Source organism: Streptomyces sp. NPDC048338 (genome assembly GCF_043201055.1).
Taxonomy (GTDB): domain Bacteria; phylum Actinomycetota; class Actinomycetes; order Streptomycetales; family Streptomycetaceae; genus Streptomyces.
In genome coordinates this window covers 224,860-282,250 of sequence record NZ_JBICYQ010000010.1, presented here as the reverse complement: position 1 = coordinate 282,250, position 57,391 = coordinate 224,860, and the positions used below count along the sequence as shown (strand labels likewise).

General features: G+C 72.7%; 47 protein-coding genes and 1 tRNA gene (2 of these 48 running past the window's edge). 20 read left to right on the top strand and 28 right to left on the bottom strand.

All coding sequences use genetic code 11. The features are described from left to right. The 3 genes from mfd to ACGFZF_RS24150 all read right to left on the bottom strand — a co-directional run. On the bottom strand, positions 1-627 hold the beginning of the coding sequence (gene mfd, locus ACGFZF_RS24160; protein WP_393557192.1) for a transcription-repair coupling factor. The gene continues 2,910 nt to the left of window position 1, outside the view; 627 of the gene's 3,537 nt are visible here — the first part of the coding sequence; its start codon is at positions 625-627; the stop codon falls past the left edge of the window. Between the two features lie 299 nt (positions 628-926). Next, the gene (locus tag ACGFZF_RS24155) at positions 927-3,497 is read right to left on the bottom strand and encodes an ABC transporter permease (protein WP_393557190.1); all 2,571 of its coding nucleotides are present in this window, start codon (positions 3,495-3,497) and stop codon (positions 927-929) included. Continuing rightward, positions 3,494-4,282 (bottom strand): ABC transporter ATP-binding protein, encoded by a 789-nt coding sequence (locus ACGFZF_RS24150; RefSeq protein WP_356774678.1) that lies wholly within the window; start codon positions 4,280-4,282, stop codon positions 3,494-3,496. The genes ACGFZF_RS24155 and ACGFZF_RS24150 overlap by 4 nt, the downstream gene beginning before the upstream one ends. A gap of 333 nt (positions 4,283-4,615) precedes the next feature. On the opposite strand from ACGFZF_RS24150, the gene ACGFZF_RS24145 reads away from it, so the two are divergent. Further along, positions 4,616-6,280 carry an MFS transporter gene (locus tag ACGFZF_RS24145; protein ID WP_393557188.1) on the top strand — a complete coding sequence of 555 codons (1,665 nt, stop codon included), beginning with the start codon at positions 4,616-4,618 and terminating at the stop codon, positions 6,278-6,280. 160 nt (positions 6,281-6,440) lie between these two features. Here the strand turns inward: ACGFZF_RS24145 and ACGFZF_RS24140 are convergent, their stop codons facing one another. The 3 genes from ACGFZF_RS24140 to ACGFZF_RS24130 form a co-directional block, all read right to left on the bottom strand. Next, positions 6,441-7,334 (bottom strand): cellulose-binding protein, encoded by an 894-nt coding sequence (locus ACGFZF_RS24140; protein ID WP_393557186.1) that lies wholly within the window; start codon positions 7,332-7,334, stop codon positions 6,441-6,443. A 131-nt stretch (positions 7,335-7,465) separates the two neighbouring features. Then, on the bottom strand, positions 7,466-9,922 hold the full coding sequence (locus ACGFZF_RS24135; protein WP_393557184.1) for an SUKH-4 family immunity protein: 2,457 nt from the start codon (positions 9,920-9,922) through the stop codon (positions 7,466-7,468). A gap of 7 nt (positions 9,923-9,929) precedes the next feature. Beyond that, positions 9,930-10,916: an SMI1/KNR4 family protein gene (locus tag ACGFZF_RS24130; protein ID WP_393557182.1), complete on the bottom strand. Its 987-nt coding sequence runs from the start codon at positions 10,914-10,916 to the stop codon at positions 9,930-9,932. Between the two features lie 244 nt (positions 10,917-11,160). On the opposite strand from ACGFZF_RS24130, the gene ACGFZF_RS24125 reads away from it, so the two are divergent. Together ACGFZF_RS24125 and ACGFZF_RS24120 are read left to right on the top strand one after the other, a co-directional pair. Further along, positions 11,161-11,670, top strand: a complete 510-nt coding sequence (locus tag ACGFZF_RS24125; RefSeq protein ID WP_356605774.1) for a YwqJ-related putative deaminase — start codon at positions 11,161-11,163, stop codon at positions 11,668-11,670. Positions 11,671-11,681: 11 nt separating this feature from the next. Then, entirely contained in the window at positions 11,682-12,179 is a 498-nt protein-coding gene (locus ACGFZF_RS24120) for an SUKH-3 domain-containing protein (protein ID WP_393557180.1), read from the top strand. Between the two features lie 124 nt (positions 12,180-12,303). On the opposite strand, the gene ACGFZF_RS24115 is transcribed toward ACGFZF_RS24120, so the two are convergent. Next, positions 12,304-13,614, bottom strand: coding sequence for a sensor histidine kinase (locus ACGFZF_RS24115; protein ID WP_393557178.1), 1,311 nt, complete (start codon positions 13,612-13,614; stop codon positions 12,304-12,306). Positions 13,615-13,768: 154 nt separating this feature from the next. Between ACGFZF_RS24115 and ACGFZF_RS24110 the strand changes: the two genes are divergently transcribed. From ACGFZF_RS24110 to ACGFZF_RS24075, 8 genes are all read left to right on the top strand, one after another. Then, positions 13,769-14,497 (top strand): hypothetical protein, encoded by a 729-nt coding sequence (locus ACGFZF_RS24110; protein WP_384869268.1) that lies wholly within the window; start codon positions 13,769-13,771, stop codon positions 14,495-14,497. Positions 14,498-14,503: 6 nt separating this feature from the next. Further along, a tRNA-Gln gene (locus tag ACGFZF_RS24105) sits at positions 14,504-14,577 on the top strand. Between the two features lie 109 nt (positions 14,578-14,686). Then, on the top strand, positions 14,687-16,135 hold the full coding sequence (gene glmU, locus ACGFZF_RS24100; protein ID WP_393557175.1) for a bifunctional UDP-N-acetylglucosamine diphosphorylase/glucosamine-1-phosphate N-acetyltransferase GlmU: 1,449 nt from the start codon (positions 14,687-14,689) through the stop codon (positions 16,133-16,135). A 121-nt stretch (positions 16,136-16,256) separates the two neighbouring features. After that, positions 16,257-17,231: a ribose-phosphate diphosphokinase gene (locus ACGFZF_RS24095; protein ID WP_356605765.1), complete on the top strand. Its 975-nt coding sequence runs from the start codon at positions 16,257-16,259 to the stop codon at positions 17,229-17,231. Between the two features lie 267 nt (positions 17,232-17,498). Next, the gene (locus tag ACGFZF_RS24090) at positions 17,499-18,101 is read left to right on the top strand and encodes a 50S ribosomal protein L25/general stress protein Ctc (RefSeq protein ID WP_393557173.1); all 603 of its coding nucleotides are present in this window, start codon (positions 17,499-17,501) and stop codon (positions 18,099-18,101) included. A gap of 90 nt (positions 18,102-18,191) precedes the next feature. After that, positions 18,192-18,788 (top strand): aminoacyl-tRNA hydrolase, encoded by a 597-nt coding sequence (gene pth / locus ACGFZF_RS24085; protein WP_393557171.1) that lies wholly within the window; start codon positions 18,192-18,194, stop codon positions 18,786-18,788. A gap of 39 nt (positions 18,789-18,827) precedes the next feature. Then, positions 18,828-19,271 (top strand): hypothetical protein, encoded by a 444-nt coding sequence (locus ACGFZF_RS24080; RefSeq protein WP_393557169.1) that lies wholly within the window; start codon positions 18,828-18,830, stop codon positions 19,269-19,271. A 131-nt stretch (positions 19,272-19,402) separates the two neighbouring features. After that, positions 19,403-20,125: an LPXTG cell wall anchor domain-containing protein gene (locus tag ACGFZF_RS24075; RefSeq protein WP_393557167.1), complete on the top strand. Its 723-nt coding sequence runs from the start codon at positions 19,403-19,405 to the stop codon at positions 20,123-20,125. A gap of 75 nt (positions 20,126-20,200) precedes the next feature. On the opposite strand, the gene ppc is transcribed toward ACGFZF_RS24075, so the two are convergent. Continuing rightward, on the bottom strand, positions 20,201-22,930 hold the full coding sequence (gene ppc / locus ACGFZF_RS24070) for a phosphoenolpyruvate carboxylase (protein WP_356605755.1): 2,730 nt from the start codon (positions 22,928-22,930) through the stop codon (positions 20,201-20,203). Positions 22,931-23,164: 234 nt separating this feature from the next. Here ppc and ACGFZF_RS24065 point away from each other — a divergent pair, with 234 nt between their 5' ends. Together ACGFZF_RS24065 and ACGFZF_RS24060 are read left to right on the top strand one after the other, a co-directional pair. Then, entirely contained in the window at positions 23,165-24,148 is a 984-nt protein-coding gene (locus ACGFZF_RS24065) for an acyl-CoA desaturase (protein ID WP_393557164.1), read from the top strand. Then, positions 24,145-24,831, top strand: coding sequence for a TetR/AcrR family transcriptional regulator (locus tag ACGFZF_RS24060; protein ID WP_393557162.1), 687 nt, complete (start codon positions 24,145-24,147; stop codon positions 24,829-24,831). Before ACGFZF_RS24065 ends, ACGFZF_RS24060 begins: the two co-directional genes overlap by 4 nt. A 52-nt stretch (positions 24,832-24,883) precedes the next feature. Here ACGFZF_RS24060 and ACGFZF_RS24055 read toward each other — a convergent pair whose 3' ends face one another. Further along, a complete protein-coding gene (locus ACGFZF_RS24055) occupies positions 24,884-25,252 on the bottom strand; it encodes a glyoxalase (protein ID WP_393557160.1) in 369 nt (122 codons plus the stop codon). After that, a complete protein-coding gene (locus ACGFZF_RS24050; protein ID WP_393557158.1) occupies positions 25,252-26,094 on the bottom strand; it encodes a trans-aconitate 2-methyltransferase in 843 nt (280 codons plus the stop codon). The genes ACGFZF_RS24055 and ACGFZF_RS24050 overlap by 1 nt, the downstream gene beginning before the upstream one ends. A 131-nt stretch (positions 26,095-26,225) precedes the next feature. Here ACGFZF_RS24050 and ACGFZF_RS24045 point away from each other — a divergent pair, with 131 nt between their 5' ends. Further along, positions 26,226-26,723, top strand: a complete 498-nt coding sequence (locus ACGFZF_RS24045) for a MarR family winged helix-turn-helix transcriptional regulator (protein WP_393557156.1) — start codon at positions 26,226-26,228, stop codon at positions 26,721-26,723. On the opposite strand, the gene ACGFZF_RS24040 is transcribed toward ACGFZF_RS24045, so the two are convergent. The 8 genes from ACGFZF_RS24040 to ACGFZF_RS24005 all read right to left on the bottom strand — a co-directional run bounded on the left by ACGFZF_RS24040 (position 26,682) and on the right by ACGFZF_RS24005 (position 37,842). Next, positions 26,682-27,446: a response regulator transcription factor gene (locus ACGFZF_RS24040; RefSeq protein WP_222723564.1), complete on the bottom strand. Its 765-nt coding sequence runs from the start codon at positions 27,444-27,446 to the stop codon at positions 26,682-26,684. The genes ACGFZF_RS24045 and ACGFZF_RS24040 overlap by 42 nt on opposite strands. 353 nt (positions 27,447-27,799) lie before the next feature. Further along, positions 27,800-28,939 (bottom strand): galactokinase, encoded by a 1,140-nt coding sequence (gene galK, locus ACGFZF_RS24035; RefSeq protein ID WP_393557154.1) that lies wholly within the window; start codon positions 28,937-28,939, stop codon positions 27,800-27,802. After that, positions 28,936-29,904 (bottom strand): UDP-glucose 4-epimerase GalE, encoded by a 969-nt coding sequence (galE, locus tag ACGFZF_RS24030; RefSeq protein WP_393557152.1) that lies wholly within the window; start codon positions 29,902-29,904, stop codon positions 28,936-28,938. The genes galK and galE overlap by 4 nt, the downstream gene beginning before the upstream one ends. Continuing rightward, positions 29,901-30,944, bottom strand: coding sequence for a galactose-1-phosphate uridylyltransferase (gene galT, locus ACGFZF_RS24025; protein ID WP_393557150.1), 1,044 nt, complete (start codon positions 30,942-30,944; stop codon positions 29,901-29,903). The genes galE and galT overlap by 4 nt, the downstream gene beginning before the upstream one ends. A 236-nt stretch (positions 30,945-31,180) precedes the next feature. Then, positions 31,181-31,870 carry a LuxR C-terminal-related transcriptional regulator gene (locus tag ACGFZF_RS24020; RefSeq protein WP_393557148.1) on the bottom strand — a complete coding sequence of 230 codons (690 nt, stop codon included), beginning with the start codon at positions 31,868-31,870 and terminating at the stop codon, positions 31,181-31,183. A gap of 300 nt (positions 31,871-32,170) precedes the next feature. After that, positions 32,171-34,012: a PQQ-binding-like beta-propeller repeat protein gene (locus ACGFZF_RS24015; RefSeq protein ID WP_393557147.1), complete on the bottom strand. Its 1,842-nt coding sequence runs from the start codon at positions 34,010-34,012 to the stop codon at positions 32,171-32,173. Positions 34,013-34,025: 13 nt separating this feature from the next. Beyond that, positions 34,026-35,924, bottom strand: a complete 1,899-nt coding sequence (locus ACGFZF_RS24010) for a PQQ-binding-like beta-propeller repeat protein (RefSeq protein ID WP_393557145.1) — start codon at positions 35,922-35,924, stop codon at positions 34,026-34,028. Between the two features lie 112 nt (positions 35,925-36,036). Further along, complete coding sequence (locus ACGFZF_RS24005; RefSeq protein ID WP_393557143.1) at positions 36,037-37,842, bottom strand: ABC-F family ATP-binding cassette domain-containing protein; 1,806 nt, start codon at positions 37,840-37,842, stop codon at positions 36,037-36,039. Between the two features lie 96 nt (positions 37,843-37,938). On the opposite strand from ACGFZF_RS24005, the gene ACGFZF_RS24000 reads away from it, so the two are divergent. Further along, entirely contained in the window at positions 37,939-38,982 is a 1,044-nt protein-coding gene (locus ACGFZF_RS24000) for a hypothetical protein (RefSeq protein ID WP_393557141.1), read from the top strand. Further along, positions 38,979-40,076: a hypothetical protein gene (locus ACGFZF_RS23995; RefSeq protein WP_393557139.1), complete on the top strand. Its 1,098-nt coding sequence runs from the start codon at positions 38,979-38,981 to the stop codon at positions 40,074-40,076. The genes ACGFZF_RS24000 and ACGFZF_RS23995 overlap by 4 nt, the downstream gene beginning before the upstream one ends. A 16-nt stretch (positions 40,077-40,092) precedes the next feature. On the opposite strand, the gene ACGFZF_RS23990 is transcribed toward ACGFZF_RS23995, so the two are convergent. The 7 genes from ACGFZF_RS23990 to rsmI form a co-directional block, all read right to left on the bottom strand. Then, positions 40,093-41,397: an acyltransferase gene (locus ACGFZF_RS23990; protein ID WP_393557137.1), complete on the bottom strand. Its 1,305-nt coding sequence runs from the start codon at positions 41,395-41,397 to the stop codon at positions 40,093-40,095. A gap of 103 nt (positions 41,398-41,500) precedes the next feature. Next, positions 41,501-42,442: a 4-(cytidine 5'-diphospho)-2-C-methyl-D-erythritol kinase gene (locus ACGFZF_RS23985; protein WP_393557135.1), complete on the bottom strand. Its 942-nt coding sequence runs from the start codon at positions 42,440-42,442 to the stop codon at positions 41,501-41,503. Continuing rightward, positions 42,439-43,299: a 16S rRNA (adenine(1518)-N(6)/adenine(1519)-N(6))-dimethyltransferase RsmA gene (gene rsmA, locus ACGFZF_RS23980; RefSeq protein ID WP_393557133.1), complete on the bottom strand. Its 861-nt coding sequence runs from the start codon at positions 43,297-43,299 to the stop codon at positions 42,439-42,441. Before rsmA ends, ACGFZF_RS23985 begins: the two co-directional genes overlap by 4 nt. Then, complete coding sequence (locus ACGFZF_RS23975) at positions 43,296-44,555, bottom strand: ubiquitin-like domain-containing protein (protein WP_393557131.1); 1,260 nt, start codon at positions 44,553-44,555, stop codon at positions 43,296-43,298. The genes rsmA and ACGFZF_RS23975 overlap by 4 nt, the downstream gene beginning before the upstream one ends. Positions 44,556-44,627: 72 nt before the next feature. Continuing rightward, a complete protein-coding gene (locus tag ACGFZF_RS23970; protein WP_393557129.1) occupies positions 44,628-45,497 on the bottom strand; it encodes a TatD family hydrolase in 870 nt (289 codons plus the stop codon). 85 nt (positions 45,498-45,582) lie between these two features. Next, on the bottom strand, positions 45,583-46,017 hold the full coding sequence (locus ACGFZF_RS23965) for a hypothetical protein (protein WP_393557127.1): 435 nt from the start codon (positions 46,015-46,017) through the stop codon (positions 45,583-45,585). Positions 46,018-46,156: 139 nt separating this feature from the next. Beyond that, positions 46,157-47,056, bottom strand: a complete 900-nt coding sequence (rsmI, locus tag ACGFZF_RS23960) for a 16S rRNA (cytidine(1402)-2'-O)-methyltransferase (RefSeq protein WP_393557125.1) — start codon at positions 47,054-47,056, stop codon at positions 46,157-46,159. A gap of 52 nt (positions 47,057-47,108) precedes the next feature. Between rsmI and ACGFZF_RS23955 the strand changes: the two genes are divergently transcribed. The 4 genes from ACGFZF_RS23955 to ACGFZF_RS23940 all read left to right on the top strand — a co-directional run bounded on the left by ACGFZF_RS23955 (position 47,109) and on the right by ACGFZF_RS23940 (position 52,001). Continuing rightward, the gene (locus tag ACGFZF_RS23955; RefSeq protein WP_393557123.1) at positions 47,109-48,869 is read left to right on the top strand and encodes a dolichyl-phosphate-mannose--protein mannosyltransferase; all 1,761 of its coding nucleotides are present in this window, start codon (positions 47,109-47,111) and stop codon (positions 48,867-48,869) included. Between the two features lie 93 nt (positions 48,870-48,962). Then, positions 48,963-50,600 (top strand): penicillin-binding transpeptidase domain-containing protein, encoded by a 1,638-nt coding sequence (locus ACGFZF_RS23950; protein WP_393557121.1) that lies wholly within the window; start codon positions 48,963-48,965, stop codon positions 50,598-50,600. 43 nt (positions 50,601-50,643) lie between these two features. Continuing rightward, positions 50,644-51,153 carry a YbaK/EbsC family protein gene (locus ACGFZF_RS23945; protein ID WP_393557119.1) on the top strand — a complete coding sequence of 170 codons (510 nt, stop codon included), beginning with the start codon at positions 50,644-50,646 and terminating at the stop codon, positions 51,151-51,153. Continuing rightward, on the top strand, positions 51,150-52,001 hold the full coding sequence (locus tag ACGFZF_RS23940) for a DMT family transporter (RefSeq protein WP_356774721.1): 852 nt from the start codon (positions 51,150-51,152) through the stop codon (positions 51,999-52,001). The genes ACGFZF_RS23945 and ACGFZF_RS23940 overlap by 4 nt, the downstream gene beginning before the upstream one ends. Before the next feature lie 84 nt (positions 52,002-52,085). Here the strand turns inward: ACGFZF_RS23940 and ACGFZF_RS23935 are convergent, their stop codons facing one another. The 3 genes from ACGFZF_RS23935 to ACGFZF_RS23925 all read right to left on the bottom strand — a co-directional run. Next, positions 52,086-55,106 carry a protease pro-enzyme activation domain-containing protein gene (locus ACGFZF_RS23935; RefSeq protein ID WP_393557116.1) on the bottom strand — a complete coding sequence of 1,007 codons (3,021 nt, stop codon included), beginning with the start codon at positions 55,104-55,106 and terminating at the stop codon, positions 52,086-52,088. Positions 55,107-55,493: 387 nt separating this feature from the next. Continuing rightward, entirely contained in the window at positions 55,494-56,360 is an 867-nt protein-coding gene (locus ACGFZF_RS23930) for an SDR family NAD(P)-dependent oxidoreductase (protein WP_393557114.1), read from the bottom strand. Between the two features lie 7 nt (positions 56,361-56,367). Then, on the bottom strand, positions 56,368-57,391 hold the 3' portion of the coding sequence (locus ACGFZF_RS23925) for a serine hydrolase domain-containing protein (RefSeq protein ID WP_393557112.1). Its footprint extends 149 nt past the window's final position; only the last 1,024 of its 1,173 coding nucleotides appear in the window; the start codon falls outside the window, past its right edge; it ends in the stop codon at positions 56,368-56,370.

Sequence of the window (57,391 nt, the reverse complement as noted above, 5' to 3'; positions counted from 1 at the left end):
GTCGTCGCCCCAGAACTCGACACGGAGCGGGTGTTCCTCGGTGGGCGGGAAGACGTCCAGGATGCCGCCGCGCACGGCGAACTCGCCGCGCTTCTCGACGAGCTCCACCCGCGAGTAGGCGGCGGCCGCGAGACCTTCGACGACCTCGTTCAGATCGGCCTGCCGCCCGGTCCGCAGCGCCACGGGCTCCAGGTCCCCCAGCCCCTTCACCTGGGGCTGGAGCACCGACCGCACGGGCGCGACGACGACCGACACCGGGCCGGCGGCCGGGTCGTCGGGCGAGGGGTGGGCCAGCCGGCGGAGGACGGCGAGGCGGCGGCCGACCGTGTCGGAGCGAGGCGAGAGCCGCTCGTGCGGCAGCGTCTCCCAGGAGGGGTAGTCGACGACGGTGTCCGGGTCGAGGAGGCTGCGCAGGGCCGCGGCCAGGTCCTCGGCCTCGCGGCCGGTGGCGGTGACCGCGAGTACGGGCCGGCCGGCCTCGCGGGCGAGGGCGGCGACGGCGAAGGGGCGCGCGGCGGGCGGGCCGACCAGGTCCACGTGGGTGCGGTTGCCGTCGGTGGCGGCCTTCACCGCTTCGGTGAGGGCCGCGTCCTTGACGACGACGTCGAGCAGACCGTGCAGGCTCATGGACTTCCATCCCGGGGGTGGCTGGCAGAACGGGCAACGCGAACAGCCCGACACGTCTCACGGGCCGGGGGAGATTCCAGCCTACGCCCGAGGGTCGCCCCTCCGCCCGCCGCTCGGCGAGGCGCCGGGCGGGGTCGCCCGGGCGGCCGGACCGCGGCGCGGCCGGGGCGGCCCGACGGGGTGAGGGGCGGCGGGACGCGGGGCGGCCCCGGCGGGCATCCGTGCGATGCCCGCCGGGGCCGTACCCCCGTCGTTCCCCCGTCCGCTCCCCCGTGGGTCCCGGACGTCGCCGCCGGCGGTTACTCGCTGGCGATCGCGTTCAGGACGTTCATCCGTCCGGCCCGGAAGGCCGGGACAAGGGCGGCGAACAGGCCCACGAAGGCCGATCCGACGAAGACCGTCAGGATCGTCGTCCACGGGATCTCCAGGACGCCCAGCCCCTCCAGGGCGAGGAGCTTCTGGGCCGCGGTGCCCCAGCCCATGCCCAGTCCGAGGCCGAGCAGGGCGCCGAAGAGGGCGATGACCACCGACTCCAGGCGGATCATGCGGCGCAGCTGGCGGCGCGAGAGGCCGATGGCCCGCATGAGGCCGATCTCCCGGGTCCGCTCGACCACCGACAGGGCGAGGGTGTTCACCACGCCGAGGACGGCGACGATGATCGCCAGGGCGAGGAGCCCGTACACGATGTTCAGGAGCTGGCCGACCTGGTCCTTCAGCTCCTGCTTGTAGTCGGTCTGGTCGCGCACGGAGTACTGCGGATACGGCTCCAGGGACTTCTTGAGCGCGGCGTACGCCTGGGCCTCCTGGCCGTCCCGGGCCGCGGCGAACATGATCATGCTCTGCGGCATCTTCTCGGCCGGCAGGTAGCGGGCTGCGGTCGTGATGTTCGTGTACATCACGCCCTTGTCGACGTTGCCCGCGTCCGACGTGATCGCCGCGACCCGCAGCTTCGCGGTCCGGCCGCCCTTGAAGGCGACGGTGAGCCGGTCGCCGACCTCGACGCCGTGCGCGGTCGCGTAGTCGCTGCCGACGGACATGGCGTCCGGGCCGTAGGCGTCGGCGAGCCGGCCGGCGGTGGTGTCGCGCTTGAGGTCCTGGGCGTACGTCGGATCGGCGGCGACGACGTCGTCGTCGAGGGAGACGCCCTTCGGGTCGGTGATCCTCGCGTCCACCGACTTGTACTCGGTGACGTGGGTCAGGCCCGGGGTCTTCTCCAGGGCCGCCTGGGCCTGCGGGACGATCGGCTGTGCGGTGGGCGACTGGACGATGAAGTCCGCGCCGACCGTGCGGTCCAGCTCGTCGGTCGCCGAGGCGACCAGGGAGGAGCCGACCACCGACAGGCAGGCCACCAGGGCCAGGCCGATCATCAGGGCGGCGCCGGTGGCGCCGGTGCGCCGCGGGTTGCGGAGCGCGTTGCGCTCGGCCATCCGGCCGACCGGGCCGAAGACCCGCAGGACGACGGCACCGATGACGCGGACGACTCCGCCGGCGAGCAGCGGTCCCACGACGACGAAGCCGATGAGGGAGAGCACGATCCCGAGGCCGAGCCACAGCGAGCCCGCTCCGGCCTTGTCCGCCTGGGTCGCGGTCCACAGGGCGGCCGCGCCGCCGGCCGTCAGGAGCAGGCCGACACCGCCGCGGACCAGACCCGCCTTGGCGTCGGCCGGGGTGCCGGCGTCGCGCAGGGCGGCCATCGGGGAGACCTTGCCGGCCCGGCGGGCCGGGACGTACGCGGCGACGACGGTGACCACGACGCCGAGGCCGAGGCCGACGGCCGGGGTCGTCCACGCGACGGTCAGGTCCTGGGTGGACAGCTCCATGCCCATGGAGGACATGAGCTCCATCAGGCCGACGGCGAGGCCCACGCCCGCCGCGACACCGGCGACCGAACCGACGACGCCGAGCAGCAGCGCCTCGATGAGGACGGAGCGGTTGACCTGCCGGCGGCTGGATCCGATGGCCCGCATGAGGCCGATCTCGCGGGTGCGCTGGGCGACCAGCATCGAGAAGGTGTTGACGATGAGGAAGATGCCGACGAGGAAGGCGATTCCGGCGAAGCCGAGCATCGCGTACTTCATCACGTCGAGGAAGCCGGCGATGTCCTCGCGGCCCTCGTCCGCCACCTCGGCCGCGGTCTGCAGCTTGTAGCCGGCGCCGACCACGGAGGCGATGTTCCGCTTCAGCGCGTCGTCGGACACGCCGGGCGCGGCGTCGGCCAGGACCTGGGTGAACAGGCCCTCCTTGCCGAGGAGTTCACGCTGGGCGGTGGCGGTGTCGAAGTAGACGACGGTGGCACCGGGGTTGGTGACCTTGAAGTCGGCGATGCCCGAGATCTTCGCGGTGAAGTCGCCGGTGACCGCGATGGTGCGCAGCTCGTCGCCGATCTTCAGTCCGTGCTTCTCGGCGGTGCCGCCGTCGACCAGCACCTCGGTGGGCCCGCGCGGCTCGTGGCCGGAGCTGATCTCCACCGAACGCAGTTCGTTGGGGGTCCAGTTGACGGCGATCGTCGGTGCGCCGCTGGTGGGGCCGACGTTCTTGTTGCGTGCGTCGACGACGGTGACGCCGAGCGAGACGACCGAGCCCTGGGCGTCCTTGACGCCCTCGGCCTTCCGCACCTGGTCGACGAGGGAGGCCGGGAAGGAGTCGGGACGGCCGTTGGCCGGGATCTCGTCGGTGCCGGACGACTTGGCGCTCAGGGTGACGTCGGACGCGGTGGACGCGAAGAGCTTGTCGAAGGTGGTGTTCATGGTGTCCGTGAAGACGAGCGTGCCGCACACGAACGCCACGGACAGCAGGACGGCGACGGCGGAGAGCGCCATGCGGCCCTTGTGCGCGAAGAAGTTGCGCAGGGAGGACTTGAGGACGGTCATGACGTGCGCCCCCGGGCGTCGAAGTCCTTCATGCGGTCGAGGACGGCGTCGGCGGTGGGCCGGAACATCTCGTCGACGATCCGGCCGTCCGCGAGGTAGAGGACGCGGTCGGCGTGGCTCGCGGCGACCGGGTCGTGGGTGACCATGACGATGGTCTGACCGAGCTCGTCCACGGACTGGCGCAGGAAGCCGAGGACCTCGGCTCCGGCCCGGGAGTCGAGGTTTCCGGTCGGCTCGTCGCCGAAGATGATCTCGGGTCGGGCGGCGAGCGCGCGGGCCACCGCGACGCGCTGCTGCTGGCCGCCGGAGAGCTGGGTGGGACGGTGCTTCAGACGGTCGGCGAGGCCCACGGTGGAGACCACCCGGTCGAGCCACTCCCGGTCCGGGCGCCGGCCGGCGATGTCCATCGGCAGCGTGATGTTCTCCAGCGCGTCGAGCGTCGGCAGCAGGTTGAACGCCTGGAAGATGAAGCCGATCCGGTCGCGGCGCAGCTGGGTGAGCTTCTTGTCCTTGAGGCCGGTGATCTCCGTGTCGTCGAGGAAGATCTGGCCGCTGGTGACGGTGTCGAGGCCGGCGAGGCAGTGCATCAGGGTCGACTTGCCGGAGCCGGACGGCCCCATGATCGCGGTGAACTGCCCGCGGGTGATGTCCACGTCGACGTGGTCGAGCGCGACGACCCTCGTCTCACCCGCTCCGTACGCCTTGACGACCTGCCGCGCCCGCGCGGCCACCGCCGTGCGCCCTGCGGCGCCCTCGTGCTGGGGGATGGTCACAGCCGAAGTCACGGTATGTCTCCTATGCCTGGATCGGATCCGACTCGTCTACGAGTCTGCGAGGGACGGGGCGGCTGGTCACTGGTGCCTGTCGCAGTCTTCGCCCTGGGGTTTTCCGTAAGACCAAGGTAAGGACCGGGAGGGGGCTTCCTCGTCCTCCGCCGGAACGAACGGCCCCTGCCCTCTATGGGGGAGACACCCCTAGGGGTTCTCCACCCGCGGGTCGAGTGAGAAGGTGGTCCGGCGAAATAGATGTACGACTCATCAGGTGTGCGGGCCACCGGGTTCCGCCGCACCGGTCGTACGGGCCCGGCCGCGCCGGGCCGACAGGGGAGGGATCCCGAAGTGTCCGAGACGACGCCACGGCGGACGGCGGCAGCGACGACCACGCCCCACGGACGCGGCCCGGTCGTCGCCGCGTTGATGCTGGTCATGGGCCTGACCGCGCTGGACGGCACCGTCGTCTCGACGGCCGTGCCGCAGATCGTCGGCGACCTCGGCGGCCTCTCCGCCTTCTCCTGGCTGTTCTCCGGCTACCTGCTCGCCGTGACGGTGACCCTGCCGGTGTACGGGAAGCTCTGCGACACCTTCGGCCGCAAACCGGTCCTGATCGCCGGCACCGTCCTCTTCCTCATCGGCTCCCTGCTGTGCGCCACGGCCTGGAACATGGCCTCGCTGATCGCCTTCCGCGTCGTCCAGGGCCTGGGCGGCGGCGCCCTCCAGGGCACCGTGCAGACCATCGCGGCCGACCTGTACCCGCTGAAGGAACGCCCCAGGATCCAGGCGCGGCTGTCCACCGTCTGGGCGACCGCCTCGGTCGCGGGCCCCGCCGCCGGCGGCCTGCTCGCCGGATACGCGGACTGGCGCTGGATCTTCCTGCTCAACCTGCCCGTCGGCCTGCTCGCCCTGTGGCTGATCGGGCGCCACCTCGTCGAACCGGGCCGCCCCTCGGCGGCCTCGGGAGGCCCGGACGCCCCGGCACGACCCGCCGTCGACTGGCCCGGGGCCCTCGCCGTCTTCGCGACCGGGGCCCTGCTCCTCACGGCGCTCGTCCAGGGCGGTGTCGCCTGGCCCTGGCTGTCCGCGCCCTCGCTCGGCCTCTTCGGCGGCACCCTCGCCCTCGGCGCGGTCACCGTCCTCGTCGAACGGCGGGCCACCGAACCGATCATCCCCGGCTGGATCTGGCGCCGCCGCACCATCGTCACCGTCAACCTCGCCCTCGGCGCGCTCGGCCTCCTGATGGTCGCCCCGACCGTCTTCCTGCCCACCTACGCCCAGGCCGTCCTCGGGCTCGGGCCGATCGCCGCCGGCTTCGTCCTGTCCGCCATGACCCTGAGCTGGCCGGTCACCGCCGCCCTGTCCAACCGCGTCTACGGCCGCATCGGCTTCCGGCTGACCGCCGTCATCGGCATCACCCTCGCCCTGCTGGTCCTGCTCGCCTTCCCGTTCCTGCCCTTCCCCGGGAAACCCTGGCAGCCGGCCCTGCTCATGCTGCTGCTCGGCGGCGCGCTCGGCTTCTTCCAGCTCCCGCTGATCGTCGGGGTCCAGGCGACGGTGCCGTACGGCGAACGCGGCACCACCACGGCGTCCGTCCTCTTCTGCCGCCAGGTCGGCCAGAGCGTGGGGGCGGCCCTCTTCGGCGCGGTGGCCAACGCGGTCCTCGCCGCCCGGCTCGGGGGCGGCGACCTGGACGGCCTGGCCCGGGCCCTCGACGCACCGGGCTCACTCGCCGCCGGAACCGCCGACGCGCTGCGGCGGGCGGTCGACGCGGCCGTCGACCACGTCTTCGCGGGCGCGGCGGCAGCGGCGGCACTCGCCCTGCTCGTCCTGCTCACCGTCGCGCCACGCCGCTTCCCGGTCCTGCCCGACGGCGACGACCGGCCGGACGACCCCCCACGCCCCGGCGCCTCGCGAACCACACCCACCCGCGACGACCCTCCGCGTACCGGCACTTCGCGCGCCGGCACTCCGGCGCCGGGAGCCCGGCAAGATCGGCAGGACGCCCCCTAAGGGCTGTCCCGTAATCCGCGGTGGGTTGGCGCACGGCGTCGGATGCGGTGCATCGCAAGGCGGAGGGCCGCTCTCATACTGGGCGTATTCGGGCGATCCGACAACGCAGCGAGGTGCCGTAACCGGCGTCGTGCGCCCGCCGGGGATTACGGGACAGCCCTTAGGGCCTGTCCGGGCCGTCCGCCGGTTCACCCGACGTCCCGCGGCCCGTCAGGGCGGCCAGGGAGGCGCGGATGTGTTCCATGTGCGCGTGGATCGCCTCGGCGGACTCCGTGTGCTCCCGCAGGATCCGCTCCGTCTCGCGCTCGGCGCGCTCCCGGCGCGCTCCCGCCCCGGCCAGCAGCTCCGCCGCCCGCGCCTCGGCGTCCTCCTGGCCGTGCCGGGCGCTCTCCTCCGCCTCGGCGAAGGCCCGGCGGGCCTCGGCCAGCCGTGCCTCGGCCGCCGCGAGCAGCCCCTCGTGCCGCGCGTCGAGGTCCGCCTCCCGCGCCGACTCCGTCCGTTCGGCCCGCTCCCGGGCCGACGTCTGCTCCGCGCGCTGCCGGTCGAGCAGCGCAGCCGTCCGGCGCACCGTCTCCTCCAGCTCCGCCCGTGCCCCGCCCCGGAGTTCCTCCGCCTCGCGGCGGGCCGTCCCCCGCCGTTCCTCGGCGTCCGCGCCGGCCGCAATCAGCGTCGCGTGCGCGGCCGCGTCCGCGGCCTCCCCGGTCTCGGCCGCGTACGCCCGCGCCGCCTCGGCGGCCGCCTCACCCGCCGCCCGGGCCTCCTCCGCGAGCGCCTGCGCCGCCGCCCTGGCCGCCGCCGACACGGCCGCGGCCTCCTCCTCAGCCAGGGCCAGGATCCGCCGCGCCCGGGCGCCGAGGGCCTCGTAGCGCTGCGGCGCGAGCCCCGCGACCAGCTCCCGCAGCCGGGCAGCCTCCGCCTCCCGCTCGCCGGCGAGGGCAGTCAGCCGCTCCGCGTGCTCCCGGGCCGCGTCCCCTTCCCCGACGAGCGCGGCGAGCACGCGGTCGACCTGTTCCGGTCGGTAGCCCCGGCCACCCCGTAAGACGGAGAAACCCATCCGTTGACGCTCCTTCCACGACGGCCCGAACACCAAGGATGCGTCATCAGCCCCCCGAGAAAGGACAAAAGGCGCCCGACGTGACGTACACGTCGGGCGCCTCGGGCCATCGGGCGGGACTCAGCCCCGTCTCAGAGGAGGCCGTCCCACATCTGCTCCAGCAGGACCGACCACCAGCTGTCCGGCGACGCGAGCGCCGCCGGGTCCAGCATGGCCAGCTGCGCCTGGAAGTCGACCGTCCAGCGGCCCGCCTGCTCGGGGTTGAGCCCGAACCTGAGCCGCCACATCCGGCCCAGCAGCGCCATGGAGCGGGTGAATTCCGGCAGGCCGCTGTTCACGAACTGCGGCGGCACCGGCTGCCCGCCCGGACCGGCCTCGACCGGTACGGCGACGATGTGCGCGGTCCCGTACTGGACGCAGATCGCCCGCCCGAAGTCCGAGCCGATCACGAGGTACGAGCCCGCGTCCGAGGCCGGCTGGATCTGCCGCTGCGCCGCGAGTTCGGCGAGCGTCGGCACCACCGGCTGGGCCGGCTGCGCCCAGAAGAACGGCCCGAAGTCGGCCGGGAGACCCGCCCAGACCAGGGTGAGCGCCACGATCTCCGGAACGCCCTGCCGGGACACGGCCCGCTGGTCGAACCGGCAGATGCCCGGGCCGAACGCGCCGGCCAGCTCCTGCGCGACCCCCTCCGGGGGGATCGGCGGCAGCGGCTGCACCTGCGGCAACGGGGCACGCACCGGCGCCGGCCGGGCCGGACCGTCCGCGACCTGATGCAACTCTCCCTGATGGGTCAGGAGTTGCCGCATCCCCTGCTGCCGGCCCGTGTGATCACGGCCGTACGGCGCGATGTTGGTGATCCGCGCCTGCGGCCAGGTCTCCCGGATCATCCGCGCGCAGTAACCACCGGGCAGCTCGCAGGACTCCAGCTCCGTGTGCAGCTCCAGCACCTGCTGCGGCGGCACGTTCATCGCGCGCAGCTCGTGCAGGATCTGCCACTCCGGGTGCGGGGTGCCGGGAGCGGACCGCCGGATGATCTGCGCCTCGGAACCGTCCGGCGCGCGGTACCGCAGCACCGCCTGGTACCCGGGGCCCACGGTCGGCTGACCGGTCGGCTGCTGCGGGTACCCGTACGCCGGAGGCGCCCCGGGAGCCGGCGCGGGCGCCGGCGGAGGAGGCGTGCCCGGACCACCGAGGCCGCCCGGACCGGGCTGCGCCAGCATCGTCGCCGCGTGGTGCACACCGGGCGCGCCGGGAGGCCCGGGCGGGGTCGGTGCCCCCGGAGGCCCGGGCGGGGTCGGCGCACCGCCGGGACCCGGGTGGGCGAGCATCGTCGCCGCGTGGTCGATGCCACCCGGCGGAGTGCCGGGCGCACCCGGAGCCGGGGGCGGGGGCGGGGGCGGCGGCGCCCCGGGACCGCCCTGGTTCGGGTGCGCGAGCATCGTCGCCGCGTGGTCGATGCCACGCGGCGGGGTGCCGGGCGCCGCCGGCGGACCGGGCGGCTGGGGACCGTCGGGACCGAGCTGCGCCACCAGCTGCGTCGGCAGGTAGCCGCCCGCGGGGGCGGCGGGCTGACCCGGCACACCGGGCGCCTGCGGCGGCGGCGGGGGGTTGCCCCCGCCTCCCCGGGAGGCCCGCGGCGGCAGGACGGCCTTGCTGGTCGCCGCGTCCGCGATGTCCCCCGCGCCGGGAGCGCCGGGAGCCGCGGGCGGCGCGGGCACACCGGGAGCGGGCGTGCCACCGGGCACAGCCGGAGCGGAAGGCACACCCGGAGCGGAAGGCGCCGCCGGAGCGGACGGGCCGTGCGGCCCGTCCGGGCGCGGCGAGGACGGGTCGAGCCTCGGGGCCACCGCCGTCGGCGGCAGCGCGCTGCCGGCCGACATCAGCGCCGTCGGCGCGTCCGCGCCCACCACCGGGAGCGGGGTGTCCTCGTCGTCCGCGCCCGAGAGCGGCGGCGCGAAGACGGTCGCCGGCAACGGCACCGCCCCGTCCGCACCCCCCGAGCTGGCGTTCGCGTCCGCCCACGGGCTGTCCGAGGGCGTCGTCGCCGGCACCCCGTCCTGCGCCGTCGGCTCGTGCTCCGCGGGACCCGGCCGGTCCACGGCCTCCGGCCGGTCCACCGGAAGCGGCCGCGGCCCGGACCCCACGGGCTCCGGCGACACCGCGGACGCCGCTGCGGCCACGCCCGGCTGCGAGGCCTCCGACGCCTTCGGCAGCCCGATCCGGTCCGCCGCGTCCTGCAACCACTCCGGGGGACTGAGCAGGAACGACGTCTGGTTCAGGTCGATCCGCTCCGGCGGCGCGGGCGCCACCGCACCCGGCTCCTCCGCGGCCGTCCCGTACTCCTCCTCGTACCGGCGGATCACCTCGCCCACCGGCAGCCCCGGCCACAGCGTCGCCTCACCGCTGTCCCGCGCGATGACCAGCCGCTGCCGGCCGCCGTCCGACGTCGGACCCTCCTCGCGGTCCTCCGCCCACACGACGAAACCGAGCTCGAACTCCCGCACCCGCACCTCGCGATGCTGGTACGCCGGCACGTCACCGTTGATCCATTCCTCGGCGCGCTCCTGCGCCTGCGCGAACGTCACCACAGCCAGCTCACTCCCCCACCGGAACCACGGACACGGCGCGCGCGAAGCCGCCGTCCACCATCAGGTTCGCGACCGTCTCCAACTCCGGCGGATGACCCGCCAACCGCTGCAGAAACGCGTCGAAGTCCTCACCGCACGGCAGCAGCAACCGCTCCACGCGCTCGTTCACACTCCAGCCGTCCTGATCCCGCGCGTCGTCGTACGCGCAGAACCACACCGTGCCGACCGCGGCACCCCGCACCTTCACCGCGAGAATGCCGCCCTGCACGAACGCGACACCCAGGTAGTCCTTCGTCAGGTGATCACGCAGGCACTTGTTGACGTAGACGAGGTCGTTGACCCCCGCCTCCTCGCGCACCGTGAAGAACGGCTGGTCCACCAGCAGACCGAGCTCCGCGTCGAGCGCCGCGCCGACCGGCGCGCAGCCGCCCGCCGCCTTCAGGAACGACCGGTACGCGCCCGGCAGGCGGTACCCGAGGTCCTCCTCGACACCCAGCAGGTGCTGCTCGGACACCGACACCAGCGCCTTCGGCAGCCCGAAGTGCGCCGGCCGGGTCTCCTGCAGCGGACGCGTGCCCCGCTTGCCCTGGTCGACCGCCGCCGTCGCCACCCCGCCGTGATGACGCAGCAGCGCCTTCACCTCCACCGGCACCAGCTCCATGCGACGGCTGCCCGCCACGTGGTGCCAGGTCCAGCCGTGCGGCGTCGCCACGGACGGGATCGTGTCCCACAGCTCGTGCCCCGTCGCGGCGAGCGCCGCGTTCGCCGACACGTAGTCCGTCAGCCTCAGCTCGTCGACACCGAAGCCCTCCGGCGGCTCCGCGATCTCCGCTGCGGCCCTGGCGTACGGCGAGAAGTCCGGGTAGCCGTGCTCGTCCACCCGCACCCCTCGGGGATGCCGGGAGGCCCGGACCGGGTCCGGGAAGTGCACGACCTGCCCGGCGTAGGCCGCGTTCGGTGGCGCGGCTGACTGCCCGAGCCGACCTGTCGTCATGGCGGTTGCCCCCTGCGCTGGCTGCTGGCTGATTCCGCACAGCCTATGCGGTGCCACAAGGCCGTGACATGGCCCGATACCTCCGAGCGGCTACCGTGACCAAGTGTCACGTCCGCATGACTGAGCGGCGATAGTTCCGACACACCGAAAGCACGTTTCCGCTACCCAGCTTCCACATGGGGCACCCCATTTGGCAGTCTGTTCAAGCAACTCGGGGGATTGCGCGGAGGGGAAGACGAGCACCATGTACGCAGCACAAGCACCCACTCAGGGTGACCCACGCCTCAACTGGAGCAGCACCGAGCCCACCCGGGCCCCGATACTGCGCTTCCGCCGCGACGGAATCCTTCCCACGGTCGGCGCCGCACTCTCCGTACGCGGCGAGACCCTCACCTGCACCGCAGGCCGCGGCGACCAGCCGCCGGTCCTGCACCCACTCGTCCAGGACTTCCTGGACACCCTCACCAGCGGACAACGCGAACGCTTCACCGGCCGCTGCCCCGAAGCGATCCTGCTGTCCCGGCACCTCACCGCCACCGAGACCGGCCGCTCCAAGCGCGCCCAGCGCAAGCCCCTCACCTCCGGCGAGGCACGCCGCTCACTCAAACAGGCGAAACTCACCGCACGCCGCATCCGCGAGGACGGCGACCCGCTGCACGGCAGCTACGCGGCACCCTGCCGCTCCTGTACGGCGCTGCTCGCCCACTTCGGGGTGCGCACCGTCGATCCCACCTCGACTGTCGAGAACGGCTGACCGCACCTGAAATGCCCGACCACCTGAGCACCACCCGCTTCCCGGTCAACGTGGACGCCGCCCTCCGCGAGGCGGGCTGGCAGCCCGGCCGCTGGGACATCAAGCTCGCCGAGGAGTGGGCCGACGCCCTGCGCGCCCACACCTCCCCGGGCGGACACCGGCACAGCGTCTTCCCCGCCGCCGTCGAAGCCTGGGCCGAATTCGGCGGACTGCACATCGCCGCACCCGGCGCCGGCCGCCAGATCGCCCCCGCGACCGTCAGCTTCGACCCGCTCGCCGGCCTCCACCTCGCCCGCACCATGGCGGACCTGGGCCGCGCCCTCGACACCGAGATCTCCCCCCTGGGAGAGGAGGACGAACACCACGCGGTGCTCGCGATAGACCTGGAAGGCCGCGTCTACAGCCTCGACCACACCGGCGACTGGTTCCTCGGGCAGGACATCGACACCGCCCTCGCCACCCTGGTCACCGGCTCCCAGCCCACCCGCCTGGTCACCAGCGGCACCTGACCCCGCGCGACACGGCGATCCCCTGCCCCGGCAGGGGATCCCCACCCGGCACCCCACGAGAACCGGCGACCCGGACCCCGGACCCGCCGGGCGCCGACCCGCCCGGCCCCTCGACCGGACCCGGCTACGCGACCCGCTCCGCCACCGGCAACACCGCCGACACCCGGAAACCACCCGCGTCCGTCGGACCCGACACGAACACACCCCCGAGCCGCGTCACCCGCTCCCGCATCCCCACCAGACCGTTGCCCCCGCTCGGCAGCTGCGCATCCGCCACCGCCGCGTCCGAAGGGCCGTTCTCCACCTGCATGGCCACCTCGGCCTCCCGGTGGGCCAACCGCACCACGACCCTCGCCCCCGCCGCGTGCTTGAGGACATTGGTGAGCGCCTCCTGCACCACCCGGTACGCGGTCCGCTCCACCTCCGCCCCGTACACCCGCGACTCACCCAGCACCGCCAGCTCCACGACCACCCCCGCCAGCCGCGACTGCTCCACCAGCGCCTCCAAGGCGTCCAGACACGGCCCGTCCTCCGAAGCCGCCTCCGCCGCGGCCGCCGCCGCCCGCCCCACCGCCGCCAACGGCACCGCCGCGGGCCCCGCCACCGGCACGCCCTCCCGCAGCACCCCCAGCATCTCCCGCAACTCCGTCAACGCCTGGCGGCCCATGTCACCCACCAGCGCCGCGTTCTTCACCGCCTTCTGCGGATCCTTCAACGCCACCGCCTGCAACGCCGCCGCGTGCACCACCATCAGCGACACCCGGTGGGCCACCACGTCGTGCATCTCCCGCGCGATCCGCGTCCGCTCCTCCTGCCGCGCCCACTGCGCCCGCTGCTCCGCCCGGTCCGCGAGCAGCGACAACTCCTGCTCCAGGCTGTCGGCCCGCTCCCGCAGACTCTCCATGAGCCGGCGCCGCGCCCTTATGTACAGCCCGAAGAGCACCGGCGGCGCGTTGAGCCCCAGCGTCATGAAGAGCGAGACGACGGGCACGTACCAGCCGCTCGGGTCGAAGTCCTGGCTGCCGACGTCCTGCCGCAGCCGCACCACCGTCACGAGGAACACGGCGACCGTCGACATCCCTGCCAGCGCCGCGGTGATCCGCCGGGGCACCTCCGAGGCGGCGAGCGTGTACAGCCCGACCATGCCCATGAGGAAGCCCATCTCGGCCGGCGTGACGGCGATCGAGACGAGCACGACCGTGATCGGCCACTTCCGCCGCACCACCAGCACGGCCCCGACGAACAGGCCGAACAGCACCCCCACGGGCACCGGCAGTCCCGCCGAGTCGGCGAACCCGATCCCCTCGAGCCCGCACTCCAGCGCCGACACCACCGCCAACGCGATGTCCAGCACCGCGCTGCGCGGTCTCCCCCACCACCACCAGCCACGGACGGGCGTGCCCGCCGCGTCCCGGTGAGCCCCCGTTGCGGTCATGCCTTCCACCCTACGGGCGCCCGCGACCCATTTTCCGGAGACGGGACGACCCCGGAGAGTCCCCCGTCAACCAGACACGGACACCTGTCCCTCGAACTAATGAATCGACCAGACTTTCGACCCGGATGTCCGGATTCCGGACGACGCTGGACCCATGACAGCCGAGACACAGGGCCGGAAGCGGCATCCGAACGCCAAGGACGCCTTGCGCGAGCGGGCGCGGGAGTTGCGCGGGGAGGGCCGGACGTACGACGAGATCCAACAGGAGCTGGGCTGCTCGAAGAGCTCGATCTCGCTGTGGGTGCGGGACCTGCCGAGGCCGCCCCGGCGGACGCGCGAGCAGGCCTCCGAGATCGCCAGGCGCGGCTGGGAGGGCAGGCTCAGACTGCGGGAGGAGGAACGGGGCCGCGCCAAGAGGGCCGCGGAGGCCGAGGTCGGCGCCCTCTCGGACCGCGAGCTGTTCCTGCTGGGCGTGGGCCTCTACTGGGCGGAGGGCACCAAGGACAAGGCGCACGCGCGGCGCGAGCGGGTGGCCTTCGTCAACAGCGATCCCGGCATGATCCGGGTGTTCGTCGCCTGGCTCGACTTGCTCGGCGTGGACCGGGAGCGGCACACCTATCACGTACTGATCCACGAGACCGCCGATGTCGCCGCCGCCGAGCGGTACTGGGCGGACGTCGTGGGGACCGACGCGTCCCGGTTCGGCAGGACGACACTGAAGCGGCACAACCCCCGGACCGTCCGGAAGAACGTGGGGGACGACTATCGCGGCTGCCTCGTGATCCACGTCCGCAGAAGCGCCGATCTCTACCGTCGCATCGAAGGGGCCTGGTGCGGCATAGTAGGGGCTGCATCCGCGGCGGTCCGAGCAGAACGGACATAACGCCCATCCCGGGTCGTCTAAGGGCAAGACGTCAGATTTTGGTTCTGATCATGGGGGTTCGAGTCCTCCCCCGGGAGCCACACGCTCGGTTCGGGTCCCGACCTCCTGGTCGGGACCCTTACTCATGTCCGCTCCGAGGCCCCCCGGTATCCTTCGGTGGTCCACCCACCGAAGCCGAAGGGCACACCCGTGAGCGCCAATCGCCCGGCAGCCGTCGTCGTCCTCGCAGCGGGTGAGGGCACCCGCATGAAGTCGAAGACCCCCAAGGTCCTGCACGAACTCGCCGGGCGCTCGCTCGTCGGACACGTGGTCTCCGCAGCGCGCGAGCTGGAGCCCGAGCACCTCGTCGTGGTCGTCGGGCACGCGCGCGAGCGGGTCACCGCGCACCTCGACACGCACTACGCCGGCACCCGCACCGCCGTGCAGCACGAGCAGAACGGCACCGGGCACGCGGTCCGCATGGGGCTGGAGGAGCTGGGCCAGGCTCCGGACGGCACGGTCGTCGTCGTCTGCGGCGACACCCCCCTGCTGTCCGGCGAGACGCTGCGCGACCTCGCCGCCACCCACGCGGCCGACGGCAACGCCGTCACCGTGCTGACCGCCGAGGTGCCGGACTCCACGGGCTACGGCCGGATCGTGCGGGACGCGGCCACCGGCGCCGTGACCGAGATCGTGGAGCACAAGGACGCGTCCGAGGCGCAGCGTGCGATCCGGGAGATCAACTCGGGTGTGTTCGCGTTCGACGGGCGGCTGCTCGTCGATGCGCTGGGGAAGGTGCGGACGGACAACAGCCAGGGTGAGGAGTACCTCACGGACGTGCTGTCGATCCTGCGGGAGGCCGGGCACCGGGTGGGTGCGTCCGTGGCCGGTGACCACCGCGAGATCCTGGGGATCAACAACCGCGTGCAGCTGGCGGAGGCCCGTGCCCTGCTGAACGCGCGGCTGCTGGAGCGGGCGATGACGGCGGGTGTGACGGTGGTCGATCCGTCGTCCGTGCTGGTGGACGTGACGGTGACGTTCGAGCCGGACGCGGTGATCCATCCGGGTACGCAGCTGCTGGGTTCGACCCATGTCGGCGAGGATGCCGAGGTCGGTCCGAACAGTCGGCTGAAGGACACCCGGGTCGGTCGGGGCGCGCGGGTGGACAACACGGTGGCGGACTCCGCGGTGATCGGGGAGAGCGCGACGGTGGGTCCGTTCGCGTATCTGCGTCCGGGGACGACGCTCGGCACGAAGTCGAAGGCCGGGACGTACGTGGAGATGAAGAACGCCACGATCGGGGAGGGCACGAAGGTGCCGCACCTCTCCTATGTGGGTGACGCGACGATCGGTGAGTACACGAACATCGGCGCCGCGAGCGTGTTCGTGAACTACGACGGTGAGACGAAGCACCACACCACGATCGGCTCCCACTGCCGTACGGGTTCGGACAACATGTTTGTGGCGCCCATCACGATCGGGGACGGTGCGTACACCGCGGCGGGGTCGGTGATCACCAAGGACGTGCCGGCCGGCTCGCTCGCCGTGGCGCGGGGCCAGCAGCGGAATATCGAGGGTTGGGTGGCCCGGAAGCGTCCGGGCAGCGCGGCCGCGCAGGCCGCTCTGACGGCCACGGAGGAGCCCGCCGGGGAAAGCTGACCGGAAACGGGTACGTCGAACTCGGCGTACCGTGATACGTGCACACAAATTCGGCTGGCTCGCACACGCGCACGGGAGCGCGGGATTCGCGGCCAGGGAACACGTCTGAGGAGACAGTGCTGTGACCGGGATCAAGACGACCGGCGAGAAGAAGCTGATGCTCTTCTCCGGCCGCGCCCACCCCGAGCTGGCCGAGGAGGTCGCGCACCAGTTGGGTGTCGGCCTCGTGCCGACCAAGGCTTTCGACTTCGCGAACGGTGAGATCTACGTCCGCTTCCAGGAGTCGGCTCGTGGCGCGGACTGCTTCCTGATCCAGAGCCACACGGCTCCGATCAACAAGTGGATCATGGAACAGCTGATCATGCTGGACGCTCTGAAGCGGGCTTCCGCGCGGAGCATCACCGTGATCATCCCGTCGTACGGCTACGCGCGACAGGACAAGAAGCACCGTGGGCGTGAGCCGATCTCGGCCCGCCTGATCGCGGATCTGCTGAAGACGGCGGGTGCCGACCGGATTCTGACGGTCGACCTGCACACGGACCAGATCCAGGGCTTCTTCGACGGTCCGGTGGACCATCTGTCGGCGCTGCCGGTGCTGGCGGACTACGTGGGCGCGAAGGTCGACCGGAACAAGCTGACGATCGTGTCTCCGGACGCGGGTCGTGTGCGGGTGGCCGACCGCTGGTGCGACCGTCTGGACGCGCCGCTGGCGATCGTGCACAAGCGTCGTGACAAGGACGTCGCCAACCAGGTGACGGTGCACGAGGTCGTCGGTGACGTGAAGGGCCGCGTGTGCGTCCTGGTCGACGACATGATCGACACGGGTGGCACGATCTGCGCCGCGGCGGACGCGCTGTTCGCGCACGGTGCGGAGGACGTGATCGTGACGGCGACGCACGGCATCCTGTCCGGTCCCGCCGCCGACCGTCTGAAGAACTCGAAGGTGAGCGAGTTCGTGTTCACGGACACGCTGCCGGACCCGAGCGCGCTGGAGCTGGACAAGATCACGGTGCTGTCGATCGCGCCGTCGATCGCGCGTGCGGTGCGTGAGGTGTTCGAGGACGGTTCGGTGACGAGCCTGTTCGAGGAGCACTGAGGTTTCTTCCGAGAGGGCCGTTTTCCCGCTGGTCGGGGAGGCGGCCCTCTCGTCGTTCCCGGTCGGGTTCCGCGCCGGTCTCCGGGGGCTCCGGGTGATCCAATTGGGTGGTGCGGGCAGCGGCGAGTAGACTGCCGTAGTTGCTCGGCGAGGGAGGCCGTACCCGGAGTGGTACGGCGGTCCGTTATCGACGCGCTCTTCGTAGCAGGCCATCGCCAGTCGTGGCCGGGTGACAGTCGTTTCGTCACCACATTACGAGGAGTGCACATGTCCGAGGTCAAGATCGCCGCGACCCTCCGGTCGGAGTTCGGCAAGGGCGCCGCCCGCAAGATCCGCCGTGACAGCAAGGTCCCCGGCGTTCTCTACGGTCACGGTTCGGACCCGGTCCACGTGACGCTGCCGGGCCACGAGCTGCTGCTCGCCCTGCGTACCCCGAACGTCCTGCTGTCCCTGGACATCGACGGCAAGAACGAGCTCGCGATCCCGAAGGCCGTGCAGCGCGACCCGCTGAAGGGCTTCCTGGAGCACGTCGACCTGCTTCTGGTGAAGCGCGGCGAGAAGGTCGTCGTCGAGGTTCCGGTCGTGGCCGAGGGTGAGCTGGCCGCCGGCGGCAACCTGCTGGAGCACGTCCTCAACACGCTGTCCGTCGAGGCCGAGGCCACCCACCTGCCCGAGTCCGTCACGGTCTCCGTGGAGGGCCTGGAGGCCGGTGCCTCCGTCCTCGCCAAGGACATCACGCTGGCGAAGGGCGTCACCCTGGTGACCGACGCCGACGCCGTCGTGCTGCAGGTCCTGGCCGCGCAGGCCGAGGAGCCGGCCGCCGAGGGCACCGAGGAAGAGGCCGCCGCCGCCGAGGGCGCCGAGGCCTGAGCCGTAGGCTCTGTCTGACGTGACAGGGTGACGGGCCATCGGCCCGCCACCCCGTTTCTTTCTGTACGCACACGAGGAGACGTGACGCACATGACGGACGACGCGAACGCCCCCTGGCTGATCGTCGGCCTCGGCAACCCTGGCCCGGAGTACGCGGCGAACCGGCACAACGTGGGCTTCATGGTGGTGGATCTGCTGGCGGAGCGGATCGGCGGGAAGTTCAAGCGGGCGCAGAAGGCGCAGGCGCAGGTCGTGGAGGGCCGGATGGGTGCGCCCGGGCCGGCGAACCGCCGGGTGATCCTCGCGAAGCCGATGTCGTACATGAACCTCTCGGGTGGTCCCGTCACGGCGTTGCGTGATTTCTACAAGGTGCCGACGGCGCGTGTGGTGGCCGTCCACGACGAGCTGGACATCGACTACGGCGTGCTGCGTCTGAAGCTCGGCGGTGGCGACAACGGCCACAACGGTCTGAAGTCGATGACGAAGTCGATGGGTGCCGAGTACCACCGGCTGCGGTTCGGGATCGGGCGTCCGCCGGGCCGGATGCAGGTCGCGGACTTCGTGCTGAAGGACTTCTCGTCGACCGAGCGCAAGGAGCTCGACTACTTCGTGGACCGGGCGGCCGACGCGGTCGAGTGCCTGGTGACGGAGGGTCTGGAGCGGGCGCAGTCGGCGTACAACTCCTGACCGACGAGCCGAATCAGTACGACTGTACGATCGCGGGTCATGAACCATGCCCGTAACGCCGCCATGGCCCTGGTCGCCCTGCTGCTCGTCGTCGCGGGCGCCTGGTCGTCCTGGGGGACGGCCCAGCACGTCCTGCTCTCCAAGGGCCGCGAGCACGGCACCCTGACGGTGACCGGCTGCAACGAGGAGACGTGCAGCGGCCGGTACGTCCCGGAGGATCCCGCGCAGCCGCACAGCGCCGTGACGATCGAGCACTCGGTGGCGGCGGCCAAGGGCCAGACGTTGCCGGTGGTGGTGAAGCCGGGTACGGAGGAGGCGGTGCGGACCGGCTGGGGCGGCGGGCTGCACGCCTGGCTGCCGCTGGGCGGGGCGTTGCTGCTGGCGGCGCCGGTCGTCGGGGGTGGTCTGCGGATGACGCGTACGGCGTGGTCGCTGGCGGGGGCGGGGGCGGCGCTGCTGCTGGGGGCATTCTTCGCACTCTGAACATTGCGGTCGGTTGGGCGTGTTACCGCAGGGATTGTTATAAGCCACCGGGTTAAGAGCGGCTTAAAGGTGCCTATAGGCTGCCCCCGCCACTCCCCACGGCATCCCTCATCTAAGATGGACGACTGCATATGCGACGATCCCTCATACCCGCAGGCGCGCTTGTCGCGGCCATGGCGGGTTCCCTCGTGCTCGCCCCCAGCGCGCTCGCGAACGGAAAGCCCCACGGTGACAACGGCACCGTGAAGATCCACGACTCGAAGACGAACGAGGAGATCAAGGCCAACCAGCCGAAGGTCTGCTCCTTCTACCTCGACGCCTTCGGCTTCGACGCGGGTCAGAAGGTCGACTGGCACATCGAGGCCTGGGCGAACAACGAGAAGGAGAAGGGCGAGACGGTCAAGTCCGGCCTCATCACCCTCGACGCCGACGGTCACGAGCGCACCGCGGACATGACCCTCCCGAACGGCCAGTACAAGCTGTTCTGGAACTTCGAGGGCGAGAACGGCAAGGCCAAGCACAAGGTCTTCAAGACCGACTGCCCGCCCGGCGAGGAGCCCACCAAGCCGGGCGAGGAGCCGACCAAGCCCGGCGAGGAGCCCACCAAGCCCGGTGAGGAGCCGACCAAGCCCGGCGAGGAGCCCACGAAGCCCGGTGAGACCCCCGGTTCCACCGCCTCCCCGACGCCCGGCGCCCCCGGTTCCACCGGTGGTACCGACAGCAAGGGCTCCGAGGGCAACCTCGCCGAGACCGGCTCCAGCGCCCCCGTGGGCATCATCGGTGCCGTCGCCGTCGCCCTCGCGGGTGTCGGTGGCTTCCTGGTGACGCGCCGCCGCAAGGCGCAGCAGCACTGAGGACGCCGCACGGCGTCGTGACGCGAAGTGCCCCCACCGGCCGAGCCGGTGGGGGCACTTCGTGCGTCGGGGCCGTCAGCCGGTGTTGCGCAGGCCCGCGGCCACGCCGTTCACCGTGAGCAGCAGGGCCCGGGCCAGCAGCGGGTCCGCCTGCTCGCCCCGCTCGGCCGCCTCGCGCTGGCGGGCCAGCAGGGCCACCTGGAGGTAGGAGATCGGGTCCAGGTAGGCGTCGCGGATGGAGAAGGTCTGCTGGAGCACCGGGTTGGAGTCGAGCAGCTGCCGGCCGCCGGTCACCTTCAGGACCTCGGCCACGGTCAGCGCGTGCTCGGCCTCGATGGTGGCGAAGACGTGCTTCAGCTCCTCCGGGACGAGCGTGTCGACGTAGTGCCGGGCGATCCGCAGGTCCGTCTTCGCCAGCGTCATCTCGACGTTGGAGACGAAGTTGCGGAAGAAGTGCCAGCGCTCGTACATCTCGCCGAGCACCGCGTCGAGGCCGGCCTCGCGCAGCGCCTTGAGGCCCGAGCCGACGCCGAACCAGCCGGGGACGATCTGCCGGGACTGGGTCCAGCCGAACACCCACGGGATGGCCCGCAGTCCGTCGAGGCCGGCGCCCGAGTCGGGGCGGCGCGAGGGCCGCGAGCCGAGGTGCAGGTCGGCGAGCTGGTCGACGGGCGTGGCGGCGAAGAAGTACGCGGGCAGGTCCGGGTCCTCGACCAGTCGGCGGTACGCGGTGTGGGCCGCCTCCGAGACCGTGTCCATGGCCGCGTCCCAGGTGGCCAGGGCCTCGTCGGACTGGCGGGGCGCGGTGTGCAGGGCGGACGCCTGCAGGGTCGCCGCGACGGTCAGTTCGAGGTTCTCGCGGGCCAGCGACGGGATGAGGTACTTGTCGGAGATGACCTCGCCCTGCTCGGTCACCTTGATCTCGCCCTCCAGCGTTCCCCAGGGCTGGGCGAGGATCGCGTCGTGCGAGGGGCCGCCGCCGCGGCCGACGGTGCCGCCGCGGCCGTGGAAGAGGCGCAGGCGGACGCCGTAGCGGTGGGCGACGTCGCGCAGCCGGCGCTGGGCGCGGTGGATCTCCCACTGCGAGGTGGTGATGCCGCCGAACTTGGAGGAGTCGGAGTAGCCGAGCATGACCTCCTGGACGTCGCCGCGCAGCGAGACGAGCCGGCGGTAGGAGGGGTCGGCCAGCATGCCGTCGAGGATGACGTCGGCGGCCTTCAACTCGTCGGTGGTCTCCAGGAGCGGCACGATGCCGATCTTGGCCCAGCCGGCGTGCAGGTCGATCAGGCCGGCCTCGCGGGCGAGGACGGCGGCGGCGAAGACGTCGTCGGCGCCCTGGCACATCGAGATGATGTAGGACTCGATGACCTCGGGGCCGAAGCGCTCGAAGGCTTCCTTGATGGTGTGGAAGACGCCGAGGGTCTTCTCGCCAGCCGGGTCCAGCGGGGCGGGCGTGGGCGCGAGGGGCCGGCGCGAGCGCAGCTCCTTGGCGAGCAGCTTCTGCCGGTAGTCGCGGGGCATGTCGGCGTAGCGCCAGGACTCCTCGCCGAGCCGGTCGAAGAGCTGGCCGAGCGCGTGGTGGTGGGCGTCGGCGTGCTCGCGGACGTCCATCGTGGCGAGCTGGAGGCCGAAGGCGGACAGGGTGCGGATGGTGCGGTCCATCCGGCCGTCGGCGAACAGGCCGCCCCGGTGGGCGCGCAGCGAGTCCTGGATCAGGGCGAGGTCGTGGACCAGCTCGGAGGTGCCGAGGTAGTCGCGGCCCTCCTCGTGGGTGGTGCCCTTGGCCAGCCGGCGGCGGGTGTTGACCAGCTTCTGGCGGATGCAGGTGGCCTTGAGCCGGTAAGGCTCCTCGGCGTTGAGCCGCTTGTAGCGGGGGCTGATCTCGGGCAGCCGCTCCAGGTCGGTCTGGAGGGAGGTGAGGAGTTCCTCGGTGGCCCCGGCGTAGCGGATGGAGTTGGAGAGGAAGCCGCGCAGCTCGTCGACCAGTTCGAGGGCGTCGTTGATGCCGTGCTCGTGCTGGAGGATCAGGACCTCCCAGGTCACCGCGGGGGTGACGTTGGGGTTGCCGTCGCGGTCGCCGCCGATCCAGGTGCCGAAGGTCAGCGGGCGGGTGCCGGCGGGCAGCTCGATGCCGACGCGCTCGAGCTCGGCGGCGAGGTCCTCCAGGACGTCGCCGACGGCGCCGGCGTGCAGCTCGTCGAGGTAGTAGATGGCGTTGCGGGCCTCGTCGGCGGGCTCGGGGCGGACGACCCGGAGCTCGTCGGTCTGCCAGATGAGGTCGATGTTCTCGGCGAGCCGCAGGTCGTGGCGGCGGCGGTCCGCCTCGATGACCGGGGTCTCCAGCAGGGCGGCGATGCGACGCAGCTTGTTGAGGACCGAGCGGCGGGCCGCCTCGGTGGGGTGCGCGGTGAAGACGGGCCGCACGTTGAGGTTCTTCACCGTGGCGCGGACGTGCTCGGGGTCGCCGTCCTTGAGCATGTCGACGGTCCGGGCGATCAGGCCGCCGTCGGCGGCGCGCTTCTCGCGCATCTCGCGGCCGCGGTGGACCTGCTCGGTCACGTTCGCCAGGTGGAAGTAGGTGGAGAAGGCGCGCACGAGCTTGGCGGCGGTCTCCAGGTCCGTGTCGCCGAGCAGCTCGGCGGCGGCCTCGCCGTCCTCGCGGGTGAGCCGTCGGACCTTCTCGACGAGGTCGAGGATCTCGTGGCCCTCCTGGCGGACGAGGGTCTCGCCCAGCAGGTCGCCCAGTCGGCGGATGTCGGATCGCAGCTCGGCGCTGGCGGTGGGGGTCTGGTCGGCACTGCTCACAGGTGCGGCTCCTTGCAGTGTTTGAGCACGTCTGGAGGGGTACTGGAGGCTTGCGGACCGCGCTGTCCGACGCACCCAGGATAGGTGTCCATTTCCACGACGCCTCCCGTGCCCCTCCTTGCGCCCTCTTGCCGCGGGGCATCCCACTGCCATACTTACGTCGCCGTAGGTTACGGAGGCGTAGCCACGCGTCCCTTTGACTCCCTTTCATCCCTTCATCCCCAGGGGACCCTCATGACCACTACCCCCGAGGTGACCTCGGAACCCGAGGCGCGCGTCACCGCCGCCCAACCGCCCTCCGCCACGCTCGGCGGGGACAGCAAGCGGTCGATCGAGCAGATCACGCTGCTGTTGTTCATCGCGGTGCCCTTCCTCGCGCTGCTCGCCGCGGTGCCGCTGGCCTGGGGCTGGGGGGTGAGCTGGCTCGATCTGGGCCTGATGGTGGCGATGTACTACATCGGCTGCCACGGCATCACGATCGGCTTCCACCGTTACTTCACGCACGGCTCCTTCAAGGCCAAGCGGCCGCTGCGGATCGCGCTGGCCGTCATGGGGTCGCTGGCGGTGGAGGGACCGCTGGTGCGCTGGGTGGCCGACCACCGCAAGCACCACAAGTTCTCCGACGCGGAGGGCGACCCGCACTCGCCCTGGCGGTTCGGCGAGACGGTGCCGGCGCTGATGAAGGGCCTGTGGTGGGCGCACATCGGGTGGATGTTCGACGAGGAGCAGACGCCGCAGCACAAGTACGCGCCGGATCTGATCAAGGACCCGGCGATCCGGGCGATCTCGCGCCAGTTCGTGCTGTGGACGGTGCTGTCGCTGGCGATCCCGCCGCTGGTGGGCGGCCTGGTGACGATGTCGTGGTGGGGCGCGTTCACCGCGTTCTTCTGGGGCTCGCTGGTGCGGGTGGCGCTGCTGCACCACGTGACCTGGTCGATCAACTCGATCTGTCACGCGGTCGGCAAGCGGCCCTTCAAGTCCCGTGACCGCTCGGGCAACGTGTGGTGGCTCGCGGTGCTGTCCTGCGGCGAGTCCTGGCACAACCTGCACCACGCGGACCCGACCTCGGCCCGGCACGGGGTGCTGAAGGGCCAGGTCGACTCCAGCGCGCGGCTGATCCGCTGGTTCGAGCAGCTGGGCTGGGCGTCCGACGTGCGCTGGCCGGATGCGTCACGTATCGAAGCCCGCCGCCAGGACGAGCCCGCGAACGCGGCATGATGGATGACGTGGCGATCGATGGCAGCACGACTACCGGCAGCAGCGGCCCCGGCAAGCCCCGCAGGGGGCGCCGGGTCCGCATGACAGGCGCGGAGCGCCGGGAACAGCTGTTGGACATCGGCCGCACGCTCTTCGCCGAGAAGGGCTTCGAGGGCACGTCCGTCGAGGAGATCGCGGCCAAGGCCGGGGTGTCCAAGCCGGTGGTGTACGAGCACTTCGGCGGCAAGGAGGGCCTGTACGCGGTCGTGGTCGACCGGGAGATGCGCCAGCTCCTCGACGGGGTGACGGGCGCGCTGACGGCGGGGCATCCGCGGGAGCTGCTGGAGCAGGCGGCGTTCGCGCTGCTGGACTACATCGAGAACTACACGGACGGTTTCCGGATCCTGGTCCGTGATTCGCCGGTGGCGCAGTCGACCGGCACGTTCGCGTCGCTGATCAGCGACATCGCCACCCAGGTCGAGGACATCCTGGGCCTGGAGTTCAAGGCCCGCGGCTTCGATCCGAAGCTGGCGCCGCTGTACGCGCAGGCGCTGGTGGGCAGTGTGGCCCTGACCGGCCAGTGGTGGCTGGACGTCCGCAAGCCGAAGAAGGCCGAGGTCGCGGCGCATCTGGTGAACCTGGCCTGGCACGGCCTGGACGGTCTGGAGCAGAAGCCGCGCCTGATAGGGCATCGCAAGAGCTGAGACTGCGGGGAGAGTCGGACGGGGGCGCCGCGGATGCGACGCCCCCGTCCTGTCACTCCAGGGGCTCCAGGAACTCCAGGCGGTTGCCGACGGGGTCCTCGGAGTAGAAGCGGCGGTGGCCCGGGAGATCGTCGTCCCAGACGACCTTCGCGCCGCGTTCCTCCGGGCGGGCCGCGTAGCCGGCGATCGCGGTGACCCGCAGGCCGGGGTGGGCCTTCGCCGCGGGGCGGAAGTCCTGCTCGATGCCGAGGTGGAGCCGGACGGCCCCGTCCGCGGCCTCGAACCAGCAGCCGCCCCGTGCGGCGAGGACGGGCGGCTTGGCGACCTCGGCCATGCCGAGGACGTCGGTGTAGTACGCCCGGAGGAGGTCCTCCGAGCCCGGCGGTGCGGCGAGCTGGACGTGGTCGACGGCGGTCAGCATCAGAGCCCCTTCGTGGCGACGGCGAAGATCCGGCGGAACGGGAAGACGGTGCCGTGCGGGCCGGGCGGGTAGGCCGCGCGCAGCAGGTCGCGGTAGGCGGCGAGGAATGCCTCGGTCGCCCTCTGGTCTCCTTCGAGCGCGGTCAGGACGGGGCGCAGCGCGGTGCCCTTGACCCAGTCGAGGATCGGGTCCTCGCCGGGCAGGAGCTGCGAGTACGTGGTCTCCCAGACGTCCGTCGCGCAGCCGAGGTCGGCGAGCCGGGTCAAATAGTCGGCCGGGTCCAGGACGTGGATGAAGCGGCGGCCCTGGTCGCCGAGGCGGTCGCGCCACTGCGGGGTGTCGCAGAGCTCGCCGAGCAGGGCGTGGCTGGGCGAGGTGAAGTTGCCGGGGACCTGGAAGGCGAAGGTGCCACCGGGCTTGAGTCCGGCGATCCAGGGGGCGAAGGACTCGGGGTGGTTGGGGACCCACTGGAGGGCCGCGTTGGAGACGATCAGGTCGTAGGGCTCGTCGGGGTTCCAGTGCGCGGCGTCGGCGGGCCGGAAGTCGAGCCAGCCGCCGCCGGCCGTGGTTCCGGCGTAGTCCTTCTCGGCGCGCTGGAGCATGTCGGGCGACAGGTCGAAGCCGGTGATGTGGGCGTCGGGCCAGCGGTCGGCGAGGAGCGCGGTCACGTTGCCGGGTCCACAGCCCAGATCGGCGATCCGGGCGGGCCTGCCCTCGGTGGGCAGGTGGGGGATGCGGGCGAGCATGTCGAGGAAGGGACGGGCGCGCAGGCCCGCGTGCCGGAGGTACTGCTGGGGATCCCATATCGGTGCGGCAGAAGCAGAAGATGGTGCGGAATGCATGTTCGAGCCCCCTTGCTGGAACGAGCTACCCAAGCGGAACGGTGTTCCGGCCCGGTCCTTCCCCATAGTCCAGCTGAATATATCTTGACGTCAAGAGACTTTATGTCAACAGACCCTCTACACTGATCGTCATGGAGGACGAGGTCGACCGGCTGGTCGCTGCATGGCGCCGCGAGCGCCCGGACCTCGACGTGGAACCGCTCGAGGTGCTCAGCCGCGTCTCGCGGCTCGCCCGGCACCTCGACCGCGCCCGTCGGCTCGCCTTCGCCGAGCACCAGCTGGAGCCCTGGGAGTTCGACGTCCTCACGTCGCTGCGCCGCGCCGGCGCCCCCTACCAGCTCTCCCCCGGTCAGCTGCTGACCCAGACGCTGGTCACCTCCGGCACCATGACCAACCGCATCGACCGGCTCACCAAGAAGGGGCTGGTCGAGCGGCTCCCCGACCCCAGCGACCGGCGCGGGGTCCTGGTCCGCCTCACCCCCGAGGGTCGCGACCGGGCCGACCAGGCCCTGGCCGGACTGCTCGCCCAGGAACGGGCCATCCTCGCCCAGCTCTCGCGCGGCCAGCGCGGGGAACTGGCCGACCTGCTACGCCAGTTGACCGCCCCGTTCGACAACATCCCCGGCTAGCTCGGCGGGACCGACACCGGCCCGGCGCGCCAGGGCCACCGCGGCCAGCGTCGAGTGCACGCCCAGCTTCCCGAGCACGTTCTGCATGTGGGTGCGGACGGTGTGCGGCGACAGGAACAGGCGCTCGGCGACCGCCTTGCGCCCCAGGCCGGCCACCATGCAGCGGAGCACCTCGCGCTCGCGCGGTGTCAGCGACTCCACCAGCTGTTCACTCTCGGTGCGGTGCTTCCGGGCCGCCGTCAGCTCCCGCAGGACACCCGTCAGCAGTGCGGGCGGCAGATGCGTCTCGTCCCGCAGGACGCCGCGGATCACGGCGAGCAGGCGCTGGAGCGAACAGTCCTTGGCCACCCATCCCGAGGCGCCGGCCTGGAGGGCGAGGGCGGCCCGGTGCGGGTCGTCCTTCTCGGCGAGCACGATCGAGCGGACCGCGGGCCGGGCCTCGCGGACCCCTGCGACCAGCGAGATGCCGTCCACCACGGCCTCGCCGTTGTCCGGTACGGCGCGAGCGACCGCCGGAGCCCCGGGCAGCGCGCCGAGGTCGGCGTCGACCAGCAGCACGTCGTAGCGGCGGCCCTCGGCGGCGGCGCGGTCCAGGCAGCGCAGTGCGGCCGGACCACTGCCCGCGGCGGAGACGTCGACGTCGGGCTCGGCCGCGAGGGCGGCAGCCAGCGACTCGGCGAAGATGCGGTGGTCGTCCACCACCAGGACCCGGATACGGACCACGGACACCCCCAAAGTGTCGAGGACGGACCGGCGCGGATACGGCGCCGGGGGCGGGTCCGTCGTGCGCACGGCCGCCGCCGTGCAGTGACTTTTACCCCACCCCGGGCGCCGTACCCGACTGGTCTCGCCCCCTGAACGGCACCGGCCCCCACCGGTGCTGTGCATCAGAGTACGGGCGAGCCGCAGAGGGGGAAGCCGATTCACAGAACTGGTCGTCAGGGGCGTGACGCATGAGCCGCATGGGTCGAAACCCGACAGAAGTCGACAGTTCCGAAGGTCTCGAACGCGCAGGGCGCCCCGTCCACCGGGCCCCGCGCAGGGGGTGGTGGCGTCAAAGACACCGGGGGGTGGCGTCACAGACGCCGGGCACCCGCCGCGGGGATCGCCGCGAAGACGCCCGGCACGGTGAAACCGGCCTCGGCGAACGCCTTGCCGACCGCGGCGGACACCGCCTCGGCCGCCGCCTCCTCGACCAGCACGATCGCCGAGCCGCCGAATCCGCCGCCCGTCATCCGTGCGCCGAGCGCCCCGGCCGCGTTCGCGGCCTCGACGGCGAGGTCCAGTTCCGGGCTGGAGACCCGCAGGTCGTCCCGGAGCGAGACGTGGCCCTCGGTGAGCACCGGGCCGACGGCCCGGACCTCGCCGGCGTCGAGGAGGGCGATCGTCCGCTCCACCCGGTGGTTGTCCGACACGACGTGCCGGACATAGCGGCGCACGGTCTCGTCGCTCAGACGCGCGAGTGCGTCGGACAGGCGCGCGGCATCGACCTCGCGCAGGGTGCGTACGCCGAGCGCCCGCGCGCCTGCCTCGCAGCCGGCGCGCCGCTCCGCGTACGCGCCGTCCCCGAGGGCGTGCTTCACGCGGGTGTCCACCACCAGCAGCCGCAGCCCCCGCGCGGCCAGGTCGAAGGGCACCTGACGGTACGACAGGTCACGGGTGTCCAGGAACAGGGCGTGCCCCTCGGCCGCGCACGCCGACGCCATCTGGTCCATCACCCCGCAGGGCACCCCGACGAAGGCGTTCTCGGCCCGCTGGGCGAGGACGGCGATCTCGGGACGGCTCAGGCCGAGGCCGAACAGGTCGTCGAGCGCCAGGGCGGTGACGACCTCCAGGGCGGCCGAGGAGGAGAGCCCGGCGCCGGTCGGCACGGTCGACGCGAGGTGGACGTCCGCCCCGGTGACCGGGTGACCCGCCTCGCGCAGGGCCCAGACGACACCGGCCGGGTAGGCGGCCCAGCCGGTGCCGGAGCGGGGTTCGAGGCTGTCGACGTCGAGCTGGACGACCCCGCCGTCGACGTCGGCGGAGTGGACCCGCAGCACGCCGTCGGTGCGGCGCGAGACGGCGGCCACCGCGGTGTGCGGGAGAGCCAGCGGCATGACGAAACCGTCGTTGAAGTCGGTGTACTCACCGATCAGGTTGACCCGCCCCGGAGCCGCCCAGACGCCCTCGGGCCGTGCTCCGTACAGTGCCGCGAACTCCCCCGCCACGCTCATGCCTGTCCCTGCTCCCTCTTGTTCGCGAACGCCCACGCGTCCTGCACGATGCCCGCCAGGTCCGGACGGGACGGATTCCAGCCGAGCCGCTCCCGCGCGGTGTCGGCCGAGGCGACCAGGACGGCCGGATCGCCGGCCCGGCGCGCGGCCACGACCTCGGGGACCGGGTGGCCGGTCACCTTGCGCACCGTCTCGACGACCTCGCGCACGGAGAAGCCGTTGCCGTTGCCCAGGTTGCAGATCAGGTGCTCGCCGGGGGTCATGGCGCCGAGGGCGAGCAGGTGTGCCTCGGCGAGGTCGGCGACGTGGATGTAGTCGCGCACACAGGTGCCGTCGGGCGTCGGGTAGTCGTCGCCGTAGACGTTGATCGCCTCGCGCCTGCCCTGGGCCACCTGGAGGACCAGCGGGATGAGGTGCGACTCGGGGTCGTGGCGCTCGCCGCAGTCGCCGTAGGCGCCCGCCACGTTGAAGTACCGCAGGGAGACCGCGGCCAGGCCGTGCGCGGCGGCCTCGCCGCTGATCATGTGGTCGACGGCCAGCTTGGTGGCGCCGTAGGGGTTGGTCGGGGCGGTCGGCGCCGCCTCGGTGATCGGGACGCTCTGCGGCTCGCCGTAGGTGGCGGCGGTGGAGGAGAAGACGAGCCTGCGCACGCCCGCCTCGCGCATGGCGGCGAGCAGTGCCATCGTGCCGCCGACGTTGTTCTCCCAGTACTTCGCGGGGTCGGCGACCGACTCGCCGACCTGCGAGAAGGCGGCGAAGTGCAGGACTCCGTCGTAGGAGGGGTCCAGCCACCGGGCCGCGTCCTGGATGCGGCCCTCGACGAACGTGGCCCCGGCCGGGACGCCCTCGCGGAACCCGGTGGAGAGGTCGTCGAGGACGGTGACCTCGTGGCCCGCTTCCAGCAGGTGCTGCGCGACCGTGCCGCCCACGTAGCCGGCCCCGCCCGTCACCAGATACTTGCTCACTTGCTCGCTACCTCTCGGAGTCTGTGTGCCGCGGACTCCGGTGGCACGTCGTTCATGAACGCGCCCATGCCGGACTCGGTGCCCGCGAGGTACTTCAGCTTGCCAGAGGCCCGGCGCACGGTGAAAAGCTCCAGGTGCAGCGCGAACTCCTCCCGCCGGTCGTCCGTGAACGGCGCCTGGTGCCAGGCGGCGATGTACGGCGTCGGCGGCTCGTCCGGACCGAAGATCCGGTCGAAGCGCCTCAAGAGTTCCAGGTAGACCTGTGGGAACTCTGTGCGGGCGGCGTCGTCGAGCGCGCGCAGGTCGGGCACCCGGCGCACCGGGTAGAGGTGGACCTCGTACGGCCAGTGCGCGGCGTAGGGGACGAAGGCGATCCAGTGCTCGCCCTCCAGGACGACCCGCGCCCCGTCCGCGCGCTCGCGGGCGACGACCTCGTCGAAGAGGTTGCGCCCCGTGCGCTCCCGGTGCTCGGCGGCGTTGCGCCGCATGAGCGCGGTCCGGGGGGTGGTGTGGGGGAAGGCGTAGATCTGGCCGTGCGGGTGGCCCAGGGTGACGCCGATCTCGGCTCCCCTGTTCTCGAAGCAGTAGACCTGCTCGACGCCCGGACGCTCGGCGAGTTCGGCCGTGCGGTCGGTCCAGGCGTCGAGGACCAGGGCGACCCGGTCGGGGGTGAGGTCGGCGAAGGAGGCGTCGTGGTCGGAGGTGAAGCAGACGACCTCGCAGCGGCCGGCCTCGCCGGCGAGGGAGGGGAAGCGGTTCTCGAAGACCGCGACCTCGTAGCCGTCGGCCGGGATCTCGCTCCGCCGGCCGTCCCGCGACGGGCAGAGCGGGCACTCGTCCGCCGGCGGGTGGAAGGTGCGGCCCTGGCGGTGCGAGGCGACGACGACGCTGTCCCCGAGGAGCAGGTCGTGGCGGACCTCGGAGCGGGACGCGACGGGGTCGAGCGGGCGGGTGTCGACGGCGTCGCGGACGGTGTCGTCGGCGGCGTCGTAGTAGATGAGCTCACGCCCGTCGGCCAGGGTGGTGACGGTCTTCTTCACGGGAGTGCCTCCGTGCGCAACCCAACAGAACCACGCACAAGGAATCACAATCAAACATCGACGTCAACGCCGACGGCTGCTTTCGCGCAGGACCCACCCCGTCGGGGGGCGGCGGAAGGCGTGGCGCGGCGCCCGCGCAGGTCGGGGCCCGCACCGGCAGGAGCCCCGCGGGCCCCGGCCGGGCGGTCTTCCCCGGGCGGACACTCAGGGCTTCTCCGGCCCGGACGGGACAGCCCTCAGCCGCGCGGCGCGCGGGGCGCGGGGACGGGCGCGCGGTCCAGCAGGCCGGTGCGGGCGGCGAGCGCGGCCGCCTCCAGTCGCGAGCCGACCCCCAGCTTCATCAGCACGCGCTGCACGTGCGTGCGCGCGGTGCTGGCGGCGATCCCCATCCCGGCGGCGATCAGCCGGGTGTCCTCGCCCTCGGCCACCCGGACCAGGACCTCCACCTCGCGCGGGGTCAGCATCCGCAGGAGCCGCTGCCCCTCGTCGTCCGGCTGTGCCACCGGGTTGAGCAGTTCCGCGAAGGCGCCCTGGAGGAGCTGCGGCGCCACCGCCGTCTCCCCCGCCCGCGCCTTCATCAGGGCGCGCTCGACGCCCTCGATGCGCTCGTCGTGCCGTACGTACCCGGAGGCGCCGGCCGCGAAGGCCGCCGCGATCCCGCGCGGCGAGGGCACCGGGCCCAGCACGACCACGGCGACCTGGGGCCGCTCCCGCTTGATCCGTACGATCGGGTCGAAGGCGCCCGGTTCGGCCGGCGCCGCCGTGCCGAGCAGACACACCTCCGGCGCCCGGCTCACGACCAGCTCCGCCGCGCCCGCGACCGGCGCCGCCGCCGCGAGCACCCGGTGCCCACGGAGCTTCAGTGCCGAGGCGAGCGCCTCGGCGAGCAGACGGTGGTCGTCGACCACCATGAGCCGCACGCCCATCGAGCAACCCCTTATCCCCCCTGGAGCCGTCCCCCGGCTCCAGTGACCCTGATGCCCCGGCAAGTTACACGGTCCTTTGGGCCGACGTGCCCCGAACTCCTACGGAAGACCGCCCAGGGACCGAAATGACCCTGCCTGGACACAAATTGCCGAGCCGTCAGGCATCGCGCGTCACCCCTCCCGGGGCGGCCGCCGACGGCCCGCGAGCAGGAACGGGAGGGGAGCCCGGACACCGGGGGCGCCGACGCACGTGGGCCCCCTCCGGTCGTCCGGAGGGGGCCCACGGTCACTCCACGGGGATCACCGGGCGGCGCGGAAGGCGATCGCCAGGTACTCCTTGTCGTTCGTCGAGGAGGACTCGCGCGGCTTGCTCAGCAGGGTCTGCGAGATGAAGAACCGTCCCGAGGCGTAGCGGTACTCCGAGCCGTTCTCGGTGAAGCCCGTCTCCGCGTCCCGGACGGCCTTGTCCGCCGGGTTCTCCAGCAGCACCGTCTCCTTCATGGTGCCGCCGTCGATGGAGACGATCTTCCCGCCCTTGTCGTACGGGGGGTGCTTGTACGCGATGAGGTTGCCGCCGTCCATGCGCATCGGCATCAGCGTGTAGCGGTCGCCCGCGTCCGCCTTGCCGGTGGCCTGCTTGCCGGTGGCCAGGTCGAACGAGAGGATCTCGTTCGTCTCGTCGCCGTACTCGCCGGTGCTGCCCTCGTGCTCCTCGGTCGGCAGGTAGAGCCGGCCGTTGCCGACGAGCGCCTTGTTGCAGGACTCGACCTTGGTGGAGCGGCAGCTGGCCGCGTACCGGTCCGCGTCCGCCGTGATCTTCGCCTTCAGCTTGCCGGTCTGCTCGTCGATCGAGAAGAAGTCCGAGATGCCGCTGCCGTCGCCGGCGGTGTCGCCGACGTCGGCCGCCACGACCAGCGGCTTGGTGGACACGATCGACGCGTAGTCGACGCCCGTGGGCATCTTGTACTGCGAGATCGGCGCGCCGGTCGTCGGGTTGAGGTTCTGGATCGTCACGGTCTGCGAGCCGTACGCACCGCACTTGCGGGCGGCGACCAGGCCCGCGCCGCCGCCGTAACCCATGTCGTAGCAGTTGTCGGCGTTGGGCTGGGGCTTCCAGCGGGGGTTGCCGTTGCCCAGGTCGAAGCCGGCGCCGCCGTCCGTGCCGCCGGCCGCGACGGTGGTGCCGCTCAGCGTGATCTCGCTGAAGCGCACCTTGCCGTCACCCGCCGATCCGCCGGTGACGTGGGTGGACCACACCAGCTTCCCGGTGTCGAGGTCGACGACCCCGACCTCGGTGCACTTCTGGTAGTACTTCGGCGCGACGCGCTTGGCCTCCTCGAAGAGGATCGCCGTCTTGTTGTCGGCCGTGACGTGGCGGGAGGCGCCGCAGACCTGGCCGGCGAGCGGCAGCGTCCACAGCGGGGTGCCCTTGTCGACGTCGTAGCCGACGACCGAGTCGACGCCCGGCTTCACGTACGCCTTGTCGGTGAGCCAGGAGCCCGACACGTCCGTGATGTCCGGGACCTTCGGCACGGGCAGCTGGAAGGCCACCTGTCCCTGGACGTCGGCCGGCGGCTTCTCCTTGCCGTTGCCGCCGATCCCGCCGGTGCCGCCGGTGCCCTGCGGGGAGCCGGAGCTGTTCTTGGCGGTGTCGTCCTTCTCGCCGCCGCCGGAGGTCGCGTACCAGACGCCACCGCCGATGAGCAGCACCACGGCCACGGCCGCGGCGATGATGATCTGCATCTGCGAGGAGAGCTTCCTGCCGCCGGACGGGCCGCCCGGTCCCGGCTGCGGCACCTGCGGGTACTGCGGCTGGGTCGGGTAGCCGTACGGCGGCTGCTGCTGCTGCTGCGGATAGCCGTACTGCGGCTGCGTCGGGGGCTGCTGCGGATAGCCGTACTGCGGCTGGGTCGGCGGCTGCTGCGGGTAGCCGTAGGGCTGCTGACCCTGCGGCGGGGGCGTCGGCGCGCCGAAACCGCCGGGGGGCGGGTCCTGCGGGGCGCCGAAACCGCCGGGAGGCGGGTCCTGCGGGGCGCCGAAACCGCCGGGGGGCGGGTCCTGGGGTGCGCCGAAACCGCCCGGCGGCTGGTTCGGGGGCGGGCCCGGGGGCTGGTTGGGCGGCGGCGGAGGGGGCTGGGTCATCGGTCTGCGTACCTCACTTGCTGAAGGCCATCATCGTCTTGACTTCCTTCTCCGCCTTGTCGTTCAAGGCCGACACACGCCCTGCGGTGATCACGAAGGTGCCGTTGCCGTAGGCGTAGCCGGGGTCGTAGTAGGTGCTCTCGATCTGGGCGGTGGCCGCCGGGTGCTGGAGCAGGACCTTCGGCGCGCCGCCGGTCGGTGCGACGGTGGCGACGGCGCCGCCCTTGTCGTAGGACGGGTCGACGTAGACCAGGACGTCCGGGCCCTCCATCCGGAGGGGGATCATGCTCTGCTCGCCGGGCGCCTTGGACCGCCACTTGGCCTTGCCGGTGTTCAGGTCGAACGCGACGACCTCGTTCGGGGTGCCGTAGCTGGTCTCGGTGGCCATGTAGAAGGTGTTCGCGTCGGCGGCGACGCCCACGCAACCCTGGAGGTTCTTGCCGAAGACGACGAAGGATCCGCCGCACTTGGGGGCGAACTTGTCGCTGCCGCCCTGGATCTGGGAGCGCAGCCGGCCGTCGGCGGTGAGGGCGAAGACCATCCACTTCTTCTCGTCGCGCTGCGTGGCGGAGACGACGAGCGGGTTCACCGAGTAGACCCGGTCGACCTCCCAGTTGGCCGGGAGCTTGTAGTTCCACCTGGCCTTGCCGGTGTTCGGGTCCACCTCCCCGATCTGCTGCTGCTTCTTGTTCACGTCACCGGAGGGGCAGGAGGAGGCCGCGATCAGCTTCTCCCCGCCCGCGTAGGCGTACGGCTTGCAGCCGCTGCTCGGCGAGGCGAAGAGCTGCCTGCCGTCGGCCATGGAGAAGCCGTACGCGCTGCTGGTGCCGGCGGCGGTCACCGTGCTGCCGCTGATGGCGAGGGTGTTGTCGTCGAAGGCGAACAGGCCGCTCGCCTTGGGCACCGCCTTCTTCCAGCCCGCCTTGCCGGTCTTCAGGTCGACCTGCTGGAGCTGCGTGCACTTGGCACGGTCGCCCGCCTTGTCGTGGTGGCCGAAGACCATGGTGCCGTCGGCGGCGGGCGCCGGCGGGGCGGCGCACAGCTCGAAGGGCACGTCCAGGTGCCACTTCGCCGAGCCGTCGCTGAGGCTGTAGCCGTCGATGCTCTTGTACATGGCCTTGACGACGACGTCCCCGACGATCCACGGGCCGAGGACGTCGGAGCCGTTCTTCGGCAGGTCGACGTTGTTCTTCAGCATCCAGTTGATCTTGGCCTCGCCGGGCTGGCGGCCGGCGTTGAGGTCCTCGGGACCCTTGTCGCCGTCACCGCTGCCGTCGCCCTGGTCGACGGACTCGCTCGGCTTCGGGCCCGTCGGGGAGGCGGTCGGCTGGGCGACCGGCTTCTCCTCCCCGTCGCCGCTCAGCGCGAACCAGGTGCCGCCGCCGATGAGCAGGAGCGCGGCCGCGGCCGCGGCGATGATGACGCCGGGCTTGCCCTTGAAGGGGTTCGAACCGCCGCCGGTCGGTGCCGGATACGGGGCCTGGCCGGGGTACTGCGGCTGGCCGGGGTAGCCGTAACCGGGCTGCGGCGGCTGCCCGTACGGGCCGGGCTGCGCCTGCGTCGGGTAGCCGTAACCGGGCTGGGGGGCCTGCTGGCCCGGGTAGCCGTAGCCGGGCTGCGGGGCCTGCTGCGGATAGCCGTAACCGGGCTGCGGCGGCTGGCCGTACGGGCCGGGCGCGGTCGGCGGCTGCTGCGGGGCCTGTGCCGGAGGCGGCGTCTGCGGAGCCGCGGCCGGCGGGCCCTGCGGGGGTTCCGGGGTCTTGTCGAACGGACCGGGCGCGGGCGGCGTCTGCGGAGCCGCGGACGGCGGGGCCGGCGGCATCGGCGGTACGGCCGGGGTCCCTTGGCTCGGGCCCTCGGGGCCTTCCGGAGCGCCGAAGCCGGGCGGCTGGTTGCTGGGCGGCTGGGTCATCAGCGCTTCCCCCTTGAAGTGAGCGGGTTTTCTTTCTACCACTCACGGGATGGCGCAAAAGTGACCGGTCCACCCCTTGTACCCAAGGGAGGACCGGCCCGTGATGCCGTCGTTACGCGTCTTCGGCGAGTTCAAGCCAACGCATCTCCAACTCGTCACGCTCCCCGGCCAGTTCGCGCAGCTCCATGTCCAGTTTCGCCACCTTCTCGAAGTCTGTGGCGTTTTCGGCGATCTGGGCGTGCAGCTTGCTCTCCCGCTCGGAGAGTTTGTCGAGTTGACGCTCCACCTTCTGCAGTTCCTTCTTCGCGGCGCGGGCGTCGGCGGCGGACACTCCCTGCTTCTGCTGCGCGGCCGGAGCGGCCGGAGCCGGGGTGGCCTCCTCGATCATCCGGCGGCGGCGCTCCAGGTACTCGTCGATGCCGCGCGGCAGCATCCTCAGGGTCCGGTCGCCGAGCAGCGCGAGCGTCCTGTCCGTGGTGCGCTCGATGAAGAAGCGGTCGTGGGAGATGACGACCATGGAGCCCGGCCAGCCGTCGAGGAGGTCCTCCAGCTGGGTCAGGGTCTCGATGTCGAGGTCGTTGGTGGGCTCGTCGAGGAAGAGCACGTTCGGCTCGTCCATCAGCAGGCGCAGCAGCTGCAGCCGGCGTCGCTCGCCACCGGAGAGGTCGCCGACCGGCGTCCACTGCTTCTCCTTGGTGAAGCCGAACTGCTCGCACAGCTGGCCGGCGGTCATCTCGCGGCCCTTGCCGAGGTCGACCCGGTCGCGGATCTGCTGCACGGCCTCCAGGACGCGCAGCGAGGCGGGCAGTTCGGTGACGTCCTGGGAGAGGTAGGCGAGGCGGACGGTCTTGCCGACGACGATGCTGCCGGCGGCGGGCTGGGTCTCGCCCTGGGTGTCGGCGGCCTCGGCGAGGGCGCGCAGCAGCGAGGTCTTGCCCGCGCCGTTGACGCCGACGAGGCCGATCCGGTCGCCGGGGCCGAGCTGCCAGGTGAGGTGCTGGAGCAGCGTCTTCGGTCCGGCGGTGACGGTCACGTCCTCCAGGTCGAAGACGGTCTTGCCGAGCCGGGCGTTGGCGAACTTCATCAGTTCGGAGGTGTCGCGCGGCGGCGGCACGTCGGCGATCAGCTCGTTGGCGGCCTCGATGCGGTAGCGCGGCTTCGAGGTGCGGGCGGGGGCGCCGCGCCGCAGCCAGGCCAGCTCCTTGCGCATCAGGTTCTGGCGCTTCGCCTCCTCGGTGGCGGCGATGCGCTCGCGCTCCGCACGGGCGAAGACGTAGTCGGAGTAGCCGCCCTCGTACTCGTGGACGTCGCCGCGCTGCACGTCCCACATGCGGGTGCAGACCTGGTCGAGGAACCAGCGGTCGTGGGTGACGCAGACGAGCGCCGAGCGGCGCTGCTGGAGGTGGCTCGCGAGCCAGGCGATGCCCTCGACGTCGAGGTGGTTGGTGGGCTCGTCGAGGACGATCAGGTCCTGGTCCTCGATGAGCAGCTTGGCCAGCGCGATCCGGCGCCGCTCGCCTCCGGAGAGCGGCCCGATGACGGTGTCGAGCCCCTTCTCGAAGCCGGGCAGGTCGAGCCCGCCGAAGAGGCCGGTGAGCACGTCGCGGATCTTGGCGCTGCCGGCCCACTCGTGGTCGGCCATGACGCCGATGACCTCGTGGCGGACGGTCGCGGCCGGGTCGAGCGAGTCGTGCTGGGTGAGCACGCCGAGCCGCAGCCCGCCGCTGTGCGTGACGCGGCCGGTGTCGGCCTCCTCCAGCTTGGCGAGCATCCGGATGAGGGTGGTCTTTCCGTCGCCGTTGCGGCCCACGACGCCGATCCGGTCCCCCTCGGAGACGCCGAGTGAGACCCCGTCGAGCAGGGCACGGGTGCCGTACACCTTGCTGACGGCCTCGACATTGACCAGGTTGACGGCCACTTTGACTCCTGTACCGGGGGATCGATCGACGTCCAAGGGTAGACGCCGCGGGGGGTGCGATAGCCTGCCGTGATCTTTCGAGGCGGGGGGCCGGGGATGTCCGATTCCGTGTGGGCGCGTGGGCGCAGGCACCGGTGGCTGCCCCGGGCGACCGCGGTGGTGCTGCTCGCGGCGCTGGTGGCGGGCTTCTTCGTGGTCCGGGCGGAGCGCCGGGCGGACCACAACGCGGCGGTGCTGGCCAGGGCCTGCGGCGGCGTACTGCCCCCGGACGTCGTACGGGACCTGCTGTCCGGGGACGTGCGGTGGGAGCTCCGGCCCGGAGCCGGGCCGCGCGCGCTGGCCGGGTGCACCGTCGGCGGGACCGGCGAGGACGACGCCCGGCTGGAGTTCGCGGCCGTGCCGCTGGCGGACCCGCCCCTGAGGGGTGTCCGGGCGGAGGATCTGGCGCGCGACACCCCGTACGCGTCGGCGCCGGAGTGGGCGCGTGCGCACGAGCGGGCCGACTCGGAGGTGACCGTGGCCTGCCCCGCGGGGCTGCCCGGCCACCCGCGGCCGGTGACGGGCTTCCGGGTGTACGCCTCGCTGGTCGGGAGCCCGGAGGCGGCCGGACTCGCGCCGGCCGTCGCGGCCCTCGCGAACGACGTCCGGGAGCGGAACCGCTGCGGGGGCGCGCCGGTGCGCCCGTCGGACGCGCGGGCGCCGGCACCCGCGCGGGGTGACGACGGTGAGCGCGAGGGGACCCCGGCGCCGTGCCGGTGGTTCGGCGGGAAGACGGAGTCGGCGGCGGGCGGCGAGCACGCCTGGGCCCGCGGCTGCGTGATCGGCCTGCCGGCGACGGACGTGCACGCGGTCGGCTCGGCGAGCTGGTGGGGTGACGTGCTGCCGGAGGCACGCACGGAGTACGGGGCGGAACTCGCCGGACTCGGCGGCGGGGCGCCCGCGTCGGCGACCCGGCGCTCCTACGAGGTGGCGGCCTGGGCCAGGTCGCGGTGCGCGCAGGGCACGACGCTGCACCGGGTGAGCGTGAGCGGCCTGGACAAGGCGGCGCTCGCGGCCCGCGTCGACGCGCTGCTCGACCGCTATCTGTCCGCTGCCCGCGGCTGCCGTGACATCGAGGTTCTCGGGAAGGTGTGGGCATGAGCGAGGCGGACGACCGGCTCCTCCCGCGGCGACGGCGGGTGCGGCGGGCGGCGGCGTGGACGGCGGCCGTGGCCGTCGCCGCCGGCGCGGTGTTCTGGGTGTCGGGCGGCTGGGACGCCTGGCGGCACGACGCCGCCCTCGACTCGGCCTGCGACGGCGACCTGGCGGCCGGTGAGCTGCGGGCCCTGCTCGACGGTGCCGAGGTGACGGCGTCCGGCGGGCCCGGGGAACGTGCCTGGTGGTGCCGGGTGCGCGGGGCGGACGACGAGGACGGCCGCGTCCGCCTCGACCTGTCGGTGCGGCGCGCGAGCGCCCCGGCGGCCGGCGTGGACGCGAACCGCGAGGACGCCCCGCTCGGCCACGGCTGGACCGGTTCCTTCGGCTTCTCCCCCGACGGCGACGCGGACGACCGCGGCGAGGCGAGGGTGACGGTGATGCTGGACTGCGGCGCCGAACCGGGGGACGGGCTCGTCGCCTCGGTGAGCACCCGCATCGACCGGGCCGACTTCTCCCGGGCGGCGGAACGGGACCGGCTCACCGCGGTGCTCACCGGGACGGCGGTCTCCTACGCGCACCGGACCGGCTGCGAGACCGCGCCGGGGCGCCCGGTGAAGGACGTCGGCATGTCGGTGACGTCGTGGGACCACCGGCCGTTCGCCGAGGTGTCCGGGAGCTGCGCGGGCGTCCTGGACGCGCCGACCGCCGCGCGCTGGGGCGTCCGCACGGCGGTCGAGACCGTGCCGGGCCCGAAGCCGGTCGAGGGCTGCGCTCTCGGCGGGACGGCCGGTGCGCCCCTGTACGGCTTCACGGCGTTCTACGGGCCGTTCCTCGGCCTCAAGGGCATGGAGCAGCGGGACGACGCCCGGCTGGCGGGCGAGCACCGGGACGGGCGGTACATGCTGGCCGCCTCGTGTCCGGGTGCCGGCGGCAAGGCCGTGTACGAGGTGACCTCCCGCACCGGCGAGGGGCACGCCTCCGTCCTCGCGCTGGACCATGCGGGCCTGCGCGCCGCCCTGCTGCGCTTCGCGGAGAGGTCCGCGAAAGCCCATGGCTGCGGGGTCCCGAAGGCGTCCTCCGCGGTGTCCGGAAGGTAGGAGGTCCGCCCCGCGGTCAGGCGGCGGGCCGGTGCCGGGCGGTCCGGCCGGCCCGTTCGACCAGGAGCCAGCCCGCGAGCGTCATGGCGATGGCGGCGGGGGCGGTGACGCGGACCGCGATCAGGGTCGCCGCGTGGCCCTCCAGAAGGCCCGCGAAGCCGGTCATGGACAGGCCCAGGACTCCGAACAGCGCCAGCGTGATGCCGAGGACGGCGAGCGGGCCGCCGGTGCCGGTGGCGGGGGCGGACGGTACGGGCTGCTCGAAGCGGCGGAACGCGGCGACGAGGGCCGCGGTGAGGACGACCGCCGCGGCGAGGCGGACGGGGACCTGGGACCACCAGGCGGCCGTCGCCGGGGCGGGCGGCGTCAGGCCGAGGGCGAGCATGGCGCCGTAGACGCCGAGCATGGCGGTCAGGTGCCAGAGGAAGGCCGTCATGGCGATGCCGTTGGCGGCGACGACCTTGCGCCAGACGCCGGCGCGCCCCGCGAACCGCGCCCCCGGGCCCTTGAGCAGTTCGACCGCGCCCACCAGCCACAGTCCGTGGCAGAGCAGGGCGAGCGTGGGCGGCGCCATGTTCGAGACCTTCTCGCCGGGCATCCCGACCATGGAGAGCGGGTACGGGCCGAGGGCGACGAGCGCGGCGGCGCCCAGGAGGCCGGTGCCGGCGAGGAGGCCGGGGCGGCCGATCCGCCCGTCGGCACGCAGGAAGCCGAGCTGGTGGACGGCGAGCCAGACGAAGGCGAAGTTCAGGAACTCGACGAAGGGCACGTCGAGGGCGAAGCGCAGCACGTCGACGACCGCCGCCCCGCCGGCCAGGCCCGCGAAGGCGCCCCAGCCGTGGCGCTCGTGCAGACGCAGCAGCGGAGGGGTGAAGGCCACCATCGCGAGGTAGATGCCGATGAACCAGAGCGGCTGGGCGACCAGCCGCAGCGCGACGCCGGTCAGGCCGCCGTCCCCGCCGAGGAGCGGGACGAGCAGCGCCGCGGCGCCCCAGACGCCGATGAAGACCATCGCCGGCCGCAGCAGCCGCTGGAGCCGGGCCCGCAGGAAGGCGGCGTAGTCCGGCCGGGAGCGGTAGGCCAGGGCGTGGGAGAACCCCCCGACGAAGAAGAACACCGGCATCACCTGAAGTCCCCAGGTGAGCGGCTGGAGTTCCGGTACGACGGCGAGCAGGTTGCCCACCGTCCCGTCCCCGGACACGGCGGCCATCAGCCAGTGGCCGAGGACCACGACGCCCAGCGAGGCGACCCGCAGGAGGTCGACGTACCGGTCGCGGGTCGCGGGCGTGGCGGCGGCGAGCTCACGAGCGCTGATTCCCATGCGCCCAAGGTCCCGCGGAGGGCGGGCCGTTCGTCAGGGCGCGGATACTCAACCGCGGCGTGAGTACGTCGCCGGCCCGGCAGGGCGCCCCTCAGGGCACCCCCTACCGAACGGTGGCCCCCGGCGCGGGCGAGGTGGCCGTCCGTGCCGTGCGGCAGGTGCCGGAGGCGACGAGGGCCGCGGCGACCGACTCGGCGGACTCGGCGTCCTTCACCAGGAAGGCGGTCGTCGGGCCGGAACCGGAGACGAGGGCGGCGAGCGCCCCGGCCGTCAGACCGGCGTCGAGGGTGGCGGACAGCGACGGTCGCAGCGAGAGGGCCGCCGGCTGGAGGCCGTTGGCCAGGGCGCCGGCGAGGGCGCCGGCGTCGCCGGTGCGCAGTGCTTCCAGGAGCGCGGGCGAGGCCGCCGGTTCGGGCACGTCCACGCCGTCGTTGAGGCGGTCGAACTCGCCGTAGACGGCGGGGGTCGACAGGCCGCCGTCGGCGACGGCGAACACCCAGTGGAAGGTGCCGCCGACCGGCACGTCGGTCAGCCTCTCACCGCGGCCGGTGCCGAGGGCGGCGCCGCCGACGAGGCTGAACGGCACGTCGCTGCCGAGTTCGGCGCAGATCTCCAGGAGTTCGGCGCGGGAGGAGTTCAGGCCCCACAGGGCGTCGCAGGCGAGCAGGGCGCCGGCGCCGTCGGCGCTGCCGCCGGCCATGCCGCCGGCGACCGGGATGTCCTTGACGATGTGGAGGTGGACGTCCGGGGAGATGCCGTGGCGGGCGGCGAGGAGCTCGGCGGCCCGCGCGGCCAGGTTCGTCCGGTCCAGCGGGACCTTGTCGGCGTCCGGGCCTTCGCAGGTGACCGTCAGGGCGGCGGCCGGAGTGGCCGTGACCTCGTCGTGGAGGGAGACGGCGAGGAAGACGTTGGCCAGGTCGTGGAAGCCGTCGGGACGCGCCGCGCCGACGGCGAGCTGGACGTTGACCTTGGCGGGCACGCGCACGGTGACGCCGGCCGCCGTCGCGCCCCTGCCGGGGGTGCGGGCCGGTTCCGTGCCGCTCACTTCTTCGCCTCCGCGATCCGCGCGAACTCCTCGACCGTCAGCGACTCGCCGCGGGCCTGGGGCGAGACGCCCGCCGCCACCAGGGCGTCCTCCGCCGCGGCGGGCGAGCCCGCCCAGCCGGCGAGCGCGGCGCGCAGGGTCTTGCGGCGCTGGGCGAAGGCGGCGTCGACGACCGCGAAGACCTCGGCCTTGGAGGCGGTGGTCGCGACCGGTTCGGTCCGGCGGACCAGGGACACCAGACCGGAGTCGACGTTCGGCGCCGGCCAGAAGACGTTGCGGCCGATCGAGCCGGCCCGCTTCACGTCGGCGTACCAGTTGGCCTTGACCGAGGGGACGCCGTAGACCTTGTTGCCGGGCTGCGCGGCGAGCCGGTCGGCGACCTCCGCCTGGACCATGACCAGCGTGCGCTCGATGGTCGGGAAGCGGTCGAGCATGTGCAGCAGGACGGGCACGGCCACGTTGTACGGCAGGTTCGCGACGAGCGCCGTCGGCGGCGGCCCGGGCAGCTCCTGGACGTGCATCGCGTCGGTGTGCACGAGCGCGAAGCGGTCCTGCTTCGCGGGGAGGCGGGCCGCGATCGTCGCGGGCAGCGCGCCGGCCAGGACGTCGTCGATCTCGACGGCCGTCACGCGGTCCGCGGCCTCCAGCAGGGCCAGGGTGAGGGACCCGAGTCCCGGTCCCACCTCCACGACCACGTCGTCGGGTCGCACCTGGGCCGTGCGGACGATCCGCCGGACCGTGTTGGCGTCGATGACGAAGTTCTGGCCGCGCTGCTTGGTCGGGCGGACGCCAAGCGCCGCTGCCAGTTCACGGATGTCGGCGGGGCCGAGGAGGGCGTCGGGATCGGTGGTGCTCACCGGTACAGCCTACGGCCGCAGTGGGGCCAGGGACTCGCCCCCCGCTGCACGTAGAGCTTCTTGGCCCGGTACGTCTGTTCCGAGGCGGGCGCGTTCTGGGCGACTCCGGTGCCGCCGAGCGAGCGCCAGGTGCCGGGGTCGAACTGGTACAGCCCGCCGTAGGTGCCGGACGGGTCGACCGCGCCCGGCCGGCCGCCGGACTCGCAGGCGGCCAGCGCGCCCCAGTCGAGTCCGTCGGCGCCGGCCACCGACGAGGGCAGCGGGCGGGTGCCGACCTTCACCTTCCGGGCGACGGGTTCGCGGACGATCTCCTCGCCGATCCGCTTCGGCCGCTGCCGGACGCCGTTGACGGTCCGCAGCGCGTAGACGACCCGGCGCACACCGGCCCGGCCCTGCTCCTCGACGAGCTCGGTGCCCGCGAACAGGTCGGGGTCGCGGGTGCGCTCGACGGCGTACGGGATCGGCTCCTCGCGCACCTCGCGGGTGCCGGTGATCCGCATGACGGTGATCGTCTGGCCGTCGCGCGGGAAGGATCCGGGCGGTACCGAGGTGGTGTCCTGGCCGGTGAGGGTGATGCCGGCCTCCTCGACGGCCTCGCGGACGGTGGCGGCGTTGGTGCACAGGGTGCGCTCGCGGCCGTCGGCGAGGAGGGTGACGGTCCGTTCGGTGCGGACGTCGAGGGCGAGGCCGTGGCGGGAGATGGCGGCGGAGCGCGAGACCGAGAGGTAGGCGCCCTCGGCTCGGACGCCCAGCTGGCGCAGGGCGCCGTCGACGGTCCGGGCCGTGGTCCAGACCTCGCGGCGGCGGCCGTCCAGGGTGAGGCGGACGGGGCGGCCGTAGCGGACGACGACCTCGTCGCCGCCGGCCAGCGCCTCACCGGGGGCGGGGGCGACGATGTCGTGGTCGCCGACGGTCAGCCCTTCGTCGGCGAGGAGCTCGTCGACGTCGTCGGCGAAGGTGTGCAGGGTGCGCGGGACGCCGTCGACGGAGAGCCGGACGACTTTGTCGTTGGCGACGAAGGCGCTCGTGCCGCCGGCGAGGAAGGCGACGACGAGGGCCTGCGGGACGAGGCGCCGCAGGCCCTCGACGGCGGGCGGGGACGACTTGCGGCGCCGTGCGGCCCGCCGGGCCTCGGCGCGGGTGCCCTGACCGGGGACGACGAGGGGTGCCACCTGGGTCTGCTGCTCGTGGAAGGGCAGCGTCGCCGCCCGCTGTCCGCCCCGCGCGGCGCGATGACTGCCCTGGGAAGTGCTCACGAGGCCCGGACCCTAGCCCGGACGGCGGTCACTCTACAAAGCGACTCGACTACGCGAAGTAACCGTTATGGATCAGTAATCGAAGGCCCGTGCGGTGTTGTCGGCGATCGCCGCGCACAGGGCGTCCTCGCCGATCCCGCGCACGACCGCCATCGCGCGGACGGTGACGGGGATCAGGTAGGGCGCGTTCGGCCGGCCCCGGTAGGGCGCGGGTGTCAGGAACGGGGCGTCGGTCTCGACCAGGACGCGCTCCAGCGGGGCGACGGCGAGGGCGTCGCGCAGCGGCTGGGCGTTCTTGAAGGTCACGTTGCCCGCGAAGGACAGGTAGTAGCCCTTGGCCGCGCAGATCCGGGCCATGTCGGCATCGCCGGAGTAGCAGTGGAAGACGGTCCGCTCGGGCGCGCCCTCCTCGTCGAGGACCCGCAGCACGTCGGCGTGGGCCTCGCGGTCGTGGATGACGAGGGCCTTGCCGTGCCGCTTGGCGATCTCGATGTGGGCGCGGAAGGAGCGCTCCTGGGCGGCCATGCCCTCGGGGCCGGTGCGGAAGTGGTCCAGGCCGGTCTCGCCGACGGCCCGGACGTGCGGCAGGGACGCCAGCCGGTCGATCTCGGCGAGCGCCTCGTCGAGGGCCGCGTCGCCGCCGGCCTCGCGCGCGCCCTGGCGGGACCAGCCGTCGGGGTCGCCGAGGACGATCCGCGGGGCCTCGTTGGGGTGCAGGGCGACGGCCGCGTGCACGTTCTCGTACGCGGCGGCGGTCTCGGCGGCCCACTGGGACCCCTTGAGGTCACAGCCGACCTGGACGACGGTCGTGACGCCGACGGCGGCGGCCTTGGTCAGGGCCTCCTCGACGGTGCCGGACTGCATGTCCAGGTGGGTGTGGGAGTCCGCCACCGGCACCAGCAGGGGCTCGGGCAGCGGCGGCGGGGCGTCCTTGGAACTCATGGACCCGATCGTACGAGGGTCGACGGGTCCGTTCGCGACGGCCCGGGTACGCGGGACCCGGGGCCGGTCGTCCGGTGGCGGCTGCCTACTTGCCGCGGTGCTGGAAGGGGTGGAGCAGGTCCGAGAGGTGCCAGTGGTGGGCGGGCTTCTCGGGGGGCGTGCCCTCCTCGGGCGTGGTCTCGATGAGTTCCTGTCCGATGGGTCCTGCCGGGCCGACCGGCCGCGCCTCCCGGGCTCCGCGGCGGTGCTTCTCGGCCGCGGCGATGAGGTCGAGGACCGAGGAAACCTGTCCGGCCCGCATGATGCGCACGACGTGCCCGCCGCAATTCATGCAGGTCGGGCTGGACAGCGGTGACGGTACGCGTTCGCCGCCCGCCTTGTAGACGATGAAAGCCTGACCGGCCGCATCGAGGTGGTGCTCGATGTCGTACTCCTGCTCCCAGCCGTATCCGCAGCGCATGCAGGCGAAGGCGTACGCCTCGTGCGCGACGGGTGTGCCGGTGCCGGTGATCTCACTCATGCCAGCTCCTCTCCACTGATCCAGTGGACGCCTTTTCGGGCCGGAGCGCATCAGCGCCGGTGGAACAATGGAATGCTCTTTGGCCTTCCCTTGCCCTGAGGCCCTCGGCAGGCCCGCCGCACGGGTTTTGCTTTGCTTTTTACGATAGTCCTTTACCGTTCCCGGGGCTCTGTGCAGCCGCATTCTTTGCCGCGACGACGGCATCGAACACCTCGCGTTTGGGTAGCCCCGCATCGGCGGCGACGGCGGCGATCGCCTCCTTGCGTCGCTCCCCCGCCTCCTCGCGCACCCGCACCCTGCGCACCAGCTCGTCGGCGTCGAGTTCGGCCGGCCCGGTCTCCGGGGCGCCCTCGACGACGACGGTGATCTCGCCGCGCACTCCGTCGGCGGCCCAGGTCGCGAGCTCGCCGAGGGCGCCGCGCTTCACTTCCTCGTACGTCTTGGTCAGCTCGCGGCAGACGGCCGCCCGCCGGTCCGCGCCGAAGACCTCGGCCATCGCGGCGAGGGTGTCGTCGAGGCGGTGCGGGGCCTCGAAGTAGACGAGGGTCCGGCGCTCGTCGGCGACCTCGCGGAGCCGCCCGAGGCGCTCGCCGGCCTTGCGGGGCAGGAAGCCCTCGAAGCAGAAACGGTCCACGGGCAGCCCGGACAGCGCGAGCGCGGTGAGCACCGCGGAGGGGCCGGGCACGGCGGTGACCTTGATGTCCTGCTCGACGGCCGCGGCGACGAGCCGGTAGCCGGGGTCGGAGACGGAGGGCATGCCCGCGTCGGTGACCAGCAGCACCCGGGCGCCGCCGACGAGTGCCTCGACGAGCTCGGGTGTCCGGGCCGACTCGTTGCCCTCGAAGTAGGAGACGACGCGCCCGGACGTGTGCACGCCGAGGGCGCGGGTCAGGCCGCGCAGCCGGCGGGTGTCCTCCGCGGCGACGATGTCGGCCGCCTGGAGTTCGGCCGCGAGCCGCGGCGGGGCGTCCGCGATGTCCCCGATGGGGGTACCTGCGAGTACGAGCGTTCCGGTCACCGTTCCTGTCACATGGCCCATCCTCGCAGCCCGCAGAGGCGACTCGCACAGGCACGTTCCCTACGATGGCGCGGTGACCAGTACCGCACCTGAGGCCCTGGAGGGTCAGCGCGCCGTGGAAGAGCCCTCGTCGGTCTCGACGCCGCCGGCATGGCAGCACCGTCTGCGGCGCTTCGGCTACACGCCCCCGGCCGACGGAGCGGCACGGGCGGGGCTGCGGGAACGCCTCGTGCCGTCGTACACCCGGCCCTCGGAGCGGCTGTGGTCGCTGCTGGGGGTGTCGCCGCTGCTCGCGGAGCGGCTGTGGCGGCTGTCGGCCTGGGGCGGTCCGCTGCTGGTGGCGCTGTTCGCCGGGGTGCTGCGGTTCTGGAACCTGGGCAAGCCGCACGCGGTGATATTCGACGAGACCTACTACGCCAAGGACTCCTGGGCGCTGGTCAACCAGGGGTACGAGGGTGCCTGGCCGAAGGACATCGACAAGACGATCCTGAGCGATCCGTCGAGCGTCGTCGTGCCGACCGATCCGGGCTACGTCGTGCACCCGCCGATGGGCAAGTGGGTCATCGGCCTGGGCGAGAGGATCTTCGACTTCACGCCGTTCGGCTGGCGTTTCATGGTGGCGCTGCTCGGCACGCTGTCGGTGCTGATGCTGTGCCGGATCGGCAGGCGGCTGTTCCGCTCGACCTTCCTGGGCTGCCTGGCGGGCACGCTGCTCGCCGTGGACGGCCTGCACTTCGTGATGAGCCGCACCGCGCTGCTCGACCAGGTGCTGATGTTCTTCGTGCTCGGTTCCTTCGGCTGCCTGCTGATCGACCGGGACTGGGCGCGGCGGCGGTTGGCGGCGGCCCTGCCGGAGGACGAGGAGGGGGTGCTGCGGCCGGACGCGGAGGTCGCGGAGACGCTGCGCCTGGGCTGGCGGCCGTGGCGGCTGGCGGCCGGGGTGATGCTGGGCCTGGCGTTCGCGACGAAGTGGAACGGGCTGTACATCATGGCCGCGTTCGGCCTGCTGGCCGTCCTGTGGGACGTGGGCGCGCGGCGCACGGCGGGCGCGGTGCGTCCCCACGCGGCGGTGGCCCGCCGGGACCTGCTGCCGGCGTTCGTCTCGGTGGTGCCGGTCGCGGTGCTCACCTACCTCGCCACGTGGACGGGCTGGATCAGCACCGACAAGGGGTACTTCCGCAACTGGGCGGCCGAGCAGGACAAGGCGTACGGCTCGGGCCTCTGGTCGTGGCTGCCGGACTGGCTGCGCAGCCTGTGGCACTACGAGACCGAGGTGTACCAGTTCCACGTCCATCTGACCTCGCACCACACGTACCAGTCGAACCCGTGGAGCTGGATCGTCCTGGGCCGCCCCGTCTCGTACTTCTACGAGAGCCCGGCACCGGGCGAGGCCGGCTGTCCCACGACCGCGACGGAGAAGTGCGCGCAGGAGGTCCTGGCCCTGGGCACGCCCCTGTTGTGGTGGGCGGCGTGCTTCGCGATCCTCTACATCCTGTGGCGCTGGTTCTTCCGCCGGGACTGGCGGGCGGGCGCGATCGCCTGCGGGATCGCGGCGGGGTGGGTGCCGTGGTTCCTCTATCAGGAACGCACCATCTTCCTCTTCTACGCGGTGGTGTTCGTTCCGTTCCTGTGTCTCGCGGTGACGATGATGATCGGGGCGATGATCGGCCCGGCGGGTTCCTCGGAAAGGCGCCGGACCTTCGGGGCGGTGGGGGCCGGTGTACTGGTTCTGCTCATCATCTGGAATTTCATCTATTTCTGGCCTCTGTACACCGGGACGGCGATTCCGATGGACCAGTGGAGAAACAGGATGTGGCTGGACACCTGGATCTAGTGAGGCCATTCCCGGCGCAATCGGATCTCGCTCGACACGGAGACGGAAGCACTGGTTGACTGCGGCTACCACCTGGGGAGGGGATTCACCGTCATGCGCAGTGGAGCCAAGGTCGCGTTGGTCGGAAGTGTGTTCGTCGTCGTGGCGGGCGGGGTCGGATACGGCGGATACAACCTCTGGACCGGAATAAGCGGGGGCGAGAATTCCGGTACCGGTGTGCAATCCGGTACCGGTACCAAGAAGTCCGGTCCCCTGCACACCGACGAGGTCGTCGGCACCGCCAAGGACTTCCTGGCCGCCTGGGCGGCCGGGGAGTCGGACCGGGCCGCGCAGCTGACCAACAACCCCGTCGACGCCGGGCCGGCGGTGCTCAACTACCGCGAGGGCGCGAAGGTCTCCGGAGCCGTCATCACCCCGGGCGCACCGAACGGCACCACCGTGCCGTACACGGTGAAGGCCACCGTGACCTACGAGGGGCGGTCGAAGCCCTGGACGTACTCCTCGCAGCTGACGGTCGTACGCGGGCTCACCACCGGGCGCCCCCTGGTCGACTGGAAGCCGTCCGTCCTCCATCCGCGGCTGACCAAGGGCACGACGCTGCGCACGGGCACGGCGAAGGCCGCCGCCGTGAAGGCCGTCGACCGGAAGGGCGGCGAGCTGACGAAGGAGAAGTACCCCTCCCTCGGCCCGGTCCTCGACCAGCTGCGCGAGCGGTACGGCAGGAAGGCCGGCGGCACCGCCGGTGTCGAGACCTGGGTCGAGTCCGAGACCGAGGGGGTGGCCGACTCCACCCTGCTGACCCTCGTCAAGGGCGAGCCGGGGCGGCTGGAGACCACCATCGACGCGGACGTGCAGGCGGCGGCCGAGCAGGCGGTCCGGCAGTACGGGCAGGCCGCGGTCGTCGCGGTGAAGCCGAGCACCGGCGAGATCCGGGCCGTCGCCAACAACCCGGCGAGCGGCTACAACACGGCCTTCCTCGGCAAGCAGGCGCCCGGCTCCACGCTGAAGATCGTGACCGCGGCCCTGCTCCTGGAGAAGGGGCTGGTGACGGCGGACCGGCCGGCCGAGTGCCCGGAGAACGCCATGTACTACGGCCGCACGTTCCACAACCTGAAGAACTTCAAGCTCGGCAACGTGCCCTTCTCCCAGAGCTTCGCGATGTCCTGCAACACCGCGTTCATCAAGAAGATCGACGACGTCAAGGACGACGCGGCGCTCGGCAAGGAAGCCCGGGACGTCTTCGGGATCGGCCTGAACTGGCAGACCGGCGTGGACACCTACGACGGCAGCATCCCGGCCGAGACCGGCGGCGAGGCCGCCGCCCAGTACATCGGCCAGGGCACCGTGCAGATGAACGTGCTCAACATCGCCTCGATCACCGCCACCGCGAAGACCGGCTCCTTCAAGCAGCCGATCATCGTGCGCAGGGACCTGGACGACCGGACGATCGCCACCGCCCAGCGGCGCCTGCCCGACTCGGTGGCCCGTCAGCTGCGGGACATGATGCGGCGCACGGCCACCAGCGGCACCGGGGCCCGGGCGATGGCGCCGGTCGGCGGCACCGACAAGGGCGCGAAGACCGGCTCGGCCGAGGTGGGCGGCCAGGACACCTCCAACAGCTGGTTCACCGGGTTCTCCGGCGATCTGGCGGCGGCGGCCGTCGTCCAGTCCGGCGGGCACGGCGGCGACGCCGCGGGGCCCGTCGTGGCGAAGGTCCTGAACGCCGGCTGAAACGGTTCGCGTGGCCCGTACACATACCGTTAGCGTGCGGGCCATGAACGCTCACGAACCCACCGCCGCGTCCATCCCGTCCCCGGCCCACCCCCTCTTCGCCGAAGCCCTGCGGGAGCTGGGCCTGGAGGTGGAGGTCCGCCGCTTCCCGGACGAGACCCGCACCGCGGTCCAGGCCGCCGAGGCCATCGGCTGCGGGGTCTCCGAGATCGTCAAGTCGCTGATCTTCGCGGCCGACGGGGTGCCGGTGCTGGTCCTGATGGACGGCTCCTCCCGGGTCGACGTGGAACGCGTCCGCGTGGAGCTCGGCGCCGCGGTCGTGACACGGGCCGACGCGCGCATCGTCCGCGAGACCACGGGCTACGCGATCGGCGGCGTCCCGCCCTTCGGGCACCGTACCCGGACCCGGGTCCTCGCCGACCGCGGCCTGCTCGACCACGCCGTGGTGTGGGCGGCGGCGGGCGACCCGCACACCGTGTTCGCCCTCGACCCGCAGGCGCTGATCGCCCACGCGGGCGGCGCGGTCGTGGACGTCCGCGAGCGTGAGCGGTGACGCCCCTGGTCGCGGCGGCCGTCCTCGCCGCCGCGGTGACGCACGCCAGCTGGAACGCGATCGCCCACAACATCCGGGACCAACTGCTCTCCTTCACGCTGATATCCGGCGGCGGGGCGCTCATCGGCGGTGTGACCGCCTGCTTCGTCGCCCTGCCGGCGGCCGGCGCCTGGCCGTACCTCGCCGGCTCCGCGGTGCTGCACGTGGGCTACATGGCGCTGCTCATGCGGTCGTTCACCCTCGGCGACTTCGGCCAGATGTACCCGATCGCGCGGGGCACGGCCCCGCTGGCCGTGACCGTCCTCGCGGCGGTCTTCGTCGACGAGATCCCGGACGGCTGGCAGCTCACCGGGGTCGCCTTCGCCTGCGCGGGCCTGACCGGCCTGGCCCTCTGGGGCATCCGGGGCACCGGGCGCCGCCCCGACTGGGCCGCCCTGCTGGCCGCCGGCGCCACCGGACTGGCCATCGCCGGCTACACGGTCGTCGACGGCGTCGGAGTGCGCGCGTCCGGTACCCCGCTCGGCTACATCGCCTGGCTGATGGTCATGGAGGGCCTGGCGATCCCGGCGTACGCCCTGTACCGCAGGCGCGGCGCGCTGGCGGCCCAGCTCCGCCCGTACGCCGTCCGCGGCCTGCTGGGGGCGGCGCTGTCGGTGGCCGCGTACGGACTGGTGCTGTGGGCCCAGACGAAGGCGGCGCTGGCGCCGATCGCGGCGCTGCGGGAGTCGTCGATCATCGTCGGCGCGGCGATCGGCGCGCTGTTCTTCAAGGAGCGCTTCGGCGGGCCGCGGGTGGCCGCGGCCGGGCTGATGGTCGTCGGCATCGGGCTGATGCTGCACGCCTCCTGACGGGGGCGGAGCCCGGAACGAGGAGGCCCTGCCCCGCCGCGGTGAAGCGGCGGGGCAGGGCCTCCTGCATGGCGCGGGGGCGCCTTACATGTAGTAGCCGAACAGGTCGGCGATCACGTGCACGGTGCCGCTCTTCGAACGGAAGTCGATCTTTCCGTTGACGACGGGGACGGTCACCAGGTTGGCCGTGGTCTGACCGGCCGTCCAGTTGAGGTTGGACGCGTTCGGCAGCGCCGTTCCGTCGGGCCACACGGTCAGGAAACCGGCGGTCGACGGGGCCGTGACGGTCACGTTGAGGACGACCGCCTTCGCGTTGGCCAGCGTGTGACCGTCGTTCAGGTCCAGCACCAGGTTGGTGCCGGCGCCCAGCGGGGCCGCGGAGGCCGTACCCAGGGCGGAACGGGTGTCGAGCAGTCGGCTCGGGCCCGCGGTGTGGAAGGACACGCCGTCGGTCGCGGCCGTGTAGTAGCCGAAGACGTCGGCGATGAAGTGCACGGTGCCGCCACCGGCGTTGTACAGCTTCACCTTGCCGTCCGCGCCGACCGGCACGACGACCATGTTGGGCCGGGTCTGACCGGTGAGCCAGTTGATGTTGGACGCCGTCGGCTGGGTGGTGCCGCTCGGGTACGCGATCAGGTGACCGTTGGAGGTCGGCGCGGTCGCCGTGACGTTGAGGACGACCGCGGTGGCACCCGTGGCCGGGACGCCGCCGGCGCCCGCGACGGTCAGGGTGACGGTGCCCTTGCCCGCGACCGGCGCGGTGCCGGCGCGGCCGATGGCGTTGCGGGTGTCGAGGATGCGGGCCGGGCCCTTGGGCACATAGGTGCTGCCGCCGGCGTCGGCCGAGTAGTAGCCGGACACGTCCGCGATGAAGTGGGTCGTGCCACCACCGGCGTTGAAGAGGTCGACCGAGCCGTCCTTGCCGACCGGGACGGTCACCAGGTTCGGGATGGTCTGGCCCTTCAGCCAGTTGATGTTCGACGAGGACGGGCGGGTGGTGCCGCTCGGGTACGCCGTCAGGAAGCCCGACGCGGAGGGCGCGGTGGCCGTGATGTTCATGACGACCGAGGTCACGCCGGTGGCGGGGACGCCGCCGGCGCCCGCGACCTTGAGCTTGACCGTGCCGTTGGCGCCGACGGGGGCGGTGCCGGCGCGGCCGATGGCGTAGCGGGTGTCCAGGATGCGGGCCGGGGCGAGCGCGTTGAAGGTGGTCGCCGCGGAGCGCGGGACCGCCTGGCACAGGCCCTTGACGATCTCGCGGCCGTTCGGCGTGCCGAGACCGGTGGCGAGGTCGTAGCCGGCGCCGGCCTGGTAGAGGCCGCTGACGTTTCCGGACTGGGTCACGTTGTTGTGGCCGGTCGTCACGTCACGGAAGGCCGTCGCCGGGAGCTTGTACAGCGCCTGGTGGGCGTAGCCGACCGGGCCGTTGGCCTGGCAGGCGAGGTCCTGGTCGGCCTGGGCGATCAGGGCGGCCCACACCGGGGCGGCGCCGCTGGTGCCGCCGATGATCCACCACCACTGGCCGCCGTCCTGGCCGAAGGCGACCGGGTAGCCGGTGTCGCCGTCGCCGACCGCGGAGACGTCCGGGACCTGGCGGCAGTTCGTGCCGGCACCGGCGGTGCAGAGGTCGCTGTAGCCCGCGCCGGTCTTCCCGGTCTGGAAGCCGTCGGCGGCCACGGTGAAGTGACGCGAGACGCCGCCGCCGGAGCCGGTCCAGGTGGTCTGGTTCGTGACCGAGGTCCGCATGGTGGTGCCGCCGACGCCGAGGACGTACGGCGAGGAGGCCGGGTTGTCGGTCACGAGCTGGTCGGCGTTCGGCTGGTCCGGCACGCCGTTCTGGTCGTTGTCGAAGTAGCAGCCGGTGGAACCGCTGTCGCCGGAGGCGGCGACGATGGTCTGGCCCTGGGCCGCGGCCTGCTGGAACGCCAGGTTCTCGGCGTCCATGACCTCGGCCGGGGTGTTCATCTCACAGCTGCCCCAGCTGACGGAGACGACCTTGGCACGGTTCTCCGTGACGATCTTGCGGAAGACGTCCGTGCCGTCGTCCCAGGTGTTGGGGCCCTGGTAGACGAGGATCTTGGACTGCGGGGCGAGACCGATGATGGTCTGGACGTCGAGCGCCGTCTCCATACCCGCGCCGGTCTCCAGGCCCGCCGGCTCGGTGGGGCCGCCGTTGACCCGCACCGGGGTCACGGGCACCTTCGTGCCGTGGCACGCCTGGTAGCTCGCGATGTCCTTCGGGTCGTAGTTCTCCAGCGAGTAGATGGCGATCGTGGTGCCGGTCTGGACGTTCGGCTGGTTCGCCATGTTGTACGCGGTCGCGAGCGACCGGGCACTCCAGTAGTCCTGCTTGTCGTACATCGGCGGGTAGTTCGGGTCGGACGCGTCCGCGAACATGTCCACGATGCCCGAGCACATCGCCGGGGTCGTGCCCGTCAGGCGCGGCTGGCGGGCGACCGAGCCCGAGTCGTCCGCCGGCTGCACGCGGCCCGCGCGCTTGGCGCCGGAGTTGCGCGGCTCGAAGGAGGCCAGGCTGCTCAGGCCCACGACGCCGCGGACGGCGCCGGCCGTCGCACCGTCGAACTGCGGGGCCGCGGTGTTCGCGACGCCCTTCTTGCCGTCCTTCAGCCGGTAGCCGTCGAACTCGGTGCGGAACGCCTTGGCGGCCGCGCCGACCGTCGTGGTCACCGGCAGGGTGAGGCCGTCGGCCTCCAGCTCGCCGACCGTGAGGCCCTTGGCCTCCAGTTCGGCCCTGACCTTCGCGACGGTCTGCGGCGCGGCGCCGAACGCGGCCGCGAACTCGCCCGTACCGAGGTACTGGCGGTACTGCGGCGACTTCGGGTCGGACACGGCCGCGACGAAGCGGTCCAGCGCGACCTGGTCCCGCGGCTCCAGCACGACGTTCAGGTCGAGCTTCTCGCCGGCGGCCGGGTCCGCCGAGCGGACGGCGCCGTGCGGGATCTTCGGGGCGGATCCGACCCGCTTGGGTCCGGGCTCGTCCGTGGTTGCCGCCTGCGACGCCGGTATCCCGGCGGCGGTGACGGCGAGGGTGGCGACCGCCGCCGCGCCCCATCTGAATGCCTTCTCACGGGCGGTTCGGCCCATGCACACTCCCTTTCACGATCCCCGTCGTCCCGGTGTGCGGGCAGGTGAATCCGCGGGAAGGGTGCGCCGTGCGGGTATGCGGGCACGGCGAAAGCGTGCAAAGTCGTGCTGGGGTCCGGGCTCCGCCCGGGACCCGACCATGTGAGCCCCCCCGGCGGTGTCACCGCTCCTGCGCGGTGGACGACGGCCAGACCTGAATCTTTATCAGGCAACAAAAACGCACTCCACAGCGGGTGCCGATGGTTACCGGACTGTGATCGATCCGAACCGGCACCGAAGGGGCGTCACGGGAGCAACGGGCCGGAACGGGCGGGCTCCAGGGGGTGTCTCGTCGAGCACACCGCGAGCCCGACAAGCCCGGCAGGACGTCCCCGGGGGCGGCGCCGCTCAGTCGTCGAAGGCGCCGAGGACTTCGCGGAAGTGGGTGTTCACGGCCAGGAGGCCGCCGTCGACACGCAGCGTCGTGCCGGTGATCCATGCGGCGTCGGCGGAGGCCAGGAAGGCGACTGCGGCGGCGATGTCCTCGGGGGTTCCGACCCGGCCGAGCGGGTAGACGCGGCCGGCCAGCGCGGCGAGCCGGTCCTCCCGGCCAGCCCAGCCCCGGGTGGCGACGGTGCCGGGGTCGATCTGGTTGACGCGGACGCCGCGCGGGGCGCCGTCGCCGGCCAGGGTGCGGGTGAGCGAGGCGAGACCGGCCTTGGCGGCGCTGTAGGCGTGGTTCCCGAAGTCCTGCCGCGCGTTGACCGACCCGATGTTGACGATGGCCCCGCGTCCCCCGGCCGCGGCGAGGAGGGGCAGCGCCGCCCGGGAACAGCGGACCGCGCCGAGGAGCGTGACGTCGAGCTGCTGCCGCCAGCCCTCGTCGGGGTCGTCCTCGAAGGCGTCGGCGTCGGGCGCGACCGGGGCGAGGGCGTTGTTGACGAGGACGTCGAGGCCGCCGAAGGACTCCGCCGCGTACGCGACCGCCGCCTCGACGGACGCGCGGTCGGTGACGTCGCAGCGCAGGCCGACGGCCCCGGGGATCGCCTCGGCCGCGGCGCGCGCCGCCCGGCCGTCCACGTCCGTCACCAGGACCCGGGCGCCCTCGGCGGCCAGCCGGCGGGCAGTCGCCTCGCCGATGCCGCGGGCCGCACCGGTGACCAGGGCGGCGTGGCCCGCGAGACGACCGGGGACCGCGCGGGGTGAAGGGCCGCCGGGGACGTCCGGGAGACGGTCCGCGGGCGACTGCGGGGAGGAGTCCGGGTGGTGATCCATGGGGGGATCACAGCACCGAACGCACCGCCCGCACCAGAGCCTGGGCCCGCGGATCGGCGGTGACCGTCTTGCGCATCCCGTTGGTCACGTACCCGAAGGAGATGCCCGACTCCGGGTCGGCGAAGCCGAGCGAGCCGCCCCGTCCGGGGTGCCCGAAGGAGGTGGGGCCGAGCAGCGGGGAGGCCGGGCCGTGGAGCATGTGGCCGAGTCCGAAGCGGGTGCCGACCATCAGCACCCGGTCGGGCCCCACCGACTCCTCGGTGCGGGCGAGCGTCAGGGTCGCCGGGGCGAAGAGGCGGACGCCGCCGTCGACGGGCCCGAGGGTGGCGGCGTAGAAGCGGGCGAGCGCGCGGGCCGTGGAGACACCGGCCGAGCCGGGGAGTTCGGCGGCCCGGTAGACGGGGTCGTTCTCGTCGGGCTTGGGGTCGATGGCGCCGAAGGCGCGCCGGGTGAGCGAGTCGGGATCGCGGTAGGCCTCGGTGACCGAGCGCTTGGGGCGCAGTTTGAGCGCTCCGCCGCCGGGCGGGTCGATCTCCTCGACGGGGCCGATGCGGCCGACCCGGTGGGCCTCGTCGGCGGGCAGGCCGATCCACAGGTCGAGGCCGAGCGGACGGGCGATCTCCTCGGCGACCCAGCGTCCGATGGTGCGCCCGGTGACCCGGTGGACGATCCCGGCGAGCAGCCAGCTGAAGGTGTGGGCGTGGTAGCCGTGGGCGGTGCCGGGCTCCCAGACGGGCGCCTGGGCGGCGATCGCCCGCAGGGCGGTCTCCCGGTCGGCGGCCTCGGCGAGGGTCAGCGGCCGGTCGAGGACGGGCAGACCGGCCTGGTGGGCGAGCACCTGTCGCACCGTCACCCGGTCCTTCCCGGCCGCCTTGAACTCGGGCCAGTAGGTGCCGACCGGGGCGTCGAGGTCGAGCTGTCCGCGCTGGTGGAGCAGCAGAGGGACGGCGGCGGCGACGCCCTTGGTGGCCGAGCGGACCACCTGTGCGGTGTCCACGGCCCAGGGGGCGTCGGCGGCGTTGCCGTCGGCG

Bases quoted from the DNA above. Each gene is read 5' to 3' on its own strand.
- ACGFZF_RS24155 (WP_393557190.1), bottom strand. From the start codon at position 3,497: ATGACCGTCCTCAAGTCCTCCCTGCGCAACTTCTTCGCGCACAAGGGC.
- ACGFZF_RS24140 (WP_393557186.1), bottom strand. From the start codon at position 7,334: ATGGGTTTCTCCGTCTTACGGGGTGGCCGGGGCTACCGACCGGAACAG.
- ACGFZF_RS24130 (WP_393557182.1), bottom strand. From the start codon at position 10,916: ATGACGACAGGTCGGCTCGGGCAGTCAGCCGCGCCACCGAACGCGGCC.
- ACGFZF_RS24125 (WP_356605774.1), top strand. From the start codon at position 11,161: ATGTACGCAGCACAAGCACCCACTCAGGGTGACCCACGCCTCAACTGG.
- ACGFZF_RS24120 (WP_393557180.1), top strand. From the start codon at position 11,682: ATGCCCGACCACCTGAGCACCACCCGCTTCCCGGTCAACGTGGACGCC.
- ACGFZF_RS24115 (WP_393557178.1), bottom strand. From the start codon at position 13,614: ATGACCGCAACGGGGGCTCACCGGGACGCGGCGGGCACGCCCGTCCGT.
- ACGFZF_RS24110 (WP_384869268.1), top strand. From the start codon at position 13,769: ATGACAGCCGAGACACAGGGCCGGAAGCGGCATCCGAACGCCAAGGAC.
- ACGFZF_RS24090 (WP_393557173.1), top strand. From the start codon at position 17,499: ATGTCCGAGGTCAAGATCGCCGCGACCCTCCGGTCGGAGTTCGGCAAG.
- pth (WP_393557171.1), top strand. From the start codon at position 18,192: ATGACGGACGACGCGAACGCCCCCTGGCTGATCGTCGGCCTCGGCAAC.
- ACGFZF_RS24080 (WP_393557169.1), top strand. From the start codon at position 18,828: ATGAACCATGCCCGTAACGCCGCCATGGCCCTGGTCGCCCTGCTGCTC.
- ACGFZF_RS24075 (WP_393557167.1), top strand. From the start codon at position 19,403: ATGCGACGATCCCTCATACCCGCAGGCGCGCTTGTCGCGGCCATGGCG.
- ACGFZF_RS24065 (WP_393557164.1), top strand. From the start codon at position 23,165: ATGACCACTACCCCCGAGGTGACCTCGGAACCCGAGGCGCGCGTCACC.
- ACGFZF_RS24060 (WP_393557162.1), top strand. From the start codon at position 24,145: ATGATGGATGACGTGGCGATCGATGGCAGCACGACTACCGGCAGCAGC.
- ACGFZF_RS24055 (WP_393557160.1), bottom strand. From the start codon at position 25,252: ATGCTGACCGCCGTCGACCACGTCCAGCTCGCCGCACCGCCGGGCTCG.
- ACGFZF_RS24050 (WP_393557158.1), bottom strand. From the start codon at position 26,094: ATGCATTCCGCACCATCTTCTGCTTCTGCCGCACCGATATGGGATCCC.
- ACGFZF_RS24045 (WP_393557156.1), top strand. From the start codon at position 26,226: ATGGAGGACGAGGTCGACCGGCTGGTCGCTGCATGGCGCCGCGAGCGC.
- galK (WP_393557154.1), bottom strand. From the start codon at position 28,939: ATGAGCGTGGCGGGGGAGTTCGCGGCACTGTACGGAGCACGGCCCGAG.
- ACGFZF_RS24020 (WP_393557148.1), bottom strand. From the start codon at position 31,870: ATGGGCGTGCGGCTCATGGTGGTCGACGACCACCGTCTGCTCGCCGAG.
- ACGFZF_RS24015 (WP_393557147.1), bottom strand. From the start codon at position 34,012: ATGACCCAGCCCCCTCCGCCGCCGCCCAACCAGCCCCCGGGCCCGCCC.
- ACGFZF_RS24010 (WP_393557145.1), bottom strand. From the start codon at position 35,924: ATGACCCAGCCGCCCAGCAACCAGCCGCCCGGCTTCGGCGCTCCGGAA.
- ACGFZF_RS24000 (WP_393557141.1), top strand. From the start codon at position 37,939: ATGTCCGATTCCGTGTGGGCGCGTGGGCGCAGGCACCGGTGGCTGCCC.
- ACGFZF_RS23995 (WP_393557139.1), top strand. From the start codon at position 38,979: ATGAGCGAGGCGGACGACCGGCTCCTCCCGCGGCGACGGCGGGTGCGG.
- ACGFZF_RS23990 (WP_393557137.1), bottom strand. From the start codon at position 41,397: ATGGGAATCAGCGCTCGTGAGCTCGCCGCCGCCACGCCCGCGACCCGC.
- ACGFZF_RS23970 (WP_393557129.1), bottom strand. From the start codon at position 45,497: ATGAGTTCCAAGGACGCCCCGCCGCCGCTGCCCGAGCCCCTGCTGGTG.
- ACGFZF_RS23965 (WP_393557127.1), bottom strand. From the start codon at position 46,017: ATGAGTGAGATCACCGGCACCGGCACACCCGTCGCGCACGAGGCGTAC.
- rsmI (WP_393557125.1), bottom strand. From the start codon at position 47,056: ATGGGCCATGTGACAGGAACGGTGACCGGAACGCTCGTACTCGCAGGT.
- ACGFZF_RS23950 (WP_393557121.1), top strand. From the start codon at position 48,963: ATGCGCAGTGGAGCCAAGGTCGCGTTGGTCGGAAGTGTGTTCGTCGTC.
- ACGFZF_RS23945 (WP_393557119.1), top strand. From the start codon at position 50,644: ATGAACGCTCACGAACCCACCGCCGCGTCCATCCCGTCCCCGGCCCAC.
- ACGFZF_RS23935 (WP_393557116.1), bottom strand. From the start codon at position 55,106: ATGGGCCGAACCGCCCGTGAGAAGGCATTCAGATGGGGCGCGGCGGCG.
- ACGFZF_RS23930 (WP_393557114.1), bottom strand. From the start codon at position 56,360: ATGGATCACCACCCGGACTCCTCCCCGCAGTCGCCCGCGGACCGTCTC.